58 protein-coding genes are annotated in these 57,671 nt (G+C 26.7%); 2 read left to right on the top strand and 56 right to left on the bottom strand.

The annotated features are described in order from the left end of the window. Positions 1-138: 138 nt before the first annotated feature. The 44 genes from E7L17_RS11825 to E7L17_RS11610 all read right to left on the bottom strand — a co-directional run bounded on the left by E7L17_RS11825 (position 139) and on the right by E7L17_RS11610 (position 45,229). Positions 139-357 (bottom strand): hypothetical protein, encoded by a 219-nt coding sequence (locus E7L17_RS11825; protein WP_042398933.1) that lies wholly within the window; start codon positions 355-357, stop codon positions 139-141. Positions 358-580: 223 nt separating this feature from the next. Further along, positions 581-724, bottom strand: coding sequence for a hypothetical protein (locus tag E7L17_RS11820; RefSeq protein WP_156327494.1), 144 nt, complete (start codon positions 722-724; stop codon positions 581-583). A gap of 39 nt (positions 725-763) precedes the next feature. Continuing rightward, entirely contained in the window at positions 764-1,060 is a 297-nt protein-coding gene (locus E7L17_RS11815) for a hypothetical protein (RefSeq protein WP_042398935.1), read from the bottom strand. 10 nt (positions 1,061-1,070) lie between these two features. Continuing rightward, positions 1,071-1,247 (bottom strand): hypothetical protein, encoded by a 177-nt coding sequence (locus E7L17_RS11810; RefSeq protein ID WP_156327495.1) that lies wholly within the window; start codon positions 1,245-1,247, stop codon positions 1,071-1,073. Continuing rightward, positions 1,240-2,445 (bottom strand): exonuclease domain-containing protein, encoded by a 1,206-nt coding sequence (locus tag E7L17_RS11805; protein WP_052330684.1) that lies wholly within the window; start codon positions 2,443-2,445, stop codon positions 1,240-1,242. The genes E7L17_RS11810 and E7L17_RS11805 overlap by 8 nt, the downstream gene beginning before the upstream one ends. 31 nt (positions 2,446-2,476) lie before the next feature. Continuing rightward, positions 2,477-3,424: a hypothetical protein gene (locus E7L17_RS11800; RefSeq protein WP_154821276.1), complete on the bottom strand. Its 948-nt coding sequence runs from the start codon at positions 3,422-3,424 to the stop codon at positions 2,477-2,479. 592 nt (positions 3,425-4,016) lie between these two features. After that, positions 4,017-4,610, bottom strand: coding sequence for a recombinase family protein (locus E7L17_RS11795; RefSeq protein ID WP_042398942.1), 594 nt, complete (start codon positions 4,608-4,610; stop codon positions 4,017-4,019). Positions 4,611-5,266: 656 nt separating this feature from the next. Then, the gene (locus tag E7L17_RS11790; protein ID WP_042398945.1) at positions 5,267-6,985 is read right to left on the bottom strand and encodes an ABC transporter ATP-binding protein; all 1,719 of its coding nucleotides are present in this window, start codon (positions 6,983-6,985) and stop codon (positions 5,267-5,269) included. Then, a complete protein-coding gene (locus E7L17_RS11785; protein WP_042398947.1) occupies positions 6,982-7,968 on the bottom strand; it encodes a S8 family serine peptidase in 987 nt (328 codons plus the stop codon). The genes E7L17_RS11790 and E7L17_RS11785 overlap by 4 nt, the downstream gene beginning before the upstream one ends. Before the next feature lie 400 nt (positions 7,969-8,368). Then, entirely contained in the window at positions 8,369-8,533 is a 165-nt protein-coding gene (locus tag E7L17_RS11780; protein WP_156327496.1) for a hypothetical protein, read from the bottom strand. A gap of 56 nt (positions 8,534-8,589) precedes the next feature. Next, complete coding sequence (locus tag E7L17_RS11775) at positions 8,590-9,618, bottom strand: radical SAM/SPASM domain-containing protein (protein ID WP_042398949.1); 1,029 nt, start codon at positions 9,616-9,618, stop codon at positions 8,590-8,592. Positions 9,619-9,628: 10 nt separating this feature from the next. Next, entirely contained in the window at positions 9,629-10,867 is a 1,239-nt protein-coding gene (locus E7L17_RS11770; protein ID WP_316323368.1) for a radical SAM/SPASM domain-containing protein, read from the bottom strand. A gap of 475 nt (positions 10,868-11,342) precedes the next feature. After that, positions 11,343-12,215, bottom strand: coding sequence for an ABC transporter ATP-binding protein (locus E7L17_RS11765; protein WP_042398951.1), 873 nt, complete (start codon positions 12,213-12,215; stop codon positions 11,343-11,345). After that, positions 12,205-12,879, bottom strand: coding sequence for a hypothetical protein (locus E7L17_RS11760; protein WP_055277900.1), 675 nt, complete (start codon positions 12,877-12,879; stop codon positions 12,205-12,207). The genes E7L17_RS11765 and E7L17_RS11760 overlap by 11 nt, the downstream gene beginning before the upstream one ends. After that, the gene (locus E7L17_RS11755) at positions 12,879-13,946 is read right to left on the bottom strand and encodes an ABC transporter permease (RefSeq protein ID WP_042398831.1); all 1,068 of its coding nucleotides are present in this window, start codon (positions 13,944-13,946) and stop codon (positions 12,879-12,881) included. Before E7L17_RS11755 ends, E7L17_RS11760 begins: the two co-directional genes overlap by 1 nt. A gap of 172 nt (positions 13,947-14,118) precedes the next feature. Beyond that, positions 14,119-15,372, bottom strand: coding sequence for a HAMP domain-containing sensor histidine kinase (locus E7L17_RS11750; RefSeq protein WP_316259515.1), 1,254 nt, complete (start codon positions 15,370-15,372; stop codon positions 14,119-14,121). Further along, entirely contained in the window at positions 15,299-15,991 is a 693-nt protein-coding gene (locus E7L17_RS11745) for a response regulator transcription factor (protein WP_042398837.1), read from the bottom strand. Before E7L17_RS11745 ends, E7L17_RS11750 begins: the two co-directional genes overlap by 74 nt. 499 nt (positions 15,992-16,490) lie before the next feature. After that, complete coding sequence (locus E7L17_RS11740) at positions 16,491-16,946, bottom strand: hypothetical protein (RefSeq protein WP_042398840.1); 456 nt, start codon at positions 16,944-16,946, stop codon at positions 16,491-16,493. 35 nt (positions 16,947-16,981) lie between these two features. Beyond that, positions 16,982-17,314, bottom strand: a complete 333-nt coding sequence (locus E7L17_RS11735; RefSeq protein ID WP_042398844.1) for a MarR family transcriptional regulator — start codon at positions 17,312-17,314, stop codon at positions 16,982-16,984. Between the two features lie 478 nt (positions 17,315-17,792). Next, positions 17,793-19,625, bottom strand: coding sequence for a hypothetical protein (locus tag E7L17_RS11730; RefSeq protein ID WP_042398847.1), 1,833 nt, complete (start codon positions 19,623-19,625; stop codon positions 17,793-17,795). A gap of 487 nt (positions 19,626-20,112) precedes the next feature. After that, positions 20,113-20,337, bottom strand: coding sequence for a transposon-transfer assisting family protein (locus tag E7L17_RS11725; RefSeq protein ID WP_042398850.1), 225 nt, complete (start codon positions 20,335-20,337; stop codon positions 20,113-20,115). Continuing rightward, positions 20,321-21,298 (bottom strand): hypothetical protein, encoded by a 978-nt coding sequence (locus tag E7L17_RS11720; protein ID WP_042398853.1) that lies wholly within the window; start codon positions 21,296-21,298, stop codon positions 20,321-20,323. Before E7L17_RS11720 ends, E7L17_RS11725 begins: the two co-directional genes overlap by 17 nt. Then, positions 21,288-23,201, bottom strand: a complete 1,914-nt coding sequence (locus E7L17_RS11715; RefSeq protein ID WP_316323367.1) for a CHC2 zinc finger domain-containing protein — start codon at positions 23,199-23,201, stop codon at positions 21,288-21,290. Before E7L17_RS11715 ends, E7L17_RS11720 begins: the two co-directional genes overlap by 11 nt. Before the next feature lie 60 nt (positions 23,202-23,261). Then, positions 23,262-23,558, bottom strand: coding sequence for a hypothetical protein (locus E7L17_RS11710; RefSeq protein ID WP_042398856.1), 297 nt, complete (start codon positions 23,556-23,558; stop codon positions 23,262-23,264). A 34-nt stretch (positions 23,559-23,592) separates the two neighbouring features. After that, entirely contained in the window at positions 23,593-25,671 is a 2,079-nt protein-coding gene (locus E7L17_RS11705; RefSeq protein WP_042398858.1) for a type IA DNA topoisomerase, read from the bottom strand. A 65-nt stretch (positions 25,672-25,736) separates the two neighbouring features. Continuing rightward, positions 25,737-26,348, bottom strand: coding sequence for a hypothetical protein (locus tag E7L17_RS11700; RefSeq protein ID WP_052330674.1), 612 nt, complete (start codon positions 26,346-26,348; stop codon positions 25,737-25,739). A gap of 16 nt (positions 26,349-26,364) precedes the next feature. Continuing rightward, positions 26,365-26,727: a hypothetical protein gene (locus E7L17_RS11695; protein ID WP_042398860.1), complete on the bottom strand. Its 363-nt coding sequence runs from the start codon at positions 26,725-26,727 to the stop codon at positions 26,365-26,367. A 100-nt stretch (positions 26,728-26,827) separates the two neighbouring features. Further along, complete coding sequence (locus tag E7L17_RS11690) at positions 26,828-27,028, bottom strand: hypothetical protein (RefSeq protein ID WP_042398862.1); 201 nt, start codon at positions 27,026-27,028, stop codon at positions 26,828-26,830. Between the two features lie 47 nt (positions 27,029-27,075). Beyond that, complete coding sequence (locus E7L17_RS14960) at positions 27,076-29,433, bottom strand: glucosaminidase domain-containing protein (RefSeq protein ID WP_410470665.1); 2,358 nt, start codon at positions 29,431-29,433, stop codon at positions 27,076-27,078. Then, entirely contained in the window at positions 29,433-31,883 is a 2,451-nt protein-coding gene (locus E7L17_RS11680; protein WP_078061333.1) for a VirB4-like conjugal transfer ATPase, CD1110 family, read from the bottom strand. Before E7L17_RS11680 ends, E7L17_RS14960 begins: the two co-directional genes overlap by 1 nt. Continuing rightward, on the bottom strand, positions 31,783-32,286 hold the full coding sequence (locus E7L17_RS11675) for a PrgI family protein (protein ID WP_052330676.1): 504 nt from the start codon (positions 32,284-32,286) through the stop codon (positions 31,783-31,785). Before E7L17_RS11675 ends, E7L17_RS11680 begins: the two co-directional genes overlap by 101 nt. A gap of 12 nt (positions 32,287-32,298) precedes the next feature. Next, positions 32,299-33,132 (bottom strand): VirB6/TrbL-like conjugal transfer protein, CD1112 family, encoded by an 834-nt coding sequence (locus E7L17_RS11670; protein ID WP_042398866.1) that lies wholly within the window; start codon positions 33,130-33,132, stop codon positions 32,299-32,301. Between the two features lie 31 nt (positions 33,133-33,163). Beyond that, positions 33,164-33,367 carry a hypothetical protein gene (locus E7L17_RS11665; RefSeq protein ID WP_042398870.1) on the bottom strand — a complete coding sequence of 68 codons (204 nt, stop codon included), beginning with the start codon at positions 33,365-33,367 and terminating at the stop codon, positions 33,164-33,166. A 16-nt stretch (positions 33,368-33,383) separates the two neighbouring features. Then, positions 33,384-35,138 carry a VirD4-like conjugal transfer protein, CD1115 family gene (locus E7L17_RS11660; protein ID WP_042398874.1) on the bottom strand — a complete coding sequence of 585 codons (1,755 nt, stop codon included), beginning with the start codon at positions 35,136-35,138 and terminating at the stop codon, positions 33,384-33,386. Continuing rightward, the gene (locus E7L17_RS11655; protein WP_042398877.1) at positions 35,138-35,620 is read right to left on the bottom strand and encodes a PcfB family protein; all 483 of its coding nucleotides are present in this window, start codon (positions 35,618-35,620) and stop codon (positions 35,138-35,140) included. The genes E7L17_RS11660 and E7L17_RS11655 overlap by 1 nt, the downstream gene beginning before the upstream one ends. Before the next feature lie 160 nt (positions 35,621-35,780). Beyond that, positions 35,781-36,155 (bottom strand): hypothetical protein, encoded by a 375-nt coding sequence (locus E7L17_RS11650; protein ID WP_042398880.1) that lies wholly within the window; start codon positions 36,153-36,155, stop codon positions 35,781-35,783. Positions 36,156-36,530: 375 nt separating this feature from the next. Further along, positions 36,531-37,265 carry a class B sortase gene (locus tag E7L17_RS11645; RefSeq protein ID WP_052330677.1) on the bottom strand — a complete coding sequence of 245 codons (735 nt, stop codon included), beginning with the start codon at positions 37,263-37,265 and terminating at the stop codon, positions 36,531-36,533. Next, on the bottom strand, positions 37,253-38,002 hold the full coding sequence (locus E7L17_RS11640) for an LPXTG cell wall anchor domain-containing protein (protein WP_052330678.1): 750 nt from the start codon (positions 38,000-38,002) through the stop codon (positions 37,253-37,255). The genes E7L17_RS11645 and E7L17_RS11640 overlap by 13 nt, the downstream gene beginning before the upstream one ends. Then, positions 37,983-38,825, bottom strand: coding sequence for a class C sortase (locus tag E7L17_RS11635; protein ID WP_042398885.1), 843 nt, complete (start codon positions 38,823-38,825; stop codon positions 37,983-37,985). The genes E7L17_RS11640 and E7L17_RS11635 overlap by 20 nt, the downstream gene beginning before the upstream one ends. Positions 38,826-38,867: 42 nt before the next feature. Beyond that, positions 38,868-40,718, bottom strand: coding sequence for an isopeptide-forming domain-containing fimbrial protein (locus E7L17_RS11630; RefSeq protein ID WP_042398887.1), 1,851 nt, complete (start codon positions 40,716-40,718; stop codon positions 38,868-38,870). Positions 40,719-40,737: 19 nt separating this feature from the next. Next, positions 40,738-43,494 carry a SpaA isopeptide-forming pilin-related protein gene (locus E7L17_RS11625; RefSeq protein ID WP_042398890.1) on the bottom strand — a complete coding sequence of 919 codons (2,757 nt, stop codon included), beginning with the start codon at positions 43,492-43,494 and terminating at the stop codon, positions 40,738-40,740. 170 nt (positions 43,495-43,664) lie between these two features. Beyond that, the gene (locus E7L17_RS11620; RefSeq protein WP_042398892.1) at positions 43,665-43,847 is read right to left on the bottom strand and encodes a hypothetical protein; all 183 of its coding nucleotides are present in this window, start codon (positions 43,845-43,847) and stop codon (positions 43,665-43,667) included. Between the two features lie 88 nt (positions 43,848-43,935). After that, positions 43,936-44,778, bottom strand: coding sequence for a hypothetical protein (locus E7L17_RS11615; protein ID WP_055277597.1), 843 nt, complete (start codon positions 44,776-44,778; stop codon positions 43,936-43,938). A 109-nt stretch (positions 44,779-44,887) separates the two neighbouring features. Further along, positions 44,888-45,229, bottom strand: a complete 342-nt coding sequence (locus E7L17_RS11610; protein WP_042398895.1) for a hypothetical protein — start codon at positions 45,227-45,229, stop codon at positions 44,888-44,890. Positions 45,230-45,447: 218 nt separating this feature from the next. Here E7L17_RS11610 and E7L17_RS11605 point away from each other — a divergent pair, with 218 nt between their 5' ends. Together E7L17_RS11605 and E7L17_RS11600 are read left to right on the top strand one after the other, a co-directional pair. Beyond that, a complete protein-coding gene (locus E7L17_RS11605) occupies positions 45,448-45,909 on the top strand; it encodes a helix-turn-helix transcriptional regulator (protein ID WP_052330680.1) in 462 nt (153 codons plus the stop codon). Between the two features lie 345 nt (positions 45,910-46,254). Then, entirely contained in the window at positions 46,255-47,151 is an 897-nt protein-coding gene (locus E7L17_RS11600) for a helix-turn-helix domain-containing protein (RefSeq protein WP_316323366.1), read from the top strand. 32 nt (positions 47,152-47,183) lie between these two features. Here E7L17_RS11600 and E7L17_RS11595 read toward each other — a convergent pair whose 3' ends face one another. From E7L17_RS11595 to E7L17_RS11540, 12 genes are all read right to left on the bottom strand, one after another. After that, positions 47,184-47,498, bottom strand: coding sequence for a hypothetical protein (locus E7L17_RS11595; RefSeq protein ID WP_042398897.1), 315 nt, complete (start codon positions 47,496-47,498; stop codon positions 47,184-47,186). A gap of 12 nt (positions 47,499-47,510) precedes the next feature. Continuing rightward, complete coding sequence (locus E7L17_RS11590; protein ID WP_042398900.1) at positions 47,511-48,446, bottom strand: ParM/StbA family protein; 936 nt, start codon at positions 48,444-48,446, stop codon at positions 47,511-47,513. A gap of 196 nt (positions 48,447-48,642) precedes the next feature. Next, positions 48,643-49,140, bottom strand: coding sequence for a hypothetical protein (locus E7L17_RS11585; RefSeq protein WP_042398903.1), 498 nt, complete (start codon positions 49,138-49,140; stop codon positions 48,643-48,645). 132 nt (positions 49,141-49,272) lie between these two features. Then, positions 49,273-49,842 (bottom strand): type III toxin-antitoxin system ToxN/AbiQ family toxin, encoded by a 570-nt coding sequence (locus E7L17_RS11580; RefSeq protein ID WP_052330682.1) that lies wholly within the window; start codon positions 49,840-49,842, stop codon positions 49,273-49,275. Between the two features lie 313 nt (positions 49,843-50,155). Beyond that, a complete protein-coding gene (locus E7L17_RS11575) occupies positions 50,156-51,727 on the bottom strand; it encodes a relaxase/mobilization nuclease domain-containing protein (RefSeq protein WP_052330683.1) in 1,572 nt (523 codons plus the stop codon). Further along, complete coding sequence (locus E7L17_RS11570) at positions 51,688-52,017, bottom strand: MobC family plasmid mobilization relaxosome protein (protein ID WP_042398908.1); 330 nt, start codon at positions 52,015-52,017, stop codon at positions 51,688-51,690. Before E7L17_RS11570 ends, E7L17_RS11575 begins: the two co-directional genes overlap by 40 nt. Positions 52,018-52,256: 239 nt before the next feature. After that, positions 52,257-52,814, bottom strand: coding sequence for a DNA methylase N-4/N-6 (locus E7L17_RS11565; protein WP_195955666.1), 558 nt, complete (start codon positions 52,812-52,814; stop codon positions 52,257-52,259). A 145-nt stretch (positions 52,815-52,959) separates the two neighbouring features. Continuing rightward, entirely contained in the window at positions 52,960-54,840 is a 1,881-nt protein-coding gene (gene ltrA / locus E7L17_RS11560) for a group II intron reverse transcriptase/maturase (RefSeq protein WP_186860815.1), read from the bottom strand. Positions 54,841-55,535: 695 nt separating this feature from the next. Then, on the bottom strand, positions 55,536-55,871 hold the full coding sequence (locus tag E7L17_RS11555; RefSeq protein WP_316323365.1) for a hypothetical protein: 336 nt from the start codon (positions 55,869-55,871) through the stop codon (positions 55,536-55,538). Positions 55,872-55,938: 67 nt separating this feature from the next. Next, a complete protein-coding gene (locus E7L17_RS11550) occupies positions 55,939-56,232 on the bottom strand; it encodes a hypothetical protein (RefSeq protein WP_042398914.1) in 294 nt (97 codons plus the stop codon). A 243-nt stretch (positions 56,233-56,475) separates the two neighbouring features. Continuing rightward, positions 56,476-56,679 (bottom strand): hypothetical protein, encoded by a 204-nt coding sequence (locus E7L17_RS11545; RefSeq protein ID WP_042398917.1) that lies wholly within the window; start codon positions 56,677-56,679, stop codon positions 56,476-56,478. A 217-nt stretch (positions 56,680-56,896) separates the two neighbouring features. Then, the gene (locus tag E7L17_RS11540; RefSeq protein ID WP_242858519.1) at positions 56,897-57,331 is read right to left on the bottom strand and encodes a RadC family protein; all 435 of its coding nucleotides are present in this window, start codon (positions 57,329-57,331) and stop codon (positions 56,897-56,899) included. Positions 57,332-57,671 lie beyond the last annotated feature (340 nt).

The following is a 57,671-nucleotide window of genomic DNA, read 5'->3' as shown; positions in this document are numbered from 1 at the left end:
AAGTAGTGAGATTAGATTAATAATTGCAATAACTAAATTGAGCAATGCAGTTAAAAGAATTATTAATTTGTCAGTTCCGATTTTGTTCTTCTTTTTTTTCTTTTTTTTCACCAAATCACCCCCTTTCAATAAATGAAACTATCTTTTGAAAACTTGTATATATCTAACTTTACGAGGTACTTCTTTACCTTTGATAGATACTAAATCTTCATGCCCTTGGGAAACATATAAAATCTTAAAATCTTTTAATTCTTCAATATCTTTAATTTTCATATCCCCAAAAAGGTCAACTCTCATTTTTGATTTATCAGCTATCTCTTTATCAGTAGCAGATAAGAAAATTTTGTATTGGCACATACTATCAACTCCTAAAATATAAACTTTAAATTAGCACTCCTACCGTCGTGTTGTTGTTTTTTTGTTGAGCCTAAGACTACATATTGGAGTGACTTTGCTTTAGCTTGGTCGCTCGGTAGATGGAACAAGCTAAGGCAATAGAATATCTTAACTTATTGAAACGTTATAAGTGGGTGATGGGATTAGTGCCAATTTGTTTATTATTTTTGAATTGTTACCTATGTTAATTTTCTTTATTTTTATACTCTTCACGACATTTATTAGTACAAAAATAGCCTTCGTCATAAAAATATGTTAATTTACCACAATTTAAACACTTTCCTTTTTTATCTTTAAACTCTGGAATTCTAATTTTATCTGTATCCATAAAAATAGTTCCTCCTAAGAATATTTTTTAAATTATGCATTAAACTTTTCTTACTGTTATCGTATAACTGTTATCATAATGTATCTTTTCAAACTTTATTACTTCATATTCCACTCTTTCATAATTACAATCACTTGCATTACCTTCATATAATGTTTTGTTACCTAATTCTATAATAGTTATTTGTTTGCCTTGAAGTAGCAATATTAAATAATATAAATCTAATCCATTAATAATCATTGGCATTTTCCCTGAAAAAGTTGAACCTATTATTAAATTTTCAGTATCTATAATTGATTGGTTACTATTCTCTATTTTATTTTTTTTCTTAAACATTTTTCCCCCTTTATTTATTAGATATTTTCTCTATTATATTTGCATCAATATAAACATTAGAATATTGGCTATTTCCACGCCCTTTATATTCTCTACTTATATTTAAAACTTCAAAACTCCCTTTAATTTTTTCTATAGCAATATCTTTTTCTTCATCATCAGCATAAGTTAATCTAATTTTAATCATCTTTATTACCTCCCTTAACATTTCTATAATACAAAGCACAATAACCATTTCTTACCCTAAGAAAAGCATAAATTTCTTCACCTTCACGAACTGGCTTCTTAATTTCTTTACATCTAGTTTGAGATAATAAAACATCTTTAAATGCCCTATATTCACTTGGCTGGATCATTGGCTTTTTAGTAGTTCTGCAATATTCAGCAGTATAAAAACCATAGCTATTAAAAACTGGTACTTTCTTTTTTTCCTTCAATACTAGACCTAGTTTTTCCTTCATCTTATTTATTTTTTTCTCTAATTTAACAACCTTCTCATTTGCTTCTGTATATAACTTATAATTTTCATATCTAGCATTTCTTAATTTCTTAGTTTCTTCTTCTAATTCAGAGTTTTGTTTCTTTAATTTTTCTACTTCTTTTTGTAGTAAATCATAATCACCTTGTAAAAAACTATCAACATAAATAGATAAATATCTAGGGGTAGTATAGCTTACTTCATGTATTTTACAATCTAATAGCTCATTGTATTTAACATCTTCATAAGCTTTAATTTCACCGTAAAAATACCAATTTTTACGTTTTGCTCCTATTGGATAGATATGTAACGTAATAGATTTATTATTAACTTTTATCCATGATTCATCTAAAAATTCTTTAACTGTTTTTCCGACATATTCTTTTCCATCATATCTATCTTCTTTATTTATTACCTTGTTATAACAGTATAAAGTTGCTTTGCAATCTTCTAAACTATTGTGAGCATTATCTAAATAATAACCATAATATAAGCAACAATCATCTAAAGACTTCCAAGTATAGTTACCATAATACTCATTCCATTGCCCATAGACTTCTGCAAATTCATACATCAAATCATAAATGTTAGTATTAAACTCAACTCCATACTTCTTTAAAAAACCTACTTCAAAATCTGCATTATAAATAATAATTTCAGCAGCATTAGTTAATATATCAGTTAAAATTTCTACATAATCTTCAAAAGGCTTTTTATCAAAAACCATAGCTGGACTAATTTTATGTATTGCTTCTGCTTCTTCCCAGGTGCTAATACTTTTAGGCTTACAATACTCATTTATTAAAACATTTCCGTCCTGATCTATGGCACTTACTTGTAATATTTCATCATATTTAGAACTTAAACCAGTAGTTTCAAAATCTAAAACGACTTTTTCATACTTCATTATAAATTCCTCACCCCTTTAAATTTGACATCTATTTTAATTTTTTAGATTGTTTATTCTCTTTAATTAAAGTTTTTATTTCTAAATCTTTAGAAGATATTACATTATTTAATGATTTCAATTCAGATTCTTTTAATTCAATATCTTTTTCTAAAGATACTATATTATTATTAAGTTTAGATACTTCATTTTCAAATTCAGCTTTTAACTTATCTATCTTTAATTGATTTATTGTAGCTTCATTATCTTTAATAGCTTCAATTTCAGTTTTCTTTATAGAATTAAAAGTGTTAATAGTTCCTTGTAGCATTTCAACATTAACTTGTAAACTTGCATTTTTCCCTTCTAAAATTACTTTCTGCTCTTTTATCAACGCTATTTCTTTTTCCATATTATCAATAGTCTTAGAACTATTGATAATTTCCTTATTTTTATCTTGTATAATCTTATCCTTTTCTTTTATATCATTATTTAATTCAATTACAGTTTTATTAAGGTTTTCTATTTTTGAATCCAGTTCACCTTTTACTGTATTAAATCCAGTAACAATAGCATTAGAATTTTTTAGCTGCTCTTCGAGATCTTTATTTTTTAATTCTAATTCCTTAACCCTATTAGCTAATTCAATATTAGCTAATTCAATCTTTTTATCTGAAGCTTCTTTAATATTTTCAACTTCTCTATTTTTAGACATAAGTTCAAGTTGAGCCTTATTAACAATTTTTTCAATAGCTTTTACCAATGTTGCTGAAGCTCCACTAATAGATTGCAACTCAACACTACAATCTAATGCTTGTAGTTTTAATGCATCTTTAGAGTTCCTGGTAAACTCCCAAAACATTCTTTCAAATAATTTAGTTTGAGATATTCCTTCTTTCTCAACAAGTTCTCTAAATTTTATATCAATATAATCATCAGGTCTAATTCCTAATGGTGCTTTTTGTTTCTTTTTTTCTTTTATATTTTCTTCTTTCATCATAAATCCTCCAACATTTTTATCTATACTTATATTATACCACCATTTGTAAGAATAATATACTATTTTATAAAATTAATATACTAAAATAAATTAGTATATTAATAGTATATTTATTTTTATAATATACTATTAATAAATATTAGTATATTAATTAAATTTAACGTGTATTTAGTTTTGTTTTGCTATAAATTGAATGGAAAATAAAAAAAGGTGTTCCCCAGGAACACCTTTTTATTTTAGTTTAATTATTATTCTAAATATATTTGCTTAATAAATAAAAATTTAATATAATTTTTAACCACAATATCTATTATACCAAAAATCCTTGTCAAATTATAGACTATTATGTAAATGTTTACTGTGATAAAATTTAATCATAGATTTCAATACTTTTATTTACTTCCAAAGGAGGATTCATTTATGAGGTTTATTTTATTATCATTATTGCTCATCCCGACAATTATTGGAGTAATTTATTGCATTTATGAATTCTCCAATACACCACAAGATTTTATATCTTATGATGACTTTTGATATATATGTAAAGAATAATAATAAGAAAGTGTTCCCGAGGAACACTTTCTTATTTATACTAATTATTTATTTTTTCTAACTTACGTTTATTATTTTCTCTCTTTAATGTACTTACACTAATACCTATTAATCTCTCAACCTCATTATAACTTTTATCTCCACCATTTACAGACAACATAGATAAAGCTAAGTCTATTTGATCTTTAGTAAACTTTTTAGGTCTACCCTCCTTATACCCAGCTTTTGTCTTTGCTATCTCCTTACCTTCCCTTGTTCTTTCTAAAATCATATCTCTTTCAAATTCAGCAAAAGATAAAAATATATTTCTTATTAATTTACTAGCTGGCGTATTATCCATTACCCCTATATTTAATATATTTATCTTTATTCCTCTATCAAGTAATTCTTGTACTAGTTTAGTTCCATCTATTAAGCTCCTGGCAAATCTGTCGAGCTTAGTAACTGTGAAAGTATCTCCTTCTTTCAACTTATCCAATAATAATTTTAATTGTGGTCGATCGTTAGTTTTTCCTGAAAACTTTTCTTCTATGACTTCATCACAACCTGAAGAAAATAATTCAGATAATTGTTCTTCTAAAGAATTTCCACGACCTTGCTTTATTGTACTAACTCTTGCATATCCATAATTCATATTTTCCCTCCATTAAGGTCAAAACTTGTCCCAAAACACCAAAATTTATACCATTACTTTTGACCATGATTTTTGACCCCTTATTAAGTATTATTTTATCGTTGATTAAAAATATATGTCAAGCCAAAAATACCCTTAGTCCAAAAGTGTTAAGTTTTGACACTCTACAATAATATTAAAATAAAAAATTATCTCTACTGTACTTATGCTGTATAGTAATTCTATCTATTTTGTATATAAATGATAGAACATTAAAATCTTACTTTATCCTTACAAAAAATTTAATTAGTAATTTCTCCTAAAAAATATTTTGTTTTTGCCATTTCAATATTTTATCATTAAATTGCAAGTTATGGCGGTACCTACATATGAACAAGTTGTTTCTTTAATCAAAATCAAAGGTTTTAATTAAGTGAACCTACTGTTCTACTGGAATATAATATACAAATACCATCAATCACTCTCTACGATAACTATCTTCCTCAATATAATCTCTTAATAATTCTTTCGACAAACTTGACATATAAAAACTCCTCCTTGTAATAATTATTTATCTCAATTATTTCCAAGGAGGAGTAGTTTTTATTTAGTTTACACATTTTTTTACACTGTCTCTCTTTTAGATCGTTATATTTCCATAACTTTTATTAAAGTCATTATTTATTCTCCATTCTAAACAATTCACCCATTTTAGCCATCAACTCTTTATATGTTCCACGCTCTATTATCTTTCCATTTTTTAAAACATTTATTTCATCACACTTTTTTATTGTAGATAATCTATGTGCAATTATGATAACTACTTTATTTTCAAATTGAGAATATAAATTTTCCATAATAAGTTCTTGACAGTTATTATCCAAAGAAGATGTTGCCTCATCAAAAATTATAACCTTTGAGTCACGTAATAGTGCCCTTCCAATTGCAATTCTCTGTCGTTGCCCACCTGATAACTTAACCCCTCCTTCTCCTATTTCTGTATCTAGACCATTAGGTAATGTTTTAATAAAATCAGACATTTGAATAACATCTAATATATCATCAACTTGTTGTTTTTTTATTTTACTATTTAACATTGTAAGATTATTATAAATCGTATCATTTAAAAGTACTATTTCTTGAGTAACTATTGAAATATTCTCTCTAATACTTTTTAATGTATAGTTATTAATATCATTTTCATCTATTTTGATACTACCACTATCTTCTGTCCAATTTCTTAGTAATAAATTTATAATTGTAGATTTTCCCCCACCACTTTCACCTACAATTCCTGTTATAGCTCCTTTTGGAAATGATATTGAAAAGTTATCTAGGACAGAAGTTACTCCATTGTAACTAAATGTTATATTATTAAAGCTAACACCTTTAGTTACTGATAATAAACTTTTTTTACCATTCCTAACTTCATACTCGGTTCTTTCATTTAATATATTCATTATTTTATAAATAGAAATCTTAGCTTTTTTAAATGTGATGGTATTTTCAACAATACGTATAATTGGAGAAAACAACTTTTGAGAATATTGATTAAATGTTATTAATGCTCCTATAGTTAAATTTCCATAAATTATCTGCAATCCCCCAATTCCGTAAATAATTATAGTACTTATTCCATTTAAAAAATTAATTATATTCATTTCCTTTGAATACTCTTTATTTATTTTGATAGAATTAAGGCTATACTCTCTTTCATGATTAAAATATTTCTTCCAAAAATACTCAGAAAATCCTAATGATTTACCATATAATAACATGCGAAAAAATTCATTTACATTTTTGACCATATTAGATAGACATATTCTAGTTTCTTCTGTTAACTTAACAATTCGCTTATTGAAATGCTTTTGAGTAAAAAATACTAAAGGCTGAATTATTACTACTAAAAAAAATAATGATGGTTGTAAAAATAATAAATAGCTACACATAAAAATTGATGTAACAACTTGTATTATAGTTGTAAATAATAATTTAGATGATATACTTTCAACATTATCAATATCTCTATCATATATAGTAAATAATTCTCCCATATTTATATCAGCTTTATAGCTCCCTGGTAATCTTTCAATATGTTTTAATAAATCAATTCTTAGAGTCCTAGTAAAATTTTTACCTATTACGGCATAAAGATAACTAGTAAAGTAATCCAGTATACACTCTACTACTAATAACAATATATAAAAGATAATATATTTTAAAATAAAATTTATATCACCTTTGGCTATACCATAATCTACTATTTTCATTAATAATACTGGCTGTATTAAAATACAAATAGAATATATCACTGAGCAGATAGCAGCACCTATATGGTGATATTTGTATTTAAATATTCTATGTATAAATTCCTTAATAACAGTTTTTTCTATCATACTAATTCTCCAATGATGAAATTATACAATGTTGATAAAGATTCCACTCTGTTCATTCTTACTTCTTTCTTACTAAAATCTAAATTAAATTTAATCTCTATATTATTAAATATTTCACCAGCCTTTTCTTTTGTCATACCCCAAGTTGGATTAAAAAGACTATGTGTAAGAAGCTTTCCGTTCTCTGAATTTGTAATTTTTAATACATCAATAACAATATCCTTTAACTCCTTAAAAACGATATCCTCCTCAATAGGATGATATATTTTATCTATTTTTATAGTATAATCAAATTCACTTGTTTCCCAAAAAGATTTCTTTGAATTTTTTTCTATAATATCAATTACACTTTCATATTTGTTGTTGCTATTAATAAGATTTATTAATATATTAGTAAACTTTGCACTAGCTTTACTGTTCCCACCAAAAAATGTATATAGACCATTTTTATTTTTTACTAAAACAGGCATACAATCAGATACTATTTGAATTTTTTTATTAGGTGAGTACCAATATTCATTGCTGTGTTTTAATATATTTCCTACAACCCCTATTACCGATGGTAATCTAGCAGGATAACTTAATTTCATTGAATTACTCAAAGAAGAAATAATAATTACTCCCTTTTCTTTTAGTTTTTCACATATATGATTTAACTCTAGTAAATATTTATCTGAAACTGTTGCTAAACTAAGATTTATAATATCAATTTTTTTCTTATATAAATATCTTAGTGCTTGTATTAATCCCAGTGAATGTCCTTCATTTTTTTTATTTAAAATCTTTATAATAATGTATTCTATAGGGATATGCTCTTCATTAATAACCTGATAACAAAATGTACCGTGATAACTTTCGTCAATAACATTATCATTTATTTCTATTTTTTTATTTTTGTATAAGAAGGATTTAGAGTCAATAACCTCATTATTTTTTAGTATATCCCAATCAATCCCACTATCTATAATTGCTACTTTTAACATATTTATACTCCTCTATGCTAGTGCATTTTTAACGGTAATTTATTTGTGGTTTATTTAAATATAGATTTAGCTTTAGCTCTTCTTATATAATTGATTTCTGAAACATTTATGTATAGCTCCTTGCTGTCATTGTTATAATTGAATTCTCATACAACAATGACAGCAAGGAGCTATAATAAATGTTTGTTTATTTTATTCATTTGTAAAATTATTTTTGGTACTCTTATAGTACCCTACATATATATTGAAAGTATTGGTAATATAATGATTAAGTTAAAATATATTTATATAACTTATAATAAGTAAACTTCATTTATATTTCTTAGAACTGAATAGATTCAGCAGTATTTTAGATGTCTAAACTTAACTATAACTTATATATATTTAATTAATCTAAATCTTAGCTAAACCAATTGTTGTAAGCTGTTTTATCAAATTCACATTTAGGTGTTGTAGTATTGTTTTTCCAAATTTGACAATCATCCCAACACCCTTGTCCCTTAATATCTAATGAATCTACCTTATCCTTAATTTTCTCAATTCTTAATTCATTATTTTCTTTCATAAATAAATCCCCCTTAAAATATTAATTTCATTCTATTACCAATAGCTAACAATGGCTTAATTAGTATATTTTTTTAAAATTTTATATTTTATATTTTCAATATTACAAACAACCGGATCAGCTTCTAAGAAGTTTCCAGTCAGTGATTTATTTATTAATTTACACCTATTGCTAGTGCAAAACTCCTTATAACTACACTCATAGCATGTACTATTTTCTTTAGAGTATATCTTTTTTAAAGTTTCAACTTTTAAATAGTCTATACCTGTATAAATATCTCCAATCATTAATTTAGAATCACCAACAATTACAGAACATGGATATATATCTCCATTAACATCTATATTAAATGCTCCATATCCTCCATTGCATAATCCTGATTTTTGCTTCATAAACAAATCTTTATCTACAAGACCTACTTTTATCTTAGAATATATATTTTCTTTTCTATTTATAAATTTATCAATCTTCTTCATTTCATTTTCAATAATTTTAATTTTTTCTAAACTCCACTTCTTATCATAGTAATCAAAGGCTGGAGCTATATAATTAAAACCATTTTCTATTAAAGATAAAATATTTTCATATAATGAATCTACCGTTTCTGTGTTAATAGTCATTCTAACTCTCAAATCTGGACGTACTTTCAATAGTTTTACTGCTGTTCTTATTGCTTCATCATAACTTCCATTTCCATTAATATATTTCCGATTTAAATCATGTGTTAATTTATTTCCATCAATACTAATTGTTAATGAATACTTAAAATCATTTACTAAGGTTTTATAAATTTCATCATTTATAATTGTTCCATTTGTAGTAATCCCAAAATTAATACGCCTAGTATCGATATTTTCTTTTAATGATTTAATAAAATACTTTATTAAATCATATTCTAACAAAGGCTCTCCCCCATGAAATATTACATTTATATTTTCATCTACCTTCTTTATTGTTTTACATATAAATTCAATAGTCTTATCTGCAGTTTTTATATCCATAGATGCAGCTAACTTATTATTGCCCTCATAGCAATACTTACAAGATAAATTACATCTTCTGGTAACCCAAATTGTAAAATCCATATTATTATACCTATTCATCCCATAATATTTTTTCTAATACTTTTTTATGATTTATACATCTTTCCTTAAATTCTCTTTCATTATTTTGAAGTCTTGCAATTTCTTCAACACAACTCCAACAAAACAAATTAACATCACATTCCTTACACTTTTCATAATGATCTGGTTGTATACTTCTTAAACTGTTCCCTATTAAATACTCATCTCTAGTTCTTTTCATAGCATCCTCAAGCGTTGTAATTTCTAAAATATTAAATAATTTAAATTTTTCACTTATCAAATTGCCACACGGGTATACCCAGCCATCATAATTAATTGCTAAGTCTGAAACTCCAGCTCCACATCTAATGCTACGTAAATTCATTCTTGCATCAGATAAATCATCTATCTCAATATTATTATCTATTTCTTTATTAATCTTAATAAACTTATCTGAATTTTTTAATCCACGCCCTACCGGTGCAAATATTCTTATAACCGCCTGAGTACCAAGTTCTTTATTTAATTCTAAAAAACCTTTTTTTAACTCTTTATTATAATCACTAATAACCATAGATAAGTAAATTTCATCAAATCCTCGCTCTTTTAATAAGTTAATACTTCGAATAACTTTATTAAATACACCTTTTCCCCTAATTTCACTACATGAATCTTCATCTATACCATCTATACTAATATCTAAACGATTTACATTAGCAATAAGTCTATCTACATTAGCTTCATTAATTAATGTAGCATTTGTTGCAATATCAATTTTTCCTTTATAATTTTTTCGTGTATAATCTAAAATTTCCCAGAAATCACTTCTAACCATAGGTTCTCCACCAGAGAACACTAATTTAGGAATACCATACACCTCTATTTTATCTATTACTTTTTTTAGTTCTTCAAAACTTAATATTCTTTTATACTCGCTAATAAAATCAGCATCTACACAACAATGCTTACATTTCAAATTGCATTGATTTGTCAAATTTATATAAATAGTATCTACTTTTTCATCAATATTTAAATTGTTATCTAACAATTTCATTTTATATAATATTCTTATCAAGTTATCTATATAGACTCTATCTTCTCTATCCTCTATACACTTCAATAATTCCTCTGAATTTAATTTATTATAAATGCCTCGCTCTATTATACTAATACATTCTTTTGAAATTTTAATCCATTCTCCAGAATCTCTATTGGTCAATATTACTCTATTTCCTCGTTCTAGTTTCCTATAGTTTTCACTAAATTTCAAACATATCCCCATATATTCTCCCTCTAATCACTTATATTTATAAATATGAGTTTACCAGTGTATCTTCTACCTTGTGTATAAATTGCACTAGACTTATCCTTAGAAATAATTTTAGTTATAATGATTCCATTCACATATTATTTAGATACTATAACTATTATTTCTCCTAATTCAATAAGATTTTTCCCCTATTTTAATTAAATAATCTCAAATACTTATTTCTGCCATCTGTAATAATTCATATACATATACATTTCCATTTAATCTTTTGTCTTTATTGTCATAATTTTCACCTCAGTATTCCTATAAGTTAATATAAATATTCCTATATATAAGTATTTATATTTTAATGTAAATAAACTTTTCCAACTCCCAATTTGTTTATTTCTTATATTGTACCAAAATTTATATTTATTGTAAATAAATACCTTATTTAATTTTTAAACGATTAAAGTATTCTTTTAATATTACTTATTTAATACATCTTCATCATATATAAATAAGCATCCTCTAGTGTTACTTCTGCTCTTATACAATCTATTCTAGGTTTTTCTTCTGATATAATTTTAGTCATTATCTTACCATCTACATATTGTTTAGACGATATTGTTGCATATCTAGATAACTCTAATATTTCTTTTTCATTTGTTATTAAACAATTCCATACATGATTTTCTGCATTATTTAACAATTCGCTTATTTCTCCATTAAATATTAAATTACCTTTCTGCATAATCCCTAATTTATTGCATGTAGATGCTATATCTTCAATTACATGTGTTGAAAAGATAACAGTTCTTGTTTCTCCAAAATCAACTAATAAGTTCCTAATTTTTATCCTTTCTTCTGGATCTAATCCTGTTGTAGGTTCATCTACAATTAGAATTGGTGGTTCATTTAATAAAGCTTGAACTAAACCAACTCTTCTTTTCATTCCACCAGAAAGTTGTTTATTCTTCTTATTCTGTTTATCTATCAACCCTGTTTTTTCTAAATAATAATCTATTCTATCTTTGCATATGTTTTTTGGTATTCCTGACATTCTCCCTAAATATTCAAGTGAATCTCTAACTGTCAAGCTTGGGTATACTTCTAACTCCTGAGGTAGATATCCAATTTGTTTCTGTATCATTTCATAATTATTTTTTTCTAAGTTAATTCCATTAATTAAAATATTTCCTTTTGATACTGGCAATATTGTTGTTAAAACTCTCATTAACGTAGTTTTCCCTGCTCCATTTTCTCCTAATAAGCCATATATTCCTTTTTCAATATTTAGGTTTAGATTATCTATAGCTTTAGTACCATTATTAAATTCTACAGTTAACCCTTTTATATTAATTGTCATATCTCTTCACCTCATTTTTATAATAAATTAAGCTGCTTTTAAATACAGTCATTCCAAATAATACAATAATAGCTCCTATTAATTTTCCAATTACCCAACTATAATCTAAATCCTTAGTAAAGAACTCACAGAAAGCAAATATATTAGCACTTTTAAAAATATTCATTCCAATAGTTGAATTTAATAAGAACCAAATAAGTACAGCTATTCCTACGCCAATACCAATTTTCTTTGTAATATTCACTAATACTACAGTTAAATATCCGAAAAATGCGATACTTACTCCTGTTGCAATTAAAGTAATTATAAGCATTGATAAGTTATCCATTTTCCCTATATTATTATTGACTTTCATTAAATACAAACTATATTGAACTAATGCTAATAATTCTACAAATAACCAAGCTATAAAAAACCTTCTTTTTACTAGCCCTATTAAAACGTCTTTAGACTTTAACTTAATAACTTCATACCTTTTTTCTAAAATCTCTAAATAAAATAAATCTGAAAAGAAAAGAATAGACAAAAGTGAACTATATGGATCAATAACGCCTCCTATTTCATCAGCATATGCTAATGGAAAAATTATAGATAATAGCATTACATATATTATACAAATCCATAACTTATATTTACTAACTACAATTACTAAATCCTGCTTCATCAAAAACGTCTCCTTTTCCAAACAACAGTTGCTATCATAAAAATAAGTATTGAAACTATTAATAATGATATTTGATTAATATACATTCCTAAAGATATTTTAGTTTCAAAAAATATTTCAGGGAATCTAATAAATATACTTAAAGGATGTGTCTTATAATGAATATTACCCTCTAATATTTCTGCACCTATATTAGAATAAAGAATATATAAAATCATAATAGGTATTGTTGGCAGTGGATTTTTAAATATAACTGTTACTAAACTATGAATTGCAAGTGCCATCACTACACTTGGTAAAATAAATATTATTACATATTTAAAAATATCAAACATGGAAGAATTAAATCCCCACTTATATGCAATCTTCATAGCTAAAAAATTATAAAAAAGAGTTATCACAAATATTACTGGAATCATAGCTAAAAGCCCTGCTATAGCTTTCCCCCCAATATACTTTATAGATGATATGGATTTGGTATGAATCAATTCATATATATCTCTTTTACAATCCTTCATATATAATATTGGAAATAACGCTATCATAAAGAATATTAAGCATACTCCAAAATAATCTACAAACTTTTTAGAAAACCACTCAGTATAATTTTCTTCTCCTAGTTTTTCTCTAATATAATTATTTGCTTCTTCTATAGTTGCTTGTTTCATATTAGCATCATAAAAAGCATACTCTGCACTCTTATAGCCATAATTTTCATCTAAATATTTAGCAAAATCCTCTATACTAATTCCTCGTTTATACTCTTTAATTACCTCTTGAGCTTCATTAGGTTCTACATCTAATTCTTCAACTAAATTCTTATAAATTGTACTTAACGCCAGTTGTTCTTTTTCTTTATTATTTACAGGAATATATCCATTCATTATATCTGCATCTGAAATGCTATTTTCATCTAAGGTAACAATTTGGCTGTCATTCTCAAAATATTTTACATCTAAATATTGACATAGATTCACATATACATAGAAACAGCATAGTATTAATCCAATATAATAAAAGGGTTGTTTTATTATATCTTTAATAGTCATTTTTATTATTCCTCTCATATCCTTTGCCTCCATTCTTTATTTTAAATTTTACCCTAAACTCCAAATCCCATTTATATATTTTGCCTTCACTACTTATCTTTAAGTTTATTTTAAATTCTAAATATCAAAAAAAAATCAACTTTTGTAATTTTACAAAAAAAATTCCACCCTATTATTTAGGTGAAATTTTTTACAAATATAAAGTTATACTAACTATTGCTCCTCCATCTGCTGCATTATAAACTTTTAAATCTCCATCATATTTATCACAAAGCAGTTTAGTTATATAAAGCCCCATTCCCATATGTCCTGAAGCATAATTTCTGTTTTTTCTTATCTTTTCACTGTCTATTTCATTAATTATTTTACTTTCAAAGCCACAACCATCATCCTTAACAATTAATATAACCTGTTCATCTTCTATATTGATATTTATAGAAACTTCACTGTTAGCAAACCTAATTGCATTGGTAATAATATTTTCATAAATCTCTAAAAATATGAACTTATCAATATTAATTTCAAAATCTTCTTTAAATTGATTATGTTGAACCTTTATATCAATTCCATTTTTCTTATAAAACACTTTGTTTTCTTCTTCAATATCATAAATTATTTTTAGTGCACTTACCTTTTCATCTTTTCTATCTCGTAGTTTTACCTCATCTGCTCTTCTCATATATTCCACAAATTCTTTCAATCTTGCAATTTGAACATTACATTTATTAAGTTCCGCTAGCACCTCTTCTTTGGATATGTTGTCTTCTGGATAAAACTCTAAAATAGTTTCTACATACCCCTCTAATACCATTAGTGGAACTCTTATATCATGAGCTATTGATGCATGAAACTCCTTTTCTTCTATAATTCTATTCCACATTTTCTGATTATTATCTATCAATTGAATTCTCATCTTATCAAAAGATTTACACAGCTTACCAAACTCATCCATATAATCATACTCAATTTCAAAATCTAAATTATTGTTAAATATTTCATTTGCCCCTTTTTCTAGCAACGCTAATGGTTTTTTAAGCTTTCTCTTAAAAAATAAATATGATGTTATGCTATTTAAAGTTATCGTTATTATTAATAATGTCCATGTTTCTAAAAAGTCACATATCTCTACTATAATATTATCTGATTGACTCATAAAGCTTGAGCTAATCCTCGGTGCTTCTGTTATATATCCATAATACTTATTATAAAAATCATATATTTCCTTATACTCTTCTATGGTTTTATATTTACTCCATATACTATTTTGTATAATTCTAGCCCCATTCATAACTCCTATAGATATGATAACTGATAATAATGATGATATAACTATATAATAAATTAGACTCTTTTTAATTGATAATACCCTTTTATTTAGATATTTCCTTATCAAAGCTTTTCCACCTATATCCACTACCCCATTCTGTTTCGATAAAATTTTCATCTGTAAACTCATAAATCTTTTTTCTAATTCTTCTTATATATTCAGTAACTACTTTAATATCACTATCATTTTCCTCATGCCATAATTTTAAAAATATATGTTCTTTGCTAAATATTTGTCTTTCATGTAATGCTAATAACTCTATTATCTCATATTCTTTTTTAGTTAAATCTAATCTTTGTCCATTTATAAATACTTCCATTGAAATAAGGTCTATACTCATACTCCCTGTATAAATCATCTTATGAGAATACTTTGATCTCTCTTCTCTTTTTAAATTAGAAACTATCCTAGCTTCCAATTCCCTAACACTAAATGGTTTAACAATATAGTCATCTCCACCAACTAATAATCCATTTACTTTATCTTCTTCTGTAGCTCTTGCTGTTAAAAATAAAATAGGACTTTGAGTAAAATCTCTTATTCTTTTACATACATCTATACCATTTAGTTTAGGCATATTAACATCTAAAATAACCAAATCTGGAGTACACTTCATTTTATCTAATGCTTCTTTTCCATCATATGCTGTATATATTTCATATCCTTTTAATAAGAAATAATTTGAAAGCATATCTATTAAATCCAAATCATCATCCACAATTAATAGCTTTGCCATTTTACCTCCTATATACTTCTTTTTTAATTAAATACTTTTACCTTAACCTAGCTTATCTCTTATCCTTAAATACTTGACCTGCATGATCTCAATATCAATATACTGGAATTTATCATAAATCCAAAAATTTTAATTCATGAATTAATAAAATTTCTTTTTACTGATATTCAAAATCTCATTTTCCTATTTCTCTTAATGCTCACATAAATCCCAAAAACAAACATAATTTATCAATAGTTAAACTTCGTACAGTTAAATATTCTCTTTTATCACAAACAAGAACTTATAATTTAACAATATAACAAGAAACTTAATAAGTGGCTACCTAATGCAAATTCTAATTTAATACTAACATAAAATTGTAAATTATTCCAATTTTGATTTGTAGTTATTTAAGACAATAAAAAAAATCCTTATTTAATATTAATTGAGACTATTATTATAAAAATGAGATTAGTAAATTTGAATGTATTAGGATCAGTATCCGAAAAATTTGAATTTACAACGTTAAGCCAATATTTTTATTAATTAATTGTATAATTATATCTAAATTCTCAATTTCTATCTTATTTCCTCTAGTTGAATAATTTAAATTAGGTATTTCTTCTAATAATTTACTTATATTAATAGGCCTAAATACTTCTATAGTTGAAATATCAAGATATAATGCTCCATTATGATTAACTCCGTGCCTAACTTCAGGTATCTTAAATTTTTTAGATTTTTTTACTATTGCACTTGCAATTATTTGCCTATCAAACTTAAATAAAACAAGCGTATCTCCTGATATATTCATTCCATTTCTATAATATAAAAATTTACCTTTTTCATTAACTAAATCTTTTAAAAAAAATTCTCTTTGAACATATGCGTAAGCTTTATTTTTAAACCTTGGTTCATCTTTACTCATAGCAAATATTTTTATTTCTTTACAACTTAAATTTTCATCTATCATTTTTTCCCTCCAATTAATATTATTTAAATATAAGTCTATATAGGTTTAACTTGTACATAATACCTTTTACCTAAAGTTATATTTTTATGAACTGCTAGTTCTGATTTTATGTATCCTAACTCTTCAAGTTTCTTTAATTCCCTTGATACTGTTGTTTCAGTTATAACCAGCAAACTACTTAAATATTTAACTTTAATTATCCTATTTTCATAATACTTATTTATATATAACAACAAAAATAATATAAGCTTCATATTACTATTCAAATCTTTATCAAAAACATATAAATTAGGAACATAGATCCCTTTAAATTTAATTTTAGATACATCTTCTAATAAACATTTATTTAAATTATCTTTTTTTGTCATAACCTAAACCTCCTAAATCCTAGAATACTTTTATAACATAGTTCCTTAGTAGTAAATAAAAAATATATAAGAATAACCAACAACAAATTATAGGAACCCTATATAAAAATATTATATTTAAATGTCTAAAAATAAAATATATATCAAAGCTAGTAATTTCAATGGTTTAAGATGTTTTATATTTATGAAATTATTCATGAATACGAGAAAATTACTTATTTTGGAAATTACCTTCATTAGTTTTTTACCTCCTTTACTTATTTTCTTTTAAATCTTATTTTTAGAATTTTTTATAGCACTTTAATATTCTAATACCTGTTAAATTTACTCTTCTTATATAGGCTTATAGACAGCTTGTACATTATTAATATCAATTATATTTTTATTCGTATTTCTATTAAAATTATCCTGGAATATTTCTTTAAAAGTTTTATGGCCATGAAACTTCTAGCCATAAAACACGAACATTAATTTTTTATCATGGTGGTGAACCTCTATTAATCTCCTTATTATTTTCAATTCTGTTGAATTTATAATTTTCAAAATTTATTTGTTGCAGATTTGTACCAGCTTCTATTTTTTCAAATTCAAATTTTAATTGTAATCCATTTACTACTTTAGTTCCTTCTATAACTCTTGCATTTTCTTTTCTATTTGTTCTTTCTTCTTCTAAATTTACTACTTTTCTACTCTTATAATATAATGTTATTCCATTTTTATTTTTAGTTAAAAATCCTAACTTCTCTAATTCTTTTAAAAAATTATATACACTTCTTTCATTTTTAAAAGCTAAATATTCAGCAATTTTTACAACGCCTAAACTTATAAATGCTCCATATGAGTTGCTTGAATATGCTTTAACTATTAACATTAGTACCTTTCCTATTTTTTGATCTAATATATCAACTGCATTTTCTATATAATTAAGTGGTAATCTATATATTGCCTTTCCTCTCTTTACAGTTAACTTAAATAATCCCTCTTTCTTTTCTAATGTTCCATTCACTTTCTTTGCTAGTTCTTTTAAAGTTGCTACTTTTATTCCAACTTCAGCTATATTAAAGTATCTACCAAAAAGATTTTGTTTTTCTAGTTCTAAATAAGCTCTATAATGGCGTACTGATCCCTTGTTGTTATAAATAGATTCAACTATATTTCTTGCAATATAGATGCTATTTATTGCCTTTTTACAGACATTACAACCAAGGCTTAATCCTTCTTCTTCAAAAAGCATTTTTACTTTATCACAAGAAAAATTAGTCCCATTTCTTTTCAATGATTTATACTTATTTTCAACTGCTCTTAAACTTTCATCATGTTTCCATTCTATAGCTTTTGTTCTTAGGACTTCCTTAATTTCATTTTCACTATAATTAGCTTCACTTAGTCCTAATGCTATGCTTACTAAGAAATTATTTCTGTTCCCTTTATCCATTATTGGCATATTTATTAGTGCTTTCACACACTCTCTAGTACATTCCATTCCTGGTAAATTTAAAACTTTAGTGCTTTTATTTTTATATTCTTTTATAGATTTTTCAACTTTCTTTTTTGCCTTTTCATAAAGCCTAGTCATTGCAATTGATTGAATACCAGGTAACATTAATTTTCTTATGTCCCTTTGTTTCTTAGTTAATTTTACTCTTGTTAAATGACCTGTCATTAAGTGCATAAATTCATCTACTGAAACATAATTAACATATCCACCCTTATAATAAGATCCTGGAGTTTTTATTAATCTGTAGCTTGAATTAACTACGCTTTCATCTACGAATTTTAAGCCCAGTTCTTCTTTTATTCTTTTATACATTTCTGTATAAATTCTATGTACATTTTTACTTGGCTTTAATCCAAATACTTTTGGATTAACCATTATATAAACTGACTTTGAATTATTTATTATAATAGTAAAATCTTCTTCATTTACATTTAATTCCTTCATTAAATACTGAAGGTATTGAGCTACTTCAAATAATACATCAAAATTTTCCTTCTTTTTTGATGATTCAAATTCAAGTGTAAATGGATAATATCTATCATCTAATTCTTCAGTTCTTAAATTTCTATTTTGTTTATTTAAGAAGGTACAAAAACTTTGAAGGCTCATATGACTAAGTTCTTTATTCCATCTATTTTTTATTGGATATTCTAATACTTTTTCTATATGTGTTTCATATTTTTTTTCAGCTCTATTTTGAGAAAATTCTCCTGAAACTACTTCATTAATCCCAAAATAATTTTGAACTTCGCCATATTTATTTATCAAATTATATATAAACATTTGCTCTATAAAATTACCTTTATCCTTCAAAGTTTTTCCCTCCTTTCATCTGATAAATTATGATTTTTGGTATAGTTTCCCCCTCCCCACAATCTATCTATTTAAATTGCTCCGTAATATTTTCCGACAATAAAAAAACTCTTAGGTATTTCTACCTAAGAGTTATATATCAAAACTTATGTTATGCTCTTTAAAATCAAATTGAAAATTATCCCAAAACTTCTTTTGGTTTCCTCCTGTCAATTTGTTATTTTTTATATTGCACAAATTTTCACCTTATGCTAGAATATAAGCATAAAATGAATTTAAAGTTCCAACACTCTGTTTTTTGGTAGTTGCTTTACCAGTTTCAGTTATATAAATTAAGATGTTTGGCGACATTTTAATTTATCGTTCGGACTTGAAATATGAAGAAGAAATTCTTCTTTTTTCTAAATTATATTACATTTTTAGAATTAAAACAATATAATTTAGGCAAAAAGTAGCAGTAAATTTTATTTACTGCTACTTTTAAATTTTATATATCTTCTTCAATTTCTATAATATTTTTAAAGTCAATTTCTTTAAAGTCGTCATCCGTCATACCTTTAAGCTTTATTACAATTTCATTTATTTCAGATTCAATCTCAACTTCATCTACATTTTCTACTACAGATTCCAATTGATTAATTAATTTAATTCTATCATCACAATTATAAAAACTCATAATAGTTAATTCTTCTTTATTAAAGCTCTTTTTCATTTACTTTTCCCTCTTTCTTTTCTAATTTATTATTATAATCATCAGCTTTTTTACTCGCATCTTCAACTATATCTTTTATATCTTTACTATTATTTTTATCTAATTTCATATTATCATTTATTAATTCTTTTCCTCTTACTAAATCTACTGTCTTATTTAAATCAAAATATCTTGCTATTTCTTCTCCACTAAAATAATACCCACTTCCTTCTCCATCATTAGGAATATATGTATTATCTTCTCTAGCTTCAAAGTGAACTTCAAACTCTCCTTTTTTAAATCCTTCAACAAAAAAAGATGTTCCTCCCTTTATAAAAGAACCATCCTCTAATTTCAAGTCATCTTTCATTGTATATTCTTTAGCATTATATTCTAGCTGCTCTATTTCACTACCAACAACTTTATTTATCTCTTTACTAAGAAAATCATTTAACTCTCCATATAATTTTAACTCATTTTTTAACTCTTCAATAGATTGATGTTGACTTTCTTCTGAAGAATATTTTATATCTTCTTTTAAGTCAATAATTCTCCCTTCAATATATCCCTTCTCTTTTTGTAAATCTATAAAATTTTGATCTCTTTTTAAATCTAACTCTGAATAACCTGATAATTCTATTTTTAAGAAATCATCAAATGAAAATACTGCACAATTTCCTTCTATAAAATCATGATCATTTAATTCATCTTTAAATCTTTCTACAAAAGTATCTAACTTTAATCCTTGCTTCTCCATCAACATTTTATCTTCTTCTGATATTTTTTTTTCATATAATTCAACTAATTTTGGAGTATTAATACTTAAAAATTTCTCTTTTTCTTCATTATCCATTATACAAGTTCCTATGTTTAGTTTTTCTAACTTACTTTCTTCACTTATATTAAAATCAGTTTTTTCAGTTTTATATTCTGATTTTTTTAAGAATATTTCCTTTAATTTCTCCAATATATTAAATTTCATAACTACGCTCCTTACTCTCTTTATTCTCCAATTTATTGTTATGATCTTCAGCTTTTTTACTAGCTTCTGAAATTATCTCTTTAATATCTTTATTATCATGGTCTATTTTAATTTCTTTATCTTTAAATAACTCTTTATAATTAATATCAATTTTATCTATTAAAGAAGCAGCAGTTTTTTGAATTGTATCTAAAGATTTCTTAAGTTCCCCTAACTCTTTATCACTACTCCATCCAGCTAAGTATCCAAAACTATAATCAGATGTATCTATTCCATAATAATTACTAACTATAAATGCAATACTTTCAGCTTCAACTTCTTTAGTTTCTCTACTCTTTCCATCTTTTATTGTATGTAACTCTGCATGAGCCATTTCATGAAGAAGCGTCTTTATTGTTTGAACTTCTGACATATTTTCTTTAACCATAATTCTTTTTAAAGCAGGTGTGCAATATCCTTTTGCTTCTCCTTTTATGCTTCCATATGCAACATTAAAACTTGTACTATTTTCTAATGCTTTCTTAAAATTACTATAATCATTTACACTCCCTTTTAACTCTTCAGTCAAGCTTGGTAATGGCTCTCCACTAGTCTGACTTATATCAAAAACATAGGTTATTTTATATTTAGGAATTATTTGCTCTACTTCTTCTATAACTTTTTTGCCATCTACGTATATGAAATTACCTTTTTCACCTTTATTGACTTTTCTTTTAAATGTATTCCACTTATTAAATCCAGCTACATAAGTTGCTTCTGGTTTCTGCATCATTATTAATATAGAATTTCTAAACGAATAATTATGGAACTTAGACATTACTTTTAAAAAGTTTTTATATTTATCACTCTCAAACAAATCCTTTATTCCATCTTCAAGTTTTTCACTTAATTCTTTTACTTTATCTTCATTAGAAGATTTTATATTTTTTTCATATACCATATTTTCATCACCTACTAGTCTTTTTTTAGTTTTATAAAAAAACTTATCCTCTCTTAACTGCTGACTATTATCCATAACTTCATACTCAACACTATTTAAAAAGTAATTACCGTTTTTTTTTAATCCCTCATAAATTTTCACTACATTTTCTTTCACATTTATAAGATAATTTATTTCATCATTCAAATTCAATTTATCAGATATCCTTTCTAAATTCTTGATATCCTGCTTTAGTTTGCTTATATCTTCATCAGAAAAATTTATGTCATTCATATTACTTATATCAAATTTCAATTCATCTAAATTTATTCCATCTAATCTAGCTTTATTATAAATATCAACCTTTTCATTTAATTCATCTTGAAACTCATTAAAAATTAACTCATAAACAAGTAGATCTTTATAATTATCACAATTAATATATTTTATAAAAGCATCTATTGTATTTTTTCTGTATTCATATAAAATAGGTAACGCTTTATAATCTAATATTCTATGATAAGCCTCTATATCCACATTAGCTAATTCTTGCATAGATATTTCAAATTTTTCTTCAAGCTTTTCAATTTCCTCTATTGATTGTTTTTCTAAATTAATATCTAAATTCTGTATAGCTCTTTTAGAAAAAATCCCTATACTTTTAAATTGATTAAATGTAGGAAATACAGATACTTTTTCTGTAGTATATTCTTGCTCTATGCCAAACCTTTCTCCTAAAATCAATATTGCTTTCCCTTGATCTACTCCTTCTATTTCACTTACCAAGGAAATTACATCTCCCCCTTTTGAAATTCCCCAATCTCTCCATATATTTTTACTTGGATTTATTGAAAAAGATGGTGTCCTATCATTTTCTCTAAGTCGTCCCCACCAGTTCTCACCCTTTGCTTTTAAAACTATTCCATAATGAGAACATACATCTTGTATCGGTATTGCTTTAATTTCATCAATCTTATAATACATTCCTCCTTCTCCCTCCTAAAAAAAACAATAATAAAACACCAGGTATCTTCCTGGTGTTAATTATCCTTCTAATTCCATTTTGTATATATATATTTTCTCATATAGCCAAGTTAGAGTACTCAATATAAGTTCTGCTCCTATTTGCATCAAAATTACAAATATGATTCCAAATATATATGCTGAAAAAGTATAATAATCTTTTTTAAACAAAGTCCAAATAGTAGGTATAATAAATAATAAAAGAAAAAATCCTCCAATACGTTCTATTATTGATTTCATACCTTCAAATACTATTATTATTATTTTTAAAACTATTAATGGTATGCTTAAAATAGTTTTTAATAATATACTTCTCATTTCTTCCTCCATAGTTTTTTATTTTATTATATCATCAAAACTCTAACTTGAAATTAATAAATTTCCCTGTATCTTCTAAAACTACAGTTGCATCATATTTCTTATCTTTTTTTACTGAATATAATCCTTTAACTTCTGCTTTACCATCTTTAAGCAATTTTTTTGCAATACTTTTATTTATTTCTTTCTTTGCATTAGTAAAAAATTTATCTTGCTTCCAAAGTGTAAATCCACATTCTTTTCCACCTTCGCAATAAAAATTTAATTTCCCTTCATAAACATTCTTATTGCATCTAGGACATTTACCTATAATTTCTCTTTCTTTACTTTTAACAAATTCCTTATTTAAATTTCCTTTAGCATTATTTATTAGGCTATTTATATATACTTTTATTTCTTCTAAAAACTCACCTTCTGATAATTCACCATTATTTATTCTCTCTAGCTCATATTCCCACTTAGCAGTTAATTCAGGTGATTTTATATCTTCAGGTAAAATCTTCATCAATTCTTTTCCTTCTATTGTTGATATAAGCTTTTTGCCATCCCTTTTTACAAAACCTTTCTTTATTATCTGCTCAATTATTCCCGCCCTAGTTGCTGGCGTTCCTAAACCTTTGCTTAAAGATTCTTTAAGTTCTTTATCATCTACCAATCTTCCCACATTCTCCATAGCCGATAATAACGTATCTTCAGTATAATATTTAGGTGGTTGAGTTTTCTTAGCTTCTGAAGATAATTCAACATTTTCAAATCTCTGTCCTACATTCACCTCACCTTCAAAACTATTTTTATCTTCTTCTATTTCTATACCCAATTTTTCTTTCATTAATTTTTCTATCAACTTAAAACCATTATCTAATATTTGTTTTCCTGAAAACTCAAATATTTCATCTTCTATTCCCAAATCTATTTTTATATTAGTCTGTTTTATAGGCTTATAAACGCTTTCTAAGAGCTTGTACGCAACTAGGTATAATATCTTCTCTTCACTATCTGTAAGGCTTAAATCGTGCTTTAAAACTTCGTTAGTAGGTATTATTGCATGGTGATCACTAACCTTTTTGTCATTTATAATGCTTTCTAATTTAACTGCTTCAATTTCATACTTTTCCCTTAAATTTTCTCCTAAAAGATTTGAATTTACTAAATTAATTATTAAATCTTTTGTTTCATTTTTCATATCTTCCGTCAAAAATTTACTATCTGTTCTTGGATATGTTATAATTTTCTTTTCATATAAACATTGAGCTAAATCTAATGTTTGTTGTGCTGAAAAACCTAGCAATTTATTAGCTTCTCTTTGCAGAGATGTTAAATCTAATAAACCGCTAGGTTTTATATTTTTTTCTTCTTTAATAACATTTTTTATTATTGCATCTTTACCATTACACTTATTTACTATACTATAAGCTTCAGTTATTCCATCAAATTTTTTAGCAGCTATAAATAATCCAGTATCAGCCTTTACAACAAAATATTGTTTAGGTTCAAAATTTTTAATTTCTTCATCTCTTTTTACAATTAAATTTATAGTTGGTGTTTGAACTCTACCTACATTAAGCATTTTATTATATAAGCCTGTATATAATCTTGTTGCATTTAACCCTACCAACCAATCTGCCTTACTTCTGCAAAAAGCTGACTTATAAAGACTTTCAAACTCTCTCCCATCTTTTAATTTACAGAAACCTTTTTCTATAGATTCTCTAGTCATAGAACTTATCCATAATCTTTTAATAGGTTTATTACTTCCTATTTGATTATATACTAGCCTAAATATCAGTTCTCCTTCCCTTCCAGCATCTGTCCCACAAATCAACTCTTCTACATCATCTCTATTAGCTAACTCTTTTATAACTCTAAATTGATCTTTGGTTTTACTTGATACTTTTGTTTTCCATTCTTCAGGAATTATCGGCAATGTTTCTAAATTCCACTTTTTATACTCAACACTATAATCTTCAGGCATTGCATTTTCAACTAAATGCCCTACACACCATGTTACTAAATAATTATTACCTTCATAATAACCATTCTTTTTTTCACTTGCTCCAATGACTTTGCTTATCTCTAAAGCTACACTTGGCTTTTCAGCTATTACTAATTTCACTCCCAATTTCTCCTTTCTTATCTATGTATTACATGTAATATTACATTATACTCTTATTTTTGATTTTAAATTTCTACTGCAATATAAGAACAGCTCTGAGCTGGCTTATTATCAGTTACATCAAATAATTCTAAATTATTTAACAGAATATCATTAAACTCTTCTCTATCTATATTTTCAGGTTCTAAAATTACTTTCCTTACTTCTATATCTTTCGTATAACTATGAATCTCCATAGCAATCCTACAGTTACTCATTATTACATTCATTGTTGGACTAAAATCAAAAGTTTGATTCTCTTTAAACAACTCTTTATCAAAAGAACAATAAAATAACTCACTTAAATAACATTCTTCACCGTTTTTTAATTTTATTGTCTGCTCTTTCAACTCTTCACCTTTTGTTTCAAATAAAATCTCGTTACCATTCACATCATAAATTTTAAATAAAACCATTATGCTAATTCCACCTATTAAATCCCCTTTATACTTAAATGTTCTTTTAGGTAAAAATAAATAATCATATCCTAATCTATATTTTCTAATTCCTTTAATAGCTTTTTTCTTTTCAACTATCTTTTCATTTTGATTATCCTCTTTTGATTTTACATATTCTTTTAACTCTTTTAACATTATATCCACCATTTCGGAATTATGAGCCAATATCTCTTTTTTCATGCAAAAAAACACCTCTTTAATTATTTATAATTAAATTTAATATATTACCTTGTTCATCAAATTTTGAAATATCATCAAAAATTACTCCTGAATTAACCATACTATCAATATTTAAATCTAACTTTATATACTCTGTTTTTTTATACTGATCTATTCCTTGTACTAGATACTCACAATATAAGTATTTTCCTTCAAAGCTTTTTCTTTTTATTACTTCTGTAGATAATGTATATGATTCATATATTTGTCCATCAATAGGTTGTCCCTTCTCATTAATATTTTCTGAAATATACCATTGAAATTTTGTAGTTTCATTTGGTAGTGCATGGAATATTAATATATCATTGTTATCTTTAGATTTAATACCATACTTCTTCATCAAACTCTCTCCCATAATCTATTTTTAGTTGTTATTATCTTTCCTTTAACTATAAAAATATCCTGGATAAAATTTAATTTATCCAGGAATAGTCTTGCTATTAATTTTTTAATTCCTTTATCATTTTTACCAACTCTTCATATGGAATATCTACTTCATTTATTAATCCTTTTATTTCTAGTGTTTTTAAGTTTTCTATTTCTTTTTCTAATTTTTTTATACCTTCTTCCTCTTTTTTTATTTTTTCTCTTTTCTTTAATATTTGTTCTTCTTTAGCTTTTATCTTTTCTTGAATACTCATATTAAACGCTCCTTATTTGTAGTTTTAATAGCTAAACTTCTAATTTGCTATTCAACAACCCTTCTAACAGTACCATTAAAGGCATTTTTCCAATATCCTTCTAAATTATTCACCCATACTCCATTAGTGGATGCATCATGTAAAAATTTATTATCTCCTAAATAAATACCAACATGATTATTAACAACTCCTTCTGTATTGAAGAAAATTAAATCTCCCCTTTGCATCTCTTCAGTTTTAACTTCTCTTCCCATAGTAACTAATGTCCAAGTTACTACGCTTCTATAATCTCCTAAATTAAGACCAGCATTTGCATAACACCAATGTACAAAAGAACTGCAATCAAACCGTAAAGCTGCAATATCTTCAGAATTTCTTCCTCCTCCAAAAACATAAGGTGATTTTCCTACAATACTCATACCCGTTGTGATAGCTCTTTCAACTACTTTATTTCCATCGCCTACTTTAAAATCATAAATATTTAATGAATATGACTCTATAATATTACAAATTAAACTTGCATATTGTGGATCTGTTGCATATCCAGCCATTCTAATTGCATAAGCTTGTTCCTTATAATCTTTGGCTTTAAAAACCCCTGATTGCTCATATCTTGGATTTTCCTTTAAGAACTTTCCATGATCCTTTACTGAATCCTCAAAACTATCATATTTCCTCCACTTTGCCATTACAGTAATATTACTTCCATTTATATGTTCTTGTGTTGGCATATCAATAGTTTGTCCCTTCCAACTACTATCAGCTTTTACTCCAAATAAATTATTAGCTTTTACTGAAAGGTCAGATTTTCCCCACGCTGATTCATGTATAGCTTGTGCTATTGTTACTGATGGAAAAATCCCGTAATCATTGTAATTATCTTGAGCTATTGGAACTAATTTTAATATAAATGCTCTTTGTTCTTCATTAGGAACTGCAAAATCTATATTTGAATTTTCTCCAATAAAAATACTTATAAACCCTATAAATATACTTCCTATTAAACTTAATGCCACTACTACTGCTCCTAATACAGCTAATACCTTCAATACTACTGGATTAGAGAAAAGTTTTGTAGCCATAATAGTTAGTTTTTTTCCAGCATCATAACCAAACTTTGTGAATTTCTTTACCTGTTTTATTCCTCTTGCTCCATAATCAAAAGTATTTTTAGTTAATTTAGTTGCTTTCTTAGTAGCTTTCGCACTATACCTTAAAGTATTTTTAGTAGTAACTAATGTATCTTTAGTTTTTACAATGCTTTGTATTCCTATATTTTCATTTCCCTTTAATGAATTAACCTCATTTATTAAGCTAGTTGTTATTCCTTTTCCAACAATTCTTTTTAGTTTAATTGACTTTATGTCAGAAATGTTTTTTAAATTCTTTGATACATCTTTTACATACCTTGCTCCATTATAAGCTCTCTTCAAACTTCTTCCAGCTCTTATTAAATCTCTTGGAGCTGATACAATTCTATACATTTTTTCTTTTGCTAAAGTATTTCCATAATCATTATCTGAACTATTTAAATTATCAATTCCATTGTCTACTATTGTCCTTATATACCTAGCTTTAAAGAACTCCTTTTTTACTCTTGAAAAATTTACACTTCTAGTATATTTTAAATCCTCTATTAAATTAGTATATCTTCCTTTTGCTTTTAATTTATCATTTCTTACTATATTTAAACTCTTTCTTCTATTTCCTTGTATATCATAATTCTTTATATTAGGTATATTGTTTTTTATTATTGTTTCAGATATATCTCTTTTTATTATTGTTTCAGATACTCTTTCTTCTCTTACTCTTATTATCCCATCAAGCTTAGAATTTACATAGTTAGCACTATTTTTAAATCCATTTTCTCTTATTACTGATTCACTTCTTTTAGTAATATTACTTGTAATATTATTTTTTCTTAAACTATTACCTCTTGTATCAACTTCCTTTATTTTTATTATAGAATCTATTCTTTTATCATCTATAAGACTATTTTTTCTTGCTTTATAATTATTTTCTTTTCCATTCAACAAAGAGTAAGTTCTATCATTAATTCTTTCTTCTCTTTTTATTGTTGCTCTTGTATATTGACTACTTTTATATGGGTATTCAATCCTACTTATTAGTTCTCTTCTACTACCAGTATCTCCATATCCATTTTTAAAATATTGAGGTTTATTTAAAGATTCATTATTCCCTTTATAAATTCTTTCATTATTTATAACTTTATCTAAAGATTGCTCACTAGTAGATCTATTAACAAAAGACTTATTTATTTCCGTATTATACTCACTATCTTTAATAATACTTTTTCCTTCTAATTTAAAAGAAGCACTTCCATATATAGAAGTGCTTTCTTTATTCTTAACTAAGTCCCTTGAACCATTTTTTATTATACTCATTAAACACCCGCTGTTACTTCTTCAATCTTAGTAGTAAGCATTTTGTAAAGTTCTGTTTTCTTAGGGAAATCATCTTCAAATGGTATTATTGCATTTCCTGCAAATATCAATCCATGTCCTGGATCTGAATTAGTAACATAGTTTAATTGTTGGTCTGATATATTTAATAAATGTGCCAGTTCATCTCTATCAGAAGAAGCCTGATTTAACATATATATAAACTCACTATTGGATAACATACTTCTTGCATTATCACTTCGTAATAAATCTTCAACATTTTGAGTTATTCCAGTTGGAATGGCTCCCCACTTTCTTGCTCTTTTCCATAATTCAAATAAATAGTTATCTGAATATTCATTTTTGAAAAGTAAGTATATTTCATCTATATATATCCAAGTTCTTCTACCTATTTTTCTATTTTGAGTTATCCTATTCCATATTTGGTCTAACACCACTAACATTCCTATAGTATTTAACTGCTTACCTAAATCTTTAGTATCGAATACTACAAATCTATTATTAATATCTATATTGGTATGATGTGAAAATACACTTAAACTACCATTTATATAAATCTCTAAAGCAAGTGCTAAATCATTTGCTTCAGGCTCTGGTTGTTCTACTAAATTACTATAAAATGTTTTTAATGTTGGTACATCTTCCTTCTTAGGGTTATTAAAATATTTTTCATAAGTTAATAAAACAGTTCTGTCTATTATAGTTTTATGAGCTGAAGATAATCCATATCTTCCCCCTATAAGTATTTCACATAAAGATAATATAAACTCTGATTTTAATGATATTGGGTTATCATCGTCTGCATAATCTAAATTTATATCAAATGGATTAATAAAATTATTACTTCCAGCAGATATTTTTATTACTTCTCCATAAAAACCATTAGTTTTAACATCATTATCAATTCCCTTAGCTAATGGAGTATATTCTCTTTCAGGATCTATTACTATTACATCATCATTTGTACTTAAAAGTACATTTGCAATTTCTCTTTTAGCTGCTAAAGATTTTCCCGAACCTGAAGAACCTAAAATAAATCCATTTGCAGTTTTAAGATTTTTTCTATTTACTAAAATCAAATTCTTACTTAATGAATTACACCCATAATAAGTCCCATTATTATGGAACAATTCTTGAGTGGTAAAAGGAACAAATATACCTGTAGAAGCAGTAGTTAATGTTCTCTTTATATCAACATAATTTTTCCCTAGAATTAAAGTTGAATTAATCCCTTCCTCCTGAAGATAATCTAAATATCCTATTTTACAATTGTTCTTTCTGCAAATTGATGATATTTGATAAATATTTTCTTCTAACTCTTCCTTTGTTTTTCCTGAAGTAAATATTAAAATTGTATTTTTAAACATACCTTGATTTTTATTTAATAAATCATCTAATAATTCATTAGCTTCAAGTAAACTAAATTTAAGTTCATGCGGTATCATCTCGGGATCATATCCAGCTTTTATAGCTTTTTTCTGTTCATCTATTTTTTGTTGTTCCATAAATGCAATTTTACTCTTAACTAAATCCAAAGCTTTATCTTGTGAAACTCTATTTATATGTAGATTAATTGTTAAATCGCAATTTAAGTCTGAAAGTTCACTTAATAGCTTATCAGATAAATCAGAAGGTAAATCTTTTAAATATACAACTTGTCCATATCTATTGCCAAATTCAAAACTTCTCTTATCTTTAAAGTCAAAACTATCGGGTGCTATAAAATCTTTTGTACTTAAACTATTTTCAAGTAAGTATTCATATTCAAATTTATATGGTTCATCAGGATTAAAAATAGAGTGTATAAATTCACATCTTTCACTTCCTGAAAGAACCGAGTTTATACACCCTAATCTTTTCATGTTTGCTTGTACATCAGCCTCTATTCTTGATAAAACTTGTACTCCCTGTTCATAGTTACTTGCTTCGCAAGAGAAAGTAAGATATTTCTCTCTTATTATACCATTTTGCCCTTTTAAAGCCTTATCTATAAGCATCTGATTATACTCATACCTATATTTATTCAATCCATCATCCTTTTTAGGCGTATATAATAAAATTCTCTTTTTAAAATCCTCCTGGTCTATTCTTCTATTATTTATAGTAATTTGAACATTAATACTTGGATCAAAATAATTTAAGAACTCACAGTACCTAGAGAATATATCTATTTGATCATCTCTTTTAGCAATTTGATAATTTATATCTGAAAATTTTATAGTTTTTGAATATATTCCACCCTCAACATCACAAACTCCATCTTCAAACATTCTATTATATCTTATAGTGTTTTGAACTGTTGCTGGAACTTTTAAAGATTTAAGAAAGTTTTTATCTACCTTTCTTTCTCTGTCTGAAATCTCGTTTTGCCCCTTTAATTTGTTTCTTAATTTCTTTGAATTTTCTTTCTCTATCTTTTTTGCTTGGTTCAAAGCCTTTATATTCTCTTTCTTCTTTAACCTTTCTTCTAATTGACTTTTGGGTTGTTTTTTTCTTAATATCACTTTCATATCCTCCTTCCAATAAATCAACTTGAACTACTGTCTTGTAATTCCTTTTTGATTTTCCAAATTGATGTTTCAAAAACATTATCAAAACTTTTTCAAATTTTAATCCTTTTGGTTTCAAGTAACCTATTGCTATTAATGGCACAACTTCTATTATTACTATATATCCAGTTAATTCTTGTCCTATTTTATTCATTAAAAAAATATAACTTGGTACACTTATAACAATTGCAATAAGTGAACATACCAACTGTCTAACACTTAAACCAAACATTATTTTTTCTTGATATTCTGTTATCTCTTTAGGTATTCTTACTTCTACTGACATTCTAGTTCCCCCTTACATAGCATTGCAAATTGACTTAGCCCATTTACCACTACTTAATAATGCAAATACTGTTATAATTGAATATCCAGTACATTCCCATAACAAACTCAATAAATTTGTTGAATCTATATTTGAAGGATCTATTGTTACTATTCCACTAAATAAAATTCCCATTATTGCAATTGAAATACACATCAAAACTCCTTGTATAGATACCGCAGTAAAAGATTTTAAAAAGTTTTTTGCAATTGAACTCTGCTCTGCATTAGGTATAGTAGCCATAGGTAATGGTGCTATTCCTATAAAGACATACATTTCTATCATTCTTCCATATATTATTGCAGTTATTAATATATTGCTAATAAACGAAATAGTATTTATTATAACTACATTTATCATAATTAAAACTTTCTCTAAAAAATCTGCATTACTAACCAACTGCTCTATTGTTTCTCTAGCACTTCCAATATCAAGTCCTCCACTCCCTGAAAATATTCCGTTTATACCTACAATAATTTCTTGCGATACATTGAATATTGCTGATAAAATTAAAGGTGTCATATCTAACGCAGTTTTACATATTATAAACTTAATCATTATTTTAAAGGGGATTTCAAATCCCCTTTCACCCATAGTGTCTGTTCTTGTGGTTATACTTTGCAATTCTAGCAATAAAAATATTGCTAGAATTACTAATGCTATTGGAGTTATTATATTTTTTTGAATGTTTAAAATCCCTGTATAGATTGTGGCATTGAATTCTTCAGGAGTTTTTATTAGATCACTCCCAACAGATGTAACATTCGTAATCATGTTTATTATCGTATTTACAATCCATTCTTCCATAATATCCTCCTATTAAATACTTTTAATTTTTTTAGCCAACAACAGATGAAAATAATTGTGCAGCTACAACTATCATTCCTCCACCTACTATTTGCCATATCCCACCTTGTAAAGCTGGTCCATTTTTATCCTTTAATGCTCCTGCTAAAACAATTACTCCCCAAACACACCAAAGTCCTCCACCTATAGTACAGAACTTAATTATTATTTGTAAAACTTGATTCATTACGTCCATTTTTATCTCTCCTTTTTTATACTAAATTATTTATTTCTTCAGTTAATTCAATTTCTTTAATTTCAGTTTTTTCATCTAAAATATCTTTATTTTTTTCTTTTAAAACATCATATCTATTATCTTCACTATAATCAGCTAATTCCTTATATCTTTTATGCTTTTCTATTTTAAATTTCTTTGATTTAAAAGGCTTTACTCCTCTTATAAAAAGTAAACATTCATCTGTCTTTAGCAACCCAACTTCTGCTGGCGTTATTAAATCCCTTGCTATAATTTGATTATTTAATGATAAACTTCCTGATTGCCCTTTACTTATATTTATTGCAGTATGGTCAATAGTTGTTTTACCTACTCTAGCTGATATAGATTTTTGTGTTTCTTCTTCCCCACTTCCTAAGAATAGGGTAGTATCACAGTTACCTACAATAGTTCCCGCTTGTTCTTTATACAATCCTTTTATTTGAGCCATATTTTGAACTATAGGAACTACTGATATCTCTCTACTTCTTACAGTTGCTATTAATTTTTCAAATGAAGGAATTTGACCTATATTAGCAAACTCATCTAAAAGACATCTAACATGAACTGGTAATCTTCCTTTATACTCGTTATCTGCTTTATTACATAGGACATTAAACATTTGAGTATATAAAATAGCAACTAAAAAATTAAATGTACTATCTGTATCATCTATAATAATAAATAAAGCTTGTTTGTTATCTCCCAAAGTATCTAGTTCTAGTTCATCATACTCTGTTATTTCTCTAAGCTCTTTAATATCAAAAGGTGATAACCTAGCACCACAACTAATTAATATTGATTTAGCTGTTTTACCAGCAGCTTGTTTATATTTTTTATATTGTCTTACTGCAAAATGACCTTCATCTTTACTTTCTAAATCTTCAAATATTATATCTATAGGATTTTTAAATTCTTCATTATCCTCTTTAGCTTCCATTTGATTTAATAAATACAGTAAAGTGCTAAAATTTCTATCTTCTTTGGGTAATTCATAATATATATATCCTACTAAAGCTTGATATAACAATCTTTCAGCTTTTATCCAAAAGTCCTCTTTGCATTTTTCACCTTCTCCACTAGTATTTAATATTATTGTGTTTACTAATTTTAAAATATCTTTTTCTTTTCTTATATATTCAAACGGGTTATAGTGCATAGATTTAGAGAAATCTATTGTATTGAAATACTTTAAATTATAATCTGCATCCAATAACATCTTTCCACATTCAGGTAATAAAGTCCCTTTAGGATCAGTTATTACATAAGATGTGTGTAACTGCATTAAATTAGGTTTAACAAAAAATCTTGTTTTCCCCGAACCTGAACCACCTACAACAAGAATATTATTATTTCGCAATGTTTTTCTTGTATCTATTGATATTCTTTCACTTTCAGTTAGTAACATATTTTTTTCATAATTCTTATCTATAAAAGGTTTTATATCAGTCGCACTTCCCCATTCTGCTGAACCATGCTCCTTACCTTCTAATCTATTATTTCTTGTAAAAGAATTATATAAAACCACTAAAAAAACACCTATCAATCCAACTAGACCTATCAATATGGATTCTGGTGTTTTATCTATAAAAAATATGTTTTCCAGGATAGATTTACTCAAATTATCCATAATAAAATTAATTTTGGTAAGTATATCCCCTTCTAAACTTTGATACAAAAAAGCTATTCTATTAAATATATAAAATACTATTATTGATGCTATAGAAGTGAATATTAATTTTTCTTTTTTCATTATCTATCCCCTCTATCTTTAACAAATTGTTTTTCATTTTTATTAAGCTCTACTTCCTTATTATGCTCTTCAGCTTTTACTTTAGCTTCTTTTACAACCTCCTTAACTTCCTTTCTTTCATCTCTCTTAAAATCCTTAAAATTTTTACTTGCATAATCCTTAAATATTTTTTCAATTTGGCTGATGTCTTGCCCCTTAAAATATAGGTTGAAAACTTCATTATAAGAATCCTTTTTTATTGCAAAATCAATTCCATCTTTTTTTAGCTGCCTTTGAATTGCTTTTAAATCAGCTTTATCTATATTTACATTTTCTAAAGCTTTTCCCTTTTTGTTCAACTCTTTTAAACTCTGCTTTCCATTAACAACCTTATATTTATCATTTGCTATAGATCTAATCACCTCTAATACTAATTTAGCTGTAATCTGTGATGCTTTTACAGTAACCCCTATTGCTTTATTTCCTACTTCATCTCCTAGCATACACTCACCTCCTCTCGCAAAAAAACTCTCGGCTATTGCCTGTCAGAAGTTCTTTTGTAAAATATTTATAAAAAGATGTCCTTCGGGAACACCCTTTACACTTTGAAAAATTTTTCTAATATTACTATACCTTTGATAAATTGCTTGTAATATTACAAACCTATTTTAATTCATCTAATATACTTAGTGTTCCTTTATTCTCTAAAAATTGTAAAATTATATTGTATATTAGCACGTTAACAGATGAACACTCTCTTATATATTCTTTAACATATATTTCGTAAAGTTTAATATTTTCTTCCTCTAAAAGTTTTACTGTTAATCTACTTATCTTAGGCTCATTGTTAATTCTTCCATATATCAATTTAGATTTATCTAAAATAGGTTTATTTAACCAATCCTTTACAATCATTGTTGCTACTTGTGAAGGTTTTATCCTATATCTATGCAATCCTTCACTTACTATATATCTCTCTAAGTCAATTAATGTTTCCCTCATTAATCTTACTCCTATTGAAATTTCTGTTCTATCCACTTCAAAAACCTCCATAACAAAAGTGTTCCTCGGGAACACTTTTAAAATTATCTATAATATTTTTTAACTTCCATACATCTTATAATAATAAATAAAATAAATTTATTTTACTTATTTGACCCCTATCGTATATCCTTTCTAAAAAAATATTAATTAATCGTATCGCCTTTTACCAGCTCTCGTTCCAACAATTGCACAAGCAAATGCTGAAAACCCTAATAAAAATAAAACTACCAACATTAAAAACATACAAATCCTCCTTTTTTATATTACTTTGATTGAGTAAATTAAATAAAATAAGCATTAAAATACTTGCTTTATTTAATTTACTGAATAATAAAAAGGTGTTCCCAGGGAACACCCTTATATTATTATTTATCTTATTTTTTCTTCTTCTACTATTCCATTTACAACTAATCTTTCAGTTGTACCTTCAGCTCCATAACAAGTTATTAAGTTAAATATTTGGCTTGTTGAATAATTAATACTTGATTCCTCTAAACTATATTCACTATACTTATTTCTTTTATTTAACTCTTCAATTAACGATACATACTCTACCGTTCCAAGTTCATATTCTCCATTAAATATATCATCATTTTCATTTGTTATAAAAATTGAAAATATATCACACTTCATAGCTTTTCTTTCCGTATAAATATATAAATATCTATGCTCTTTCAAAAAATCTTTATCTATATATTTTCTAAGTTCACCGAACATTTGACTACTAGCCATATTATGCCCAAAAATAAATGTATTCCCTTTTGTAAAGTTTGTTCCACTATAAGAAAATATTGAACCTAAAGGAGTATATTCTTTATTCATATCATTATATAGATATTCTTCATCAGACTCTCCAACCAATATAGGATAATCAATTTTTGTTCCAGGAACATAAATCCATGCCTTTATATCTTTATTTATACTGTTTAATTTCTCAAAGTCTATAATTCTATCTAATGGATCATTAACAACTTCACTTGTTGCTACTTCTCTAAGACTTTGATTTTTAGCTTTATTTGATATCATATATCTAAATTCAACAAACCCCTTATATAGAAACACTATTGATACTATTAATAATATACTTGCTATTACTTTTCGCATTTTTTCTTTTTCTTCCCTACTCCAAAAAATAAAATACTGCTACCTATTAATAAACAAGTCCCTACCCCTAGATATAAATAAGCTTTATTATCATATCCTGTTGCTGGTACTTTAGGTTTTTCTTCTTCTATAATCTTAGTATGTTTGGGAATAACATTTATGTCATAAGACATAGTTTTATCAGCTTCATTCCAAGATGGAATTGATACTAAAAATGGTGTTATGTTTTCATAGTTTGAAATATCTGTTGCATATAGCAAATATACTCCTACATCTAAATCATCTATAGTACATTTTCCATTTTTATCAGTTGTTAATATATTATCTGTACTTACTACCTTCTTAAATAAGTTAGCTGCTAATTCCAAATCTGTAGCAGTTTTTATATTATTTAAATCTATATTTACTGCTTCATATTGAGTTAATACTTTATATTCTCCATTTATAACATCAGCTACTTTAGATAATCCAAATTTCACATTACCTTTATCTCTATTATCTTCAGTATCAGATAAAGTTATTGTAATACTACCAGTTCCACTTTTTACTTCTTCAAGTATATCTCCTGGCACTAATGTACTTCCACTATCTTCTTTATCTATTACAACAGAATCAGTTATTATAGCTCTACTATTGATATTATTAATAGTATCAGCATAAACATTAACTGCTGATGCTGATATAGAAGATACTAATAAAGCCATAGCTAATATATAATTAATCTTCCTTAACTTCATGCCCTTCTCTCTCCTTTCTTCTTTTATCACTTAGTTTTAAAACTACTGCTAAAGTTAAAAATATAAAAGGAATACTAGCAAATAGTATTTCTCTATTAGACATTCTATTTGATTCAATACTCTCATATTCAGATGGTTCATAAGGAACTCTTTCACCCGTAACAACTAATCTGTGAGTGTTAATTCCATAAGGAGTACACGTTATTAAAGATACTAAATCTTTACCTTCAATAATATTTACTGCATCTATATCTTCAGGCTCAATAACTTCAATATTATTCACTTTATAAGCTAATGTTTTATCTTGTATTCTAACGAAGAATAAATCGCCTTCAACTATTTCATCTAAACGAGTGAATAATTTCGCATTAGGAAGTCCTCTATGCCCTGTTAGAACGCTTCTAGTATTAATTCCCCCTATAGGTAAACTACTGTTGTAAACATGTCCTACGCCTACTGAAAGCACTTCATCAGATGTCCCATGATATATAGGAAGATTAACATTTATTTTAGGAATTTCAATGCTTCCCATTATTCCATTTCCCATATCAAGAATATTATTATAGCTTTCTTCACCTAAAACACTAATTGAATTAGTATTTAATATATTATTTTTGTAATTAAATAAAGCTGAATTATATTCTTCAGCTTTATTGTACTCTAGTTCTAATTCTGCTCTATCTATATTATTAACTGCATTTTCGTAAGTTGCTATAGCTTCTCTCTGATAAAAACTTTCTATAATACTACTACCTAAAGGATATATACATATTAGAAATCCAATTATAAATATTATCTTACGAATAACATTTCTCCCATCCATATCAACACTCACTTTCCATTGTCTTTATTTATATAAGCTTTTTTACTTTTTACTCTTTTTTCTTGATACTGCTAATGCTCCTGTCATTAATGTTGAGCCTAAACCAATTAATGCTATAGTTGCACCCGAACCAGTTACAGGTAGTTTGCTACCAACCTTATTTATTACAGTTATGTTAAGAGATCCATCATCAACATTAGTATCTAATGGTTGATTATTCTCATTAAATATTCCATCCCAAAAAGTTTTTATATTGGCAGTTGCTTCTAAAGTTTTAAGAGTTTTATCAGTTGCTCCATCACCTTTTACATAAACATTTCTGTTTTCTGTGAAAGTAGGAATTATATTTATTTCTATTGGATCTAATATTGGTCTATATCCATCAGGAGCACCAGTTTCCTTTAACCAATAAGTACCTTGGTCTAATCCAATAATTGTGAATACCCCTTCTGCATCAGAAACCATTTCTACTGCATCACTTGGTACACCACCTTGAACACTATCTCTATTGATTACTATATATCCACTTTCAGCTTTCTTTACATATACTTCATTTTTGCACTCTTTATCAGAGTATAATCTAAATTTAGCATTTTCTAGTTTTAAATCATGGTCATTTATCTTTAAACCATTGATTTTATAAGTGAAGCAAACTACAGTATCCCAAGGAGTTTCCCCTCTATCAGTTTCTCCATCACCATCAGGATTATTTGAAAACTCTAATTTAACATCATTTTCAAATCCTGGTCTACCAGTATCATTAGCTGCTTTATCATTTAAAGTAGCATTGAATGTTAATTCTACTTTTTGCCCATAAACATTTTCATTTAAATCATTCTTATTATTAAACTCTCTATCAACTATTGCCTTTAAATCAACAATTTCTACCTTGAAAGTTTCATCTTTTCCTGGATTTTCAACTACATTAAACTCACTATTTTGTAATGTATATGATTTTCCTGTAGAATCACTTATTTTAATACCTACTGAATTATTATTAAATGTTAAAGCTTCGTCCATTTTATCATGCCAAGCATAATAATAAGTATGATAACCATTCATATTTGGTACATTTGACTCAAATTTGAAAGGTACAGTTTGTCCTATTTCATAATCCCCTATATCGTTCCAACCATCATTTCCAACTGCATCTACATTATCATCTTCTTTTATCTTCTTGATAACTGATGGATAATCAGATTTTACTTGAACTGATGCATTAGGATTAGCCGTATTTACCATACATAAAGATCCCGCTGAATGAGAACCTGAAACATTAGATACTTCATCTACTATATAATATCCATAATCTAACCCTGTTAATTCTATACTGTTATTTGACTTAACTTCTGTAACTGTTACAACATCAGATTTAATTTTTAATTTCACTATCTCGTTTCTTAACTCTTCAACAAAATATCTAAACTCACTATATCTTCCTTCTAAAGTTTGTTCAGCATTAGCACCTTCAACTTTATTGTTGTTTAAAGATTGAATATAATCTATAATTTCATATTCTGTTACTTTACTAGCTTCTTTGTTTAATTTCTTACCAACAACATTTTTTAATGCTGGTGCATAATCTGGATTCATTGTATAATTTATAGATTCTAAACCAGTAGAATTTTGAGCATTGAATAGCTTGTACACATTGAACTTTTTACCAACTAAAGTTTGACTTGTGTTATTACCTTCAATAGTAATTGAAGCACTTCCACGACCAAAATTTGCTACACCTCCTGGTGTATTTTTATTTACAAAAGCATAAGTTGTAGCAGCACTTTCATTTCTAGTTTCTGCATGAGCCATTACACTTGGTAATGTACTCGTTGCTAAAACTCCCGCAACTAATGCATATGATAATACAGATTTTAATATTTTATGTCTTGCCATTTGACTATCCCCCTATAACCTATCTCTTATTTTCTTTCTTAGATTTTCTACTCATTATAATTGCAACCCCCATTAAAGACATACCAACTACTAATATAGGTATCATCATTCCTGATCCTGTACTTGGTAGTTTCATAGTTATGTAATTAACTACTTTAACGCTGATTACTCTATCATTTTTATTTCCTTCTATATGAATATCACCATTTGTAGAATTAGCATTATACTTAACTCCATCTATTGTAAAGTTAAAAATACCATTTGATGGTTGAGATTCAGTAACTACTTCATATACATGAACATTTCCATTTGAATCTACAGGTATTCTATAACCTTCAGGTGCTTTTGTTTCTTTAAAGTAATATTGAGTTCCAACTTTTAACCCATCAAAGAATAATTCTCCTTTTTCGTTAGAAACTGCCTTACTTATTTCATTTCTACATTCTCTATCAGAATATAAAGTAAATTCAGCACCTTTTAATGGTGTATTCTTATCATTAACCTTAACTACTTTTAATTGAAAAGGTCTTAAACTATTTTCTACTGTCAATACCCCATTGCCTTCTGATTCTACATAGCTCATTCCCATATTAGTAGTATTAGATATTACTCTTATTGTATTACTTGATGTAACTTCAAAAACAAACTCATTTGGATTTACTTCAAATCCTTCAGTAGTTGATATTTCTATTATTTTATGTGTTCCTTGCTCTAACCCCTTAATTACTATTTCTCCATTTGGATTAGTTGTTAATTCTTCAGTTGTTCCGTTAGGTTTTGTATGTCTAAACTTTACATTAGGTAGTAATATATGTGTTCCTTCTTGTACTTTTCTTATAGTAAAATCTAAGGAATCTTCTTTTATTACTGGTTCATTATAAGTATTTACCCCTTCTGCTGTTCCATTAGGAGTTATTCTTCTAACAAACACTTCAGGATTTAGCTTATAACCTGTAGGAGCTTTAGTTTCTTGTATTGTTAAAGTTCCTAGTGGTAGAGCTGGAGCCCCAAAACTTGTATACCAAAAAGCATCACCTGATACTTTATGAGCATCATTGAATAAAGCAACACCATTGCTTCCTGTTTTCATAACCCAACTTCTAGTAGGAGAAACCCCTAAATCTGATGGATTAACTCCATCTGCATACTCACCTGCATAAAATTTAAATGTGAAATGTGCATCTTCTAAAGAACCACTACCTTGAGGTCTATCTGTACCTGTATCAGCATCCACCTTTCTAAGAGCAACCACAACTGGGTCAAGCTGAGGTCTATCTGTAAATGCTTTAGTTGACTTACTACCCGAATTAACTGTTATCGGATATATATTTCCATCTAATGCATATCCCTTAGGTGCTTTGGTTTCTTTAATATAATAAGTTCCTGAATCTAATTGAATTTCTTGTGACCAACCATTAGAACCTATAACAAGAGTTGCTACTTGACCTGTAGCATTAGATCCTGTAAATACCCCATATTCTGCACCAGTTATATTATAATAATTATTTCCATTCGTTATTGATGGATCGGCAGATGATTTAGATATTTGTAATGAACCTTTTGGATTATACATCCAAAATGCTAAATCTTGATAAGAGCTTCCTTCTGTATCAGCAATATATGCAGTAAATGAAGATGGTGGTTCAGGTAAACCTCTTACTTGATTAAGTAATCTTCTACCTAAGTTTTTACCATCACCATGTCTTACTTCAGAAATAGCCATTGCAGTCGCAATTCTTAAACCATTAGATGCCCAACCACCTATTTGTCCTGGTCCTTCAAAACCATAATACAATATCTTTCTTATATCAGAATTACCTTCAACCGAAGTGCTAAGTATTCTTACCCCAGTTCCTGGTGATACCTTAGAGTGATCAGCACAAAAAGCTGTACGTCCATTTATACTAAACATATCTGACCTACCCATAAGAATCCCACCCTCATAGTAAGTTAAGTTACCATGATTAGTAACAGTCATTCCAGTTCTAGCTGCCATAAAAGATAATGATCTTCTCAATCTAGTTCTAATAGGATTTAAATTATTCAGACTTTCTAAAATTGGATCTACATTTTCATCTTGAAGATAATCTAAAGCTAAATCTTTCTTTGATATATCTACTAAAACAATACAATCACCTATAGTTTCTAAATCAATAAGCTTGTTTATATATTCATCTTTAAAAAAGAAGTTTTCATCTACCTTATCTTCTAACTTATGCTTAGAAACAAGTTCTTTTCTAAAATTCAAAGCTTCTTCAGAATCATATATACCTTCAAGATACTCATTAAGTATCTTATCTACTTTATTCTCTTCTTGTGGCTTTTTCTCATTAGTATCTATTTCATTTGATGTATCTTGTATTTCTTCTTGAATCACATCTGATTGAACTATTTCATCTTTAATTTCTTCTTTTGGATTTTCTGTGAAATTAATAATTATAGAATTAGCATTTTCTTTTAGATTAACATCATAAATTTTACTATTTCCATTTATTACTCCATCATTCTCTATACCATCAATAGATGATATAAAATATCCTTCATTCGGTGTAGCAGTTATTCTTAAATTAGTATCTACTGTACAATCTGCTCTAAAAACATCTTTATTTCCTAAAGAATATTTAGAACTTCCATCATCAATAATAACTTCACCTTCCCCTTTAACTTTTATTTCTAGCTTCGTTATATTAGATGCTTCTGCTGGTATGGCTTGAACATTTCCTACAACTAAAATACTCACTAAAAACAAGCTTAAAATTCTTTTGAGTTTCCTCACTAAGTTTCCCTCCTTAACTTTTTATTTCAGATAAAAAACTGTAATTAATTTTTCTCCCCCCCATCAACTTTTTAAATTATGCAATTAAAAAACTCCAACTATTTAATAGTTGAAGTTCTTTATGTTACATAATTAGATTTAAAAGTGTTCCTCGGGAACACTTTCTTTATTTAATCATTTAATAGTCTTAATATTTTATTTATAGCCTTTTCTTTACTAAGGTTCTCATATTTCATAATATTGGCTACATCAAAATTTAAGTAATAATCAGAAATATTTTTATTATTATAAGCCATTCTCAATTGTTGTATATCACTTTTAGATAAAATTATATTCCCCCTATCATTTTTCATTAATAATTGCTCCTTTACTAAAAAATAACAATTAAAAAGTGCCTAGTTTCTAGGCACTTTAATAATACATACTATAAATTTTTTTATATTACTTAGTTGCTCCACAACTACAACTATGACCAACTGTAACTGTTTCTGTCCAAGCTGCTTTATCTACTACCCATTTCTTCTCTGTTACTGCTGGGTGGTTAACATTGTTTGTACCTACTTGAATTTGCTTGTAGTCTGTATGCCAACCAGTACAAGCCATATTACCTGCTAATATATTATCTGTCATATGCTTGTCTATATTACTTGTTATATCTGCACCACAACCATTACATATAGCAACTTCCCTTTCCTCATAAACTGGGATACTCTCTGTCCAAGCTGGTGTTACAACTACATCTTCCCAATGACCTACCTCATCATGGTGAACTTGTTCAATTATAGGGTTCCAACTATGAGTATGAGTACTTCCATTTGAAGTGTTACTATTAGTGTTACTGCTAGTATTACTATTAGTGTTACTGCTAGTATTACTATTAGTGTTACTGCTAGTATTACTACTATTGTTATTGCTAGTATTACTATTAGCATTGCTACTACTAGATTGGCTATTATTTTTATTAGTATTATTGATATTTATATCATTACTGCTTGTACTATTTTCAGGCATATTGATATTAGATTCAGTTTCTTTCACTTCCTCTTTTTTATCTTCAGCATTATTATTTTCTTTTGATACTACTGATTCATCTTTATCTTTTTTATTATCTTCTTTTTTATTATTGATAACTGGTTTGTTATTTTCTGCTATATCATTTGATTTACTTGCTCCATTAACTAACACTCCACCAATAATTCCAATAACTATAGTTCCTACTATTACTCCACTTGCCACAATTCCTTTTTTACTCTTTAATATTTTTTTTATTTTTTCTAAATTCATCAATTTACCTCCTTATAAATTTGTGTTCCTCGGGAACACTTTTTTACCTTTATTTCCTCAATATCTTTAATTTATCCTCTGTTTTAGCAATATTATACCAAATTTATTTTTATTTTGTAATTCTTGTAGGCGTATCAAATGTAACTACTGGTGCTACTTTTCTATCTAGTATTAAATCTCCATTCCTTGCTTGTTTATAAATAGATCTATTAAATTTTGCAAAATTACTATTTGAAATTTCTTGCGAACACTCCCACTTAGTTTTTCTTAAAACCTCTCTTGTTCTTTCCTTTTCAGCTTCATGTTTTTCTTTTAAATCTTTTAAATTTCTCTGTATATATTTTCTAATAGCATCAACACTCTTGCCAATTCTACGAGATATTTCTTTAGCATCTACTCCAGCTAAATATAATTTTTCAATCATAATTTTATCTCTCAAATCCAATACCATAATTAATACCTCCAAATATATATAGTTGCCCCAACCCATTTAGTTGGACATTTTTATTTTCAATTACCATATTTAACTAATTTAAATATATATTATCATTTGACAAGTATTTTGTCAACAGAAGTTTTGACGACAAGATTATTTTCTTGTCATGCTATGAATATGCTTTATTTTTATGTCTAAATAAATGTATACACTATTATGAATGAGGTGATTATATGAAATCTACTTTTGCTAACAATATAAAAAGCCTAAGAATAGATAATGATTATAGCCAAAATGATCTATCAAAAGCCCTAGGCATAACAAGATCTCGCTATTCAAATTACGAAAATGGAATAAGCGAGCCAAATATTGAAATTTTAATAAAAATATCTAGTTTTTTTAATTGTTCAATTGATGATCTTTTAAAAAGTAGAATTAATACTGTTGTCAAAAGTAAAATAGATACTATTATATCTGAAGAACCAAGAATTAGTGTAAATTTAAATGAATTTAACTATTCTGACTTAAAAGAAAAACTTTTAAAAAATAAAAGATTTTATGAAGAAAAGAAAAAAACTATATTAAGTGAAATTGATGTTAAAATATCTGAAATAGATTCTCTTTTAAATTTTATAAACAATATTTATAATGAAGATTTAACAAATGAAATTTCACACAACAAAAAAGATGAGTAATAATTTTCATATCACTCATCTTTTTTATATTTTCTTATATTAAATCTATCCATTATTATTTCATGTCCCCTGGGAACACTTTTCTTTTAACATTTCTTCAAGTCTTTCCTTTTAAATTTTCTCAAAACACCTCTAAACTTTTACATAGTTGCCCCAACCCATTTAGTTGGACAAATTTAATTATCTACTTATATTTTTGTCTTATTACAACAATATAATATCAATTTCAACATTTTATGTCAATATGAAACGTTTATCTTTTTGTTATTTTATTCATATTGAAACTTTTTCTGTTTTTTGTTCTATTTTGCTATTATTCTATTGATAGAAAGGAGTGATTTTTTTTTGAAAAAGAATTACTTTTGTGAAAATCTAAAATATATAAGGAGTTCTTTAAATATCAGCCAAAAAGAAATAGCAAATCACTTAAAATTAAATCCTAGCTCATATTCTAACTATGAAAATGGTCGCCGAGAGCCTGGTATAGATGTTTTAATAAAAATTTCCGATTTCCTTAACGTTGAAATAGATAAACTCTTGACTGAAAACCTTAGCAACAATGATAAATTTTTGAAGGATATTCAAAACAAAATTTCAAATGATATTAATTATGATGAAAAAATTAAGGATATTAATTTAGATATGCGTAAAAATATCTTATTTGAATTGGAGAATAAAAAAAGAAAATGTTTATCCCTAATTAATTATGAAATTCCAAAAAAAATTAAAGAAATTGATAATCTAATTAAGTATATAAATCTTTATACTGATCAAGATGTAGAGATTAGTGATGAAATCTCACCTAATACTAGTGAACTTAAAACTAATGAAAAAAGTATTGACTATAGATCTATAAACCTAATTGGAAAAGTATCTGCTGGGAATCTTTGTTATGCTTACGAAGAAATAATAAACACTTATAAAATCCCTTCCAATATCCTATGTCCTTCTAAAAATTATTTTATTCTTGAAGTTAAAGGAGATAGTATGAATAAAATCTATCCCCCTGGTGATTTAATATTAATTGAAAGTACAAATTTAGTTAATAATGATGATATTGTTATTGCTGTAATTGATGCTGAAGCTACTTGCAAAAAAATCAATTTCTCTCCTAATGAAATTATTTTAACCCCTCAAAGCACTAACCCAATACACCAAGTTCAAATATATAAAGATATTAATGTTCATATATTAGGTAAAGTTCTTGGTAAACTTTCTGATTATATAAGAAAAGATGAGTAATAGTATATATTACTCATCTTTTTATATTTTAACTAATCAGGTATATCATTTAATAACTCATTAATAGAGTTCTCATAATCAGTATTTTCCTTATCTACAGATATTTCTTCACATTTTTTTTTATTATCTTCTTGTAACCTATCTAGTACTTTTTCTACTATTTTATTAATATCTATATTGGAATGTACGTTACTTGTTCCATTATTATTCCCTTTTAGAACTGCCCATTCTAATACTATTCTTTCTAAACTAGCTGAATCACTTGAAAGGTTTCTATCCTCTTTATTTTCCCTAACAATGTTTAAAGTTTCTTCTTCTATTGTATAGGTCTTACTTATCTTCGCCATTTTAGTATCTCCTTATTTAAAGACTTTTGTACCCACAATGTAAAGACCTTTAGCAGTTGCCATTTGTGGTGCTTCTACTAAAGTACCATTATATATTTTCATTCTTTGAGTAGTTCCTCCACCAAAATAAATATCCATTTCTTCAGTATTAACCCAATAACTATCAACTTCTTGAGCTACTTTTTCTGAAAGTATTCTGTATCCTTTTTCCTTTAATTTATCATAATCACCAGTATTACTATCTATTTCAAATAACTCTTTAGATAAATTATATTTATCATTTAATTCTCTTTGCACATATTCAAGAGCTGTCTTATTTCCTAATTCAAGCGATTTAGATTTTTTATCATTAAACTTCATTCCCTTATCAAAGTATGTAAATTCTGTAGTTCTAAAACCTACAGTTACCATTCCAATAGGTTTATTAGTAGTTGTTCTATCTCTTAATTCCCAAAATAATGCTGCATCTGACTCTCTAAATATTGATATATCTTCTATGAAAACTTTCTTATAACATTTAGTTATATTATTCATTATCTTTACTGTTTTACCCTTATAAGCTTCTATCACTTCTGTTAAAGTTCTTTTATTATAAGATTTATTTGGAACTCCTAATACAAGTTTAACACTATTAGCTACTGCTAACTTATCTAATAATGCATATAATAATTTTTCAGCAGTTAACGTAATCTTAGATTCCATATTATTAGAAGTTGGAGAATAACCTTCTACTTCAGCTAATATACCAGCAAAATATTCTTCTCCTTCAACTTCTAAATATATCGGATCTTTATAGTCATCAAAATCTATTTCTCTTCCTAGACTAACTATTGATTTAAAGCAACATTCACTAGCTTCTCCATTGTAAACTGTATAACCTTTTGTATATCCACGCCCAATATCTGCTCCTATTATTTGAGATTCTTGATTAATAATATTTTTCTCCATTTTTACACCTCTTTTTTTATTTCCTAATTACTATATTTATATAGTAACACATAAAAATTGTTATGTCAATGCTATATCAATTTTGCAACTAAAAATAATTGATATAGCATTGGTATATCAATTCAAATTCAAATATTAATTGTTATATCAATGGTATATCAATTTAATATATTTCAAAAATTGATATACCATTGTTTTATAAATTTTTTAAATATTGTTCTAAAGCAATATTTATTATTTCTCCAATAGTTTCATTGCTTTTATAAGATAATTTTTTTATCTCTTCATAAATTCCAGTATCTATCCTAAATGATCTTACATCATTTATATTACTTCTCACTCCCGTAATATTACTTGTAATATTGTTTGAATTCTTTTTATTAATTAATGATAAAATTTCATCTAAATTATCTAATAATAATAATAGTCTTTCATTATTTACTTCATCTTTAAAATTCTTACTATCTTCTCTTTGGGTATTTGCTTCTTTTTTAGTAATATTACTTGTAATATCATTTTGTAATACATACTGATTATCTATCTTTTTATATCCTAATCTAATAAGTCTTTTATGAATTACTCGTTCATTTTCTCCAAATGATTCTTTTTCGATTTTCACCATTGGTTTTCCATTATTCAACTCTTTATTTATAAATTCAACTATTTTTATTAAATTATTTCTGTTCCATTCCATTTTTACACCTCACACTTACTTGTAATATTACACTAATATTGTACCATTATTTTACATATAATTGTAAAAATAAGCGATTTATATATTAAATTAATATACAAATCGCTTACCTATATATATCTTTATGAACTTTTAAATCTTTTCTTTTTTTTTATTATGTTCATCAGCTTTTTTTGAAGCATCTTTAACAATATCTTTTATTCCTACAGTTTTTGTTACTGCTGCTTCTCTAATATCTGAATTATATTCTAAAGCTTTTTTTTCTATAAGTTCAAAATTAACACATCTTTTAGCTATAAAGCTTCTTCCACTTATAACCTTATTATATAATTTATTAGCTTTATTTTTAATTACATCTTCATTTTTATTTATAAATCTTATTTGCTTTGTTAATAATATTGAATATTTACGATTATGTCTTTCTTCAAAATTATACTCTACTATATTTTCTTTATGTACTGGTATCATATTATTTAAATTTATAACACCTAAATCTCCATTCTCCAATTTAAAAAAATCTATATTATTCTTCATAGATTTATGTTTTTCTTTAGGTGATGCCAACGGAGCTATATAATTCATCCCATTAACTTCTAATAATATCCCTATATATGGACGTGATTCATTTTTATTATCTCTAATATTATCATCAAATTTCTTTAGATAATTTATATAATCCTCTTTAACTATATATATTCTCATTCCCATTCTCCCCTTATAAAAAAAAAGTAATCAATTTTGATTACTTTTTTCACTCTTTTAGTTTCTCGCTTACTGGTGGAGATTCACCGCTCTTTTAGTTTCTCGCTTACTGGTGGAGATTCACCGCTCTTTTAGTTTCTCACTTACTGGTGGAGATTCACCGCTCTTTATACTGATTTATAATCATTATATTCTATATAATATATTATACCATTCTGCATATAAATATTCAACTACATTGTACTTTTATTTATGCCTTTATATAAAGATAACCAATGATCCTAATAACTAATGATTTTTGTATAAGATTAATTTATCTCTCTTTTTCTTTCTCTTTAGTTAAGTCGATTTTTTCTTGTATTATATTTTCTATTTTACTATTAGCCTTTCTTATACTTTCTAATCTTTTTTCTATATTTTTAAATTCATTACCTAATAATGAAATTTCTTCTTTTTGTTCAATTATTTTTTCTTTTAACTTATCTATACTAACGTTTGTATTTATACCCAAGTTTTCTAGTTTTTCTTTAGCATGAAGGAACATTAATATCTCATTTTCATGTTTTTTATATCCCCCAAATATAGTTTTCTTATTTCCATGTTTCTCGTAAATTTCTTTATAATTATTGTATGTTATCAAATATTTAGATACTTGATTAAATTTAGCGTTCTTATTTTCTAATTCTTTAATAATATTAATTAATTCATCTTTCTTATTTAATACTTCTTGTACTTTACCATCAAATTCATTTCTATTTGATATATTTTCTTTTCTTAATAGAACTATTGCATTTGCAAGCTCTTTAACATCTCTTATCTTATTTCTTCTGATAGTAAATACATTTTCATCAATTTTAACATCTTCAACTTTAATATCATTAGATTTTTTATCTTGACTAGTAAAGTAATTATTTATTTCTTTACCAGTTAATATTTCTTCTTTTTCCCCTGAAGAATCTATAAATTTATATTCATTTTTTGATAATGTTACTTTACATTCAAACTCATTAATCCAATTACATTCTGATTTATTTATAAATATATAGTTTTCACTTCCTGGCACTCTAACAAAATAATTATTTTCATTTTGATTAATAATAATATCTTTATTAATTATTATCTCTTTAGCCTTGTGATTTTCATTAATTCTATTTTCTATAGCTTCTTTAGTATATTCTTCACCTATAGTTTTTCCTCTGCAAAATCTTTGCTGATTAGGTGCTTTAAATGCTATATATTTTCCTTCCTTTATTTCAAAACCTCTATTAATCATTTCAGTTTTTAATTCATCAAATGACTTAACTTTATCTATTAATTCATCAAGAGTATCTTTAATGTAAGCTTTCCAACTTGTACCCTTTTTATTCTCCAACCATTCTTTATAATGCTTACCTTTTCCTTTAGGATTTTCTACAATACTTAATCCATTTTCTTTACATAGTTCATCACTTATTTCTCTAATTTCTTTAAAAGTATCTTTATTGCAATTAAACTTTCTATAGGTCGCATAACTATAAGCATTAAAAATAATATGATTATGAATATGCCCTTTATCTATATGCGTTGCAACTACATACTCATATTTTTCATCTGTTAATTTCTTTGCTAATTCTTCACCAATTCTATGAGCTTCTTCAGGAGTTATTTTATCTTTTCTATCAAAAGATTGTATCATATGATAAGCTAAATTGTTTGATTTTTTACTATAATCTCCTATCACTTCTTTACAAGTTTCTTCTGTCATTTTAAACTCTAAATATGCAGTTTCAGGGGCACAATTTCCCCCACTTACTAATAATTTTCCATCAGTTTTGCTTTCATCCATTATATAATCTAATGCTTTTTTTAATGTTGACTTGATAGATTTGATTTTAGTAACTGCCATACCTGTTCAAGCTCTCCTTTTAACTCTTTTATATCATCTTCATAAATTCTATTTGTTTCATTTGTTCTTTTAGCAATTTGATTTATATTAACCCCAATTTTATTAATCTCTTTAATTAAATTTTTTATTGTAGTATAATCCGTTTTAACTACATAACCATCTATTAACATCTTTCTTGCATATGCCCCAAAGTTATCTGTTCCTAACTGTTTCATTTTTTCTTTTATCATTTTATCTTCTTCTTCGTTCACTCGAAAAAATTTCTGTATATCTCTTTTTCTATTAACCATAATTTATAATTCCTTTCTAAAAAATAAATCATATATGATTTATTCTATTCGGGGGTTTGGGGGTATCCCTCAACAAGTAATTTTAAAATTAAGGTTTCCTTATATTTTAAAATTAAAGTGATGTGGCTATCCACTCACTATGCTTGCTACCCTTCTCTATATCTCTTATTATACTTTTTAGGAAAAAGCATTTCAACAAAAAAGACTAGTAATTTTTTTACCAGTCTTTATCTTTATATTTATACTAATTGCCATACTCCTCGTTCTATATTTACGAAAATATTAGGATATATCTGCAATGTTTGTCTTATCTTAGCTTTCCAATTTGGATTATTATATGTCTTCTTATATCCTTCTAAACTCTTATATAACTTCTCTAAATTTACCCTTCCCCCTAAACTTTCAATTGTTGAAGCAACAAGGTCTTTCCAAGTAACCTTTAAACTATCTCTTAAATCCATTTTTCCCCTTTTTGTAATCATATAATCTAAAATTAAAGGCTCATCTTTTCTAAGTATTAAACAATATTCATGTGATATTTTTATAAAATTTTCATTAAAATATTTTCTATGATTGCTCATACAATTATGTTGTTCTTTAATTACTATTTGCTCTACAGTTCCTAATTTATTCATATCCAAAAGCATTGAATATAATTTATGATTCTTTTTTACATCAGCCATCAATATTGCCATTCTTCCTCCAACTTTCAAACTCGCATATTGTTTTGATAGGCAATAATTAATAGCTTTTATAAACTCTTGATAATCTTTAATATGAGATAAATCATTTTTCAAAGGTGTATCTCCATACATATGACCACTATACTTAATAATAACAATAGGTAACAATCATCTTCAGCATTACCTGTTAAGAGTTGTTTTCCCCTGTTTCACACCGGACGTGCGACTTTCATCGCATCCAGCGTTCCATCAATTTTATTTAATTAACAATTAGCTTTTTCCTATATTTTATTGCGTTTTTGATTGCTTTGTCTGAAAATCCATATTGGCTTATCTTTTCATGTATTAGCTTATTGCATTTACTATGTGTCGATAACAGGTTTTGAACTTTGTTTATTTGTTGTAAGGGAAGGTTTGTGCTTATATGGTGACAGTGAAATTTATCTCCGTTTATTATAGGCTCTCCGCAAATTTTACATCTTCCTTTATCTCTATTGAAAGCATACATTCTATTCATAAAGTACTCATAATTATATATTTCCTTTGATTTGTCATACTTATTAAATTTAATAATTTCAGGAACTTGTAAGATTTCTTCCATTCTAGCTAATGATAGTTGCTTACGTGTTCTTTTTAAATGCAACTCTCTTCCTTTACTAGAAAACGGTGTTTCTTCCTGGTTCTTGTTGTAAGTTTTCTGATATTTACAAAATGCCGGTGATGTTATACCTATTAATTGTTCATTAGGTAATTTGATTGCCGGTATCCATGTTGAATAGTTAGAATGTAATGCTATCAAGTTATTTACTTCACGTGCAGGTTTGAAGATAACTCCTTTTCTCCTTAATGAGTTCATTGCAACTGTCGTTATTCTTCTATGGTATTTAGCTAAACTAAAATATACCATATTGGCTGCACTGTAATAATTTATAATACCCCTTATCTTAGAGTTTATTTTGCTAATACTTTCAATTAAGTTCTCTTTAGTCATTGGTAGTCTTAACATTTTAATGTCTTGAATAATTTCTAGTAATTTCTTATCAATTCTTTCTTGTTGTGGTCTTACGACTGGCTTATATCCTTTTCTCATGCTAGGCTCTTTGATTACCTTGTAAGTGAATCCAACAAAATGTATTGGCTTCTCTTTGATGTTAGTTATCAACGTCTTTTCATCTGATAGTTTTAGCTTTAAATTAGTTTCTAAGAATTTTGAAATTCTGTATTTCCATTTTTCAGCGTGTTCTTTACTATCAGTTAGGAGTATCCAATCATCTGCATATCTTATCAGATATGCAGGTTTAAGGTTTGAGTACCTGTGTAAAGATTGATATTGATTTCTTTTACTTGAATAATTATTTTGGGTAACTTTGTTTTCCCATTCCCTAGTAATCCATTTATCCATTTGGTGTAAGTAGACATTTGCTAGAATTGGACTTATGATTCCACCCTGTGGTGTTCCTAATTCATTTTTCTTACATTCATCCATTATTCCAGCTTTAAGCATTTCTTTGATAATCATTAATATTCTTCTATCTGCTATACCCATGTGATATAGCTTCTTAATTAATATTGTATGATTAACATTATCAAAGAATCTACTTATATCCCCTTCAACTATCCAGTAGTAACCTATTCTGTGGACTTGGTCTTTAACTCTTTCTAAAGCCATATGAGTATCTCGCCAAGGACGAAATCCATAAGAGTGTTGAAAGAATTGAGCTTCGAGAATTGGTTCAATAATTAATCTTACACATTCCTGAACTATCCTATCTTTAATCGTTGGAATTCCCAATGGTCGCTTTTCTTGTTTTCCGGGTTTAGGAATCCATTTCCTACGCACCATATCAGGTTTATAGTTTGTAAAACTATTTTGAATATCAGTTACAACCTCATAATAATCTTTTTGTAAGTAATCTTTATCAATAATCTTTTGGTCTATCCCTGGAGTTTTCGAGCCTTTATTTGCTTTGATATTATGGATAGCAGTCATTATGACAACTTCACTAGACATTATTTCTACCAGTCCTTTAAACTTAGGTATTTCTTTAGATTCAATGCACTTGGATGTTATCCTGTACATTTCATCTTGAATTTTCTTTAGTTCTGTTTCGCTTTTAGGTGCTTTGAATTTTTGAGCCATAAACATTCCTCCTTTCGGATTTTGTTTAGGTTTTAGTCAGGTATGCACAACGGCTTCCTCAAAACTTGCTAATTTGTTAATTATAAAATTGACTATGCCCCTTCGCCATGTAATAGGCTTTCCCTATCTCGAACTACTACGGGCTGCTGCCACCTGATTTCAATAGTCATTTCCTACTATTTAGATACATCACATTCTATTATGCTTAGCATTATCTATCAGGCTTCTTTTGTTCCCTATAATCTAGCTTTACATATTACCTTAGTGTCCGTGTCTACTCCGTCAGCCATTCTTTTATCCTCTGTAGGTGGATTAAGAACTCATATCCTTTTTGGATATAAGCAGTAACAAGGAGAACATAAGCCTTTACTGCGACTGAAATCCCCTTCGGGATTATAAATCTTCAGTTCGATTTACCCTACTTCACGAAGCGTGCCTTCCACGATTCTTCCTAGCTATCAAGCAAATAGCTCCAATACACATAGTAATTTTTTAGCACCCCACATTACTTCTCTACCATCTCAGGTCGATTTTCACGTGTCTTCACCGAGCTTCATACCAACTATTAATAGAAATGGTCAGCATGTCGGAGGATTAGGTTTTAGTGTACCTACATTTACACCATTCAGGATTTTCACCTGTAATTTCAATTATAGAGTTCATGAATTCCTATTATAAGAATTTCATGTCTGCTTTTAGTTCTTGTTTCCAAGAGTGTTGTGCAGAAACAAAACGCACATATCCCAATAAGGTGGATGCCAATATATAAAATTATTTCTTTCTTTAATATCATTTTCTATTAAATCAAATTTTGTTTCTTCTCCTTTCAATCCATTTAAATCATAACAATTAGTTATTATTCCTAGTTTTTTTCCTACATCAGCAGTTGTAAAACTTCCACTCATATAATCACTTATTTCATCAAATTTATAAATTTTATGTAGGTCAATTAATAATTTTCCTGTTGCATTTCCCCTATATTTATTATCTCCATATTCCCCTCTAGTTGGATAAGAAACTATACTATTCATTTTTAAAATCTCCTTTTATTTTTTTATTATTTAAGAAAAGGTGTTCCCGAGGAACACCTTTTTAAATTTAGTATTCTTCAGGAAGTAAGATAGTTATTAATAAACTCTTTATTGAATAATCATACTCACTCATAATCCAAATTTTATGTCCATTTATCATATAGACTCCCATAAATCTATCTTCATATTTTGAATTAGGATTTTTTAATAATTCATTTTGAAATTCTTTATCCTCATTACATAAAATTCCCCAATCATCAGAATGGAATTTTAATAAAGCTGACATTAAATCTTTGTCTTTAAATTCCCCACTTTCAATTAAATAATTAACTCCATTTGTCATAACTACTCTCAATTTCATAAATAGCACCTTTCCTTTCTTGTTGTTTGTTTTTTTTGTTGAGCCTAAGACTACATATTGGAGTGAGTTGTAAAGGAAAATGGAATAAAAAATTTTGGCTGCTATTCCTGGTAAGGATCATAGCCGACAAAAATTTTTATGGAATGGCTTTACAACTTGAACGGAAATATGATAGGCTGGTGCTTCAAAAAAAACATAAAAATAAAAAAGAAGTCCCTAAGGACTTCTTACCTTTTTGATTTATTAGACTAATAATTTAAAATCAATCCAATCACCAAACATATTACTTATATCGTCTATAGCTTCATTAATAGAATTATATTTATAACTTCTTTCATTTTTAAAATTTATATACCACCAACTGCTCTTATAATATTCAACTTCTATAAATACAAGTTCATTTTTAATAGAATTTCTTGCTCTAAATTCACAAATTTTTTTTCTCATAATATTACCTTCCTTAACTATACTTAATCTCTCCAATATTTTTTCTTATATCTATGAAGTCCTTCAAAAGTCATTGTTTCATTTACTTTATCACAATATTCTTTATAGGTTAAAAGTACATATATACTCATTTCTATTCTCCTTTACTTTAGGCAAACAATGAGTTATAATCTTATTGTGAGTAAGGGTGTAACTTCATTGTTATGCCTTTTTTTATTTATACAATTCCTTTTTCTTTTAAACTTGTATAATCATCACCAATTATTAAATGGTCTAATAATTTAATTCCTAATAAATCCCCTCCGTCCTTAATTCTTCGTGTTATTGAAATATCTTCTTTACTTGGTGTAGTGTCGCCACTTGGGTGATTATGTGCCAGTATTATACTTGCAGCATTACTTAGAATAGCAGGTTTAAAAACTTCTCTTGGGTGAACCACACTAGCATTTAATGAACCTATACATATAGTGCTTATAGATGTTATTTTATTTTTAGTATCTAGTGTTAATAATACTAAATGCTCTCTATCAACTCCATCTAAGTATTCAGATACTATTTTATAAACATCTTTAGGTGAACCAATATTCTTATTATCCACAAGCATACTTTTTACTTTTTCCATCTTGATAGTTACAATATTAATTCTGTTCAAAAAATCAATTCCTTTCTTTTTAAATTAACACCCTGGTTTAAAATCCCATGTGTTGTTGTTTTTTTGTTGAGCCTAAGACTACATATTGGAGTGAGTTGTAAAGGAAAATGGAATAAAAATTTTTGGCTGCTAACTGCAGATCCAGTTGGCCGACAAAAAATTTTATGGAATGGCTTTACAACTTGAACGGAAATATGATAGGCTGGTGCTTCAAAAAAACAATATAAAAAAAGAAGTCCCAAAGGACTTCTTACCTATTTGGATGCACTCCATCGGGTACCCGCTTATAGTAAAAATAAGTTTAGTTATTCTTTGCTTTAGCTTGGTCGCTCGGTAGATG

The organism is Clostridium sp. (assembly GCF_032576335.1).
Taxonomy (GTDB): Bacteria; Bacillota; Clostridia; order Oscillospirales; family Acutalibacteraceae; genus Faecalispora.
Note: the sequence above shows the minus strand (reverse complement) of the source record. Positions and strands in the feature narration are given on the sequence as shown.

Excerpts from the sequence above, each read along its gene's own strand:
- E7L17_RS11745 (WP_042398837.1), bottom strand. The coding sequence starts at position 15,991 with ATGGCAAAGCTATTAATTGTGGATGATGATTTGGATTTAATAGATATG.
- E7L17_RS11750 (WP_316259515.1), bottom strand. The coding sequence starts at position 15,372 with ATGAAAATTTTATCGAAACAGAATGGGGTAGTGGATATAGGTGGAAAA.
- E7L17_RS14960 (WP_410470665.1), bottom strand. The coding sequence starts at position 29,433 with ATGAGTATAATAAAAAATGGTTCAAGGGACTTAGTTAAGAATAAAGAA.
- E7L17_RS11620 (WP_042398892.1), bottom strand. The coding sequence starts at position 43,847 with ATGAAAAATGATAGGGGGAATATAATTTTATCTAAAAGTGATATACAA.
- E7L17_RS11665 (WP_042398870.1), bottom strand. The coding sequence starts at position 33,367 with ATGGACGTAATGAATCAAGTTTTACAAATAATAATTAAGTTCTGTACT.
- E7L17_RS11670 (WP_042398866.1), bottom strand. The coding sequence starts at position 33,132 with ATGGAAGAATGGATTGTAAATACGATAATAAACATGATTACGAATGTT.
- E7L17_RS11610 (WP_042398895.1), bottom strand. The coding sequence starts at position 45,229 with ATGGTATTGGATTTGAGAGATAAAATTATGATTGAAAAATTATATTTA.
- E7L17_RS11660 (WP_042398874.1), bottom strand. The coding sequence starts at position 35,138 with ATGAAAAAAGAAAAATTAATATTCACTTCTATAGCATCAATAATAGTA.
- E7L17_RS11675 (WP_052330676.1), bottom strand. The coding sequence starts at position 32,286 with ATGTCAGTAGAAGTAAGAATACCTAAAGAGATAACAGAATATCAAGAA.
- E7L17_RS11630 (WP_042398887.1), bottom strand. The coding sequence starts at position 40,718 with ATGGCAAGACATAAAATATTAAAATCTGTATTATCATATGCATTAGTT.
- E7L17_RS11690 (WP_042398862.1), bottom strand. The coding sequence starts at position 27,028 with ATGAGTATTCAAGAAAAGATAAAAGCTAAAGAAGAACAAATATTAAAG.
- E7L17_RS11825 (WP_042398933.1), bottom strand. The coding sequence starts at position 357 with ATGTGCCAATACAAAATTTTCTTATCTGCTACTGATAAAGAGATAGCT.
- E7L17_RS11720 (WP_042398853.1), bottom strand. The coding sequence starts at position 21,298 with ATGAAATTTAATATATTGGAGAAATTAAAGGAAATATTCTTAAAAAAA.
- ltrA (WP_186860815.1), bottom strand. The coding sequence starts at position 54,840 with ATGGCTCAAAAATTCAAAGCACCTAAAAGCGAAACAGAACTAAAGAAA.
- E7L17_RS11725 (WP_042398850.1), bottom strand. The coding sequence starts at position 20,337 with ATGAAAAAGAGCTTTAATAAAGAAGAATTAACTATTATGAGTTTTTAT.
- E7L17_RS11760 (WP_055277900.1), bottom strand. The coding sequence starts at position 12,879 with ATGAAGCAGGATTTAGTAATTGTAGTTAGTAAATATAAGTTATGGATT.
- E7L17_RS11735 (WP_042398844.1), bottom strand. The coding sequence starts at position 17,314 with ATGACAAAAAAAGATAATTTAAATAAATGTTTATTAGAAGATGTATCT.
- E7L17_RS11580 (WP_052330682.1), bottom strand. The coding sequence starts at position 49,842 with ATGAGAATATATATAGTTAAAGAGGATTATATAAATTATCTAAAGAAA.
- E7L17_RS11715 (WP_316323367.1), bottom strand. The coding sequence starts at position 23,201 with ATGTATTATAAGATTGATGAAATTAAAGCAATACCGATACAAGATGTA.
- E7L17_RS11590 (WP_042398900.1), bottom strand. The coding sequence starts at position 48,446 with ATGGAGAAAAATATTATTAATCAAGAATCTCAAATAATAGGAGCAGAT.
- E7L17_RS11795 (WP_042398942.1), bottom strand. The coding sequence starts at position 4,610 with ATGAATTATGGATATGCAAGAGTTAGTACAATAAAGCAAGGTCGTGGA.
- E7L17_RS11710 (WP_042398856.1), bottom strand. The coding sequence starts at position 23,558 with ATGAGAAGTATATTATTAAAAACTATTTTAAGCATACCATTAATAGTT.
- E7L17_RS11810 (WP_156327495.1), bottom strand. The coding sequence starts at position 1,247 with ATGATTAAAATTAGATTAACTTATGCTGATGATGAAGAAAAAGATATT.
- E7L17_RS11585 (WP_042398903.1), bottom strand. The coding sequence starts at position 49,140 with ATGGAATGGAACAGAAATAATTTAATAAAAATAGTTGAATTTATAAAT.
- E7L17_RS11805 (WP_052330684.1), bottom strand. The coding sequence starts at position 2,445 with ATGAAGTATGAAAAAGTCGTTTTAGATTTTGAAACTACTGGTTTAAGT.
- E7L17_RS11635 (WP_042398885.1), bottom strand. The coding sequence starts at position 38,825 with ATGGATGGGAGAAATGTTATTCGTAAGATAATATTTATAATTGGATTT.
- E7L17_RS11605 (WP_052330680.1), top strand. The coding sequence starts at position 45,448 with ATGAAATCTACTTTTGCTAACAATATAAAAAGCCTAAGAATAGATAAT.
- E7L17_RS11555 (WP_316323365.1), bottom strand. The coding sequence starts at position 55,871 with ATGAATAGTATAGTTTCTTATCCAACTAGAGGGGAATATGGAGATAAT.
- E7L17_RS11640 (WP_052330678.1), bottom strand. The coding sequence starts at position 38,002 with ATGAAGTTAAGGAAGATTAATTATATATTAGCTATGGCTTTATTAGTA.
- E7L17_RS11575 (WP_052330683.1), bottom strand. The coding sequence starts at position 51,727 with ATGGCAGTTACTAAAATCAAATCTATCAAGTCAACATTAAAAAAAGCA.
- E7L17_RS11790 (WP_042398945.1), bottom strand. The coding sequence starts at position 6,985 with ATGATAGAAAAAACTGTTATTAAGGAATTTATACATAGAATATTTAAA.
- E7L17_RS11695 (WP_042398860.1), bottom strand. The coding sequence starts at position 26,727 with ATGAAGAAGTATGGTATTAAATCTAAAGATAACAATGATATATTAATA.
- E7L17_RS11785 (WP_042398947.1), bottom strand. The coding sequence starts at position 7,968 with ATGTTAAAAGTAGCAATTATAGATAGTGGGATTGATTGGGATATACTA.
- E7L17_RS11800 (WP_154821276.1), bottom strand. The coding sequence starts at position 3,424 with ATGATGAAAGAAGAAAATATAAAAGAAAAAAAGAAACAAAAAGCACCA.
- E7L17_RS11545 (WP_042398917.1), bottom strand. The coding sequence starts at position 56,679 with ATGAGAAAAAAAATTTGTGAATTTAGAGCAAGAAATTCTATTAAAAAT.
- E7L17_RS11820 (WP_156327494.1), bottom strand. The coding sequence starts at position 724 with ATGGATACAGATAAAATTAGAATTCCAGAGTTTAAAGATAAAAAAGGA.
- E7L17_RS11815 (WP_042398935.1), bottom strand. The coding sequence starts at position 1,060 with ATGTTTAAGAAAAAAAATAAAATAGAGAATAGTAACCAATCAATTATA.
- E7L17_RS11700 (WP_052330674.1), bottom strand. The coding sequence starts at position 26,348 with ATGAAAAAAGAGATATTGGCTCATAATTCCGAAATGGTGGATATAATG.
- E7L17_RS11550 (WP_042398914.1), bottom strand. The coding sequence starts at position 56,232 with ATGAAATTGAGAGTAGTTATGACAAATGGAGTTAATTATTTAATTGAA.
- E7L17_RS11755 (WP_042398831.1), bottom strand. The coding sequence starts at position 13,946 with ATGAGAGGAATAATAAAAATGACTATTAAAGATATAATAAAACAACCC.
- E7L17_RS11780 (WP_156327496.1), bottom strand. The coding sequence starts at position 8,533 with ATGAAAGAAAATAATGAATTAAGAATTGAGAAAATTAAGGATAAGGTA.
- E7L17_RS11655 (WP_042398877.1), bottom strand. The coding sequence starts at position 35,620 with ATGCTAGGAGATGAAGTAGGAAATAAAGCAATAGGGGTTACTGTAAAA.
- E7L17_RS11740 (WP_042398840.1), bottom strand. The coding sequence starts at position 16,946 with ATGATAGATGAAAATTTAAGTTGTAAAGAAATAAAAATATTTGCTATG.
- E7L17_RS11615 (WP_055277597.1), bottom strand. The coding sequence starts at position 44,778 with ATGAATTTAGAAAAAATAAAAAAAATATTAAAGAGTAAAAAAGGAATT.
- E7L17_RS11595 (WP_042398897.1), bottom strand. The coding sequence starts at position 47,498 with ATGGCGAAGATAAGTAAGACCTATACAATAGAAGAAGAAACTTTAAAC.
- E7L17_RS11570 (WP_042398908.1), bottom strand. The coding sequence starts at position 52,017 with ATGGTTAATAGAAAAAGAGATATACAGAAATTTTTTCGAGTGAACGAA.
- E7L17_RS11765 (WP_042398951.1), bottom strand. The coding sequence starts at position 12,215 with ATGACAATTAATATAAAAGGGTTAACTGTAGAATTTAATAATGGTACT.
- E7L17_RS11645 (WP_052330677.1), bottom strand. The coding sequence starts at position 37,265 with ATGCGAAAAGTAATAGCAAGTATATTATTAATAGTATCAATAGTGTTT.
- E7L17_RS11775 (WP_042398949.1), bottom strand. The coding sequence starts at position 9,618 with ATGGATTTTACAATTTGGGTTACCAGAAGATGTAATTTATCTTGTAAG.